This window comes from Marinobacter aromaticivorans (genome assembly GCF_002806975.1).
Classification (GTDB): domain Bacteria; phylum Pseudomonadota; class Gammaproteobacteria; order Pseudomonadales; family Oleiphilaceae; genus Marinobacter; species Marinobacter aromaticivorans.
On the sequence record NZ_NIHD01000009.1, the window covers coordinates 1 to 55,008 of the forward strand.

General features: G+C 54.5%; 65 protein-coding genes (1 of these 65 only partly in view). 45 read left to right on the forward strand and 20 right to left on the reverse strand.

What is annotated here, in order from left to right:
- From CDH48_RS13310 to rplQ, 29 genes are all read left to right on the forward strand, one after another.
- Positions 1-297: EF-Tu C-terminal domain-related protein (locus CDH48_RS13310; protein WP_455429680.1), on the forward strand; the 297-nt coding region annotated here is incomplete at its 5' end.
- 187 nt (positions 298-484) lie between these two features.
- A complete protein-coding gene (rpsJ, locus tag CDH48_RS13315; protein ID WP_041341420.1) occupies positions 485-796 on the forward strand; it encodes a 30S ribosomal protein S10 in 312 nt (103 codons plus the stop codon).
- 76 nt (positions 797-872) lie between these two features.
- The gene (gene rplC, locus CDH48_RS13320; protein ID WP_100689242.1) at positions 873-1,511 is read left to right on the forward strand and encodes a 50S ribosomal protein L3; all 639 of its coding nucleotides are present in this window, start codon (positions 873-875) and stop codon (positions 1,509-1,511) included.
- 11 nt (positions 1,512-1,522) lie between these two features.
- Entirely contained in the window at positions 1,523-2,128 is a 606-nt protein-coding gene (gene rplD, locus CDH48_RS13325; RefSeq protein WP_100689243.1) for a 50S ribosomal protein L4, read from the forward strand.
- Positions 2,125-2,418: a 50S ribosomal protein L23 gene (rplW, locus tag CDH48_RS13330; protein WP_041341428.1), complete on the forward strand. Its 294-nt coding sequence runs from the start codon at positions 2,125-2,127 to the stop codon at positions 2,416-2,418. Before rplD ends, rplW begins: the two co-directional genes overlap by 4 nt.
- 17 nt (positions 2,419-2,435) lie before the next feature.
- The gene (gene rplB, locus CDH48_RS13335; RefSeq protein WP_100689244.1) at positions 2,436-3,263 is read left to right on the forward strand and encodes a 50S ribosomal protein L2; all 828 of its coding nucleotides are present in this window, start codon (positions 2,436-2,438) and stop codon (positions 3,261-3,263) included.
- Positions 3,264-3,286: 23 nt separating this feature from the next.
- Complete coding sequence (gene rpsS, locus CDH48_RS13340) at positions 3,287-3,562, forward strand: 30S ribosomal protein S19 (RefSeq protein ID WP_100689245.1); 276 nt, start codon at positions 3,287-3,289, stop codon at positions 3,560-3,562.
- 17 nt (positions 3,563-3,579) lie between these two features.
- Positions 3,580-3,912 carry a 50S ribosomal protein L22 gene (rplV, locus tag CDH48_RS13345; RefSeq protein WP_096784144.1) on the forward strand — a complete coding sequence of 111 codons (333 nt, stop codon included), beginning with the start codon at positions 3,580-3,582 and terminating at the stop codon, positions 3,910-3,912.
- Positions 3,913-3,923: 11 nt separating this feature from the next.
- Positions 3,924-4,607 (forward strand): 30S ribosomal protein S3, encoded by a 684-nt coding sequence (gene rpsC / locus CDH48_RS13350; protein WP_100689246.1) that lies wholly within the window; start codon positions 3,924-3,926, stop codon positions 4,605-4,607.
- 12 nt (positions 4,608-4,619) lie between these two features.
- Positions 4,620-5,033, forward strand: a complete 414-nt coding sequence (rplP, locus tag CDH48_RS13355; protein WP_071267348.1) for a 50S ribosomal protein L16 — start codon at positions 4,620-4,622, stop codon at positions 5,031-5,033.
- Complete coding sequence (rpmC, locus tag CDH48_RS13360; RefSeq protein ID WP_100689247.1) at positions 5,033-5,224, forward strand: 50S ribosomal protein L29; 192 nt, start codon at positions 5,033-5,035, stop codon at positions 5,222-5,224. The genes rplP and rpmC overlap by 1 nt, the downstream gene beginning before the upstream one ends.
- 1 nt (position 5,225) lies before the next feature.
- Positions 5,226-5,492 carry a 30S ribosomal protein S17 gene (rpsQ, locus tag CDH48_RS13365; RefSeq protein ID WP_100689248.1) on the forward strand — a complete coding sequence of 89 codons (267 nt, stop codon included), beginning with the start codon at positions 5,226-5,228 and terminating at the stop codon, positions 5,490-5,492.
- An 18-nt stretch (positions 5,493-5,510) separates the two neighbouring features.
- Positions 5,511-5,879 carry a 50S ribosomal protein L14 gene (rplN, locus tag CDH48_RS13370; RefSeq protein WP_007154005.1) on the forward strand — a complete coding sequence of 123 codons (369 nt, stop codon included), beginning with the start codon at positions 5,511-5,513 and terminating at the stop codon, positions 5,877-5,879.
- Positions 5,880-5,896: 17 nt separating this feature from the next.
- Positions 5,897-6,217, forward strand: coding sequence for a 50S ribosomal protein L24 (gene rplX, locus CDH48_RS13375; RefSeq protein ID WP_100689249.1), 321 nt, complete (start codon positions 5,897-5,899; stop codon positions 6,215-6,217).
- Between the two features lie 15 nt (positions 6,218-6,232).
- The gene (rplE, locus tag CDH48_RS13380) at positions 6,233-6,772 is read left to right on the forward strand and encodes a 50S ribosomal protein L5 (protein ID WP_100689250.1); all 540 of its coding nucleotides are present in this window, start codon (positions 6,233-6,235) and stop codon (positions 6,770-6,772) included.
- Positions 6,773-6,784: 12 nt separating this feature from the next.
- Entirely contained in the window at positions 6,785-7,090 is a 306-nt protein-coding gene (gene rpsN / locus CDH48_RS13385) for a 30S ribosomal protein S14 (protein WP_100641172.1), read from the forward strand.
- Positions 7,091-7,178: 88 nt separating this feature from the next.
- The gene (gene rpsH / locus CDH48_RS13390; protein ID WP_100689251.1) at positions 7,179-7,571 is read left to right on the forward strand and encodes a 30S ribosomal protein S8; all 393 of its coding nucleotides are present in this window, start codon (positions 7,179-7,181) and stop codon (positions 7,569-7,571) included.
- Positions 7,572-7,580: 9 nt separating this feature from the next.
- Entirely contained in the window at positions 7,581-8,114 is a 534-nt protein-coding gene (gene rplF, locus CDH48_RS13395; RefSeq protein ID WP_100689252.1) for a 50S ribosomal protein L6, read from the forward strand.
- 9 nt (positions 8,115-8,123) lie between these two features.
- Positions 8,124-8,471 (forward strand): 50S ribosomal protein L18, encoded by a 348-nt coding sequence (gene rplR / locus CDH48_RS13400; protein WP_100689253.1) that lies wholly within the window; start codon positions 8,124-8,126, stop codon positions 8,469-8,471.
- Between the two features lie 12 nt (positions 8,472-8,483).
- The gene (gene rpsE / locus CDH48_RS13405; protein WP_100689254.1) at positions 8,484-8,984 is read left to right on the forward strand and encodes a 30S ribosomal protein S5; all 501 of its coding nucleotides are present in this window, start codon (positions 8,484-8,486) and stop codon (positions 8,982-8,984) included.
- A 4-nt stretch (positions 8,985-8,988) separates the two neighbouring features.
- Positions 8,989-9,177 (forward strand): 50S ribosomal protein L30, encoded by a 189-nt coding sequence (rpmD, locus tag CDH48_RS13410; RefSeq protein ID WP_100689255.1) that lies wholly within the window; start codon positions 8,989-8,991, stop codon positions 9,175-9,177.
- A gap of 1 nt (position 9,178) precedes the next feature.
- Positions 9,179-9,613, forward strand: a complete 435-nt coding sequence (gene rplO / locus CDH48_RS13415) for a 50S ribosomal protein L15 (protein WP_100689256.1) — start codon at positions 9,179-9,181, stop codon at positions 9,611-9,613.
- Positions 9,614-9,630: 17 nt separating this feature from the next.
- Positions 9,631-10,953: a preprotein translocase subunit SecY gene (secY, locus tag CDH48_RS13420; RefSeq protein WP_100689257.1), complete on the forward strand. Its 1,323-nt coding sequence runs from the start codon at positions 9,631-9,633 to the stop codon at positions 10,951-10,953.
- A 30-nt stretch (positions 10,954-10,983) separates the two neighbouring features.
- Entirely contained in the window at positions 10,984-11,097 is a 114-nt protein-coding gene (gene rpmJ, locus CDH48_RS13425; protein WP_008174902.1) for a 50S ribosomal protein L36, read from the forward strand.
- Positions 11,098-11,240: 143 nt separating this feature from the next.
- The gene (gene rpsM, locus CDH48_RS13430) at positions 11,241-11,597 is read left to right on the forward strand and encodes a 30S ribosomal protein S13 (RefSeq protein WP_100689258.1); all 357 of its coding nucleotides are present in this window, start codon (positions 11,241-11,243) and stop codon (positions 11,595-11,597) included.
- 13 nt (positions 11,598-11,610) lie between these two features.
- Positions 11,611-12,000 carry a 30S ribosomal protein S11 gene (rpsK, locus tag CDH48_RS13435; RefSeq protein WP_071267319.1) on the forward strand — a complete coding sequence of 130 codons (390 nt, stop codon included), beginning with the start codon at positions 11,611-11,613 and terminating at the stop codon, positions 11,998-12,000.
- A gap of 18 nt (positions 12,001-12,018) precedes the next feature.
- A complete protein-coding gene (rpsD, locus tag CDH48_RS13440; RefSeq protein WP_100689259.1) occupies positions 12,019-12,639 on the forward strand; it encodes a 30S ribosomal protein S4 in 621 nt (206 codons plus the stop codon).
- Positions 12,640-12,686: 47 nt separating this feature from the next.
- The gene (locus CDH48_RS13445; RefSeq protein ID WP_100689260.1) at positions 12,687-13,691 is read left to right on the forward strand and encodes a DNA-directed RNA polymerase subunit alpha; all 1,005 of its coding nucleotides are present in this window, start codon (positions 12,687-12,689) and stop codon (positions 13,689-13,691) included.
- 33 nt (positions 13,692-13,724) lie between these two features.
- A complete protein-coding gene (gene rplQ / locus CDH48_RS13450; protein ID WP_100689261.1) occupies positions 13,725-14,123 on the forward strand; it encodes a 50S ribosomal protein L17 in 399 nt (132 codons plus the stop codon).
- Between the two features lie 75 nt (positions 14,124-14,198).
- On the opposite strand, the gene uvrA is transcribed toward rplQ, so the two are convergent.
- On the reverse strand, positions 14,199-17,033 hold the full coding sequence (gene uvrA, locus CDH48_RS13455) for an excinuclease ABC subunit UvrA (RefSeq protein ID WP_100689262.1): 2,835 nt from the start codon (positions 17,031-17,033) through the stop codon (positions 14,199-14,201).
- Between the two features lie 177 nt (positions 17,034-17,210).
- Between uvrA and CDH48_RS13460 the strand changes: the two genes are divergently transcribed.
- Together CDH48_RS13460 and ssb are read left to right on the forward strand one after the other, a co-directional pair.
- Complete coding sequence (locus CDH48_RS13460) at positions 17,211-18,581, forward strand: MFS transporter (protein WP_100689263.1); 1,371 nt, start codon at positions 17,211-17,213, stop codon at positions 18,579-18,581.
- A 57-nt stretch (positions 18,582-18,638) separates the two neighbouring features.
- Positions 18,639-19,166, forward strand: a complete 528-nt coding sequence (ssb, locus tag CDH48_RS13465) for a single-stranded DNA-binding protein (RefSeq protein WP_100689264.1) — start codon at positions 18,639-18,641, stop codon at positions 19,164-19,166.
- A gap of 67 nt (positions 19,167-19,233) precedes the next feature.
- On the opposite strand, the gene glnG is transcribed toward ssb, so the two are convergent.
- The 5 genes from glnG to CDH48_RS19100 form a co-directional block, all read right to left on the reverse strand.
- Entirely contained in the window at positions 19,234-20,658 is a 1,425-nt protein-coding gene (gene glnG, locus CDH48_RS13470; RefSeq protein ID WP_100689265.1) for a nitrogen regulation protein NR(I), read from the reverse strand.
- Positions 20,655-21,752, reverse strand: coding sequence for a nitrogen regulation protein NR(II) (gene glnL, locus CDH48_RS13475; protein WP_100689266.1), 1,098 nt, complete (start codon positions 21,750-21,752; stop codon positions 20,655-20,657). The genes glnG and glnL overlap by 4 nt, the downstream gene beginning before the upstream one ends.
- 279 nt (positions 21,753-22,031) lie before the next feature.
- Positions 22,032-22,556 carry a DUF4124 domain-containing protein gene (locus CDH48_RS13480; RefSeq protein WP_100689267.1) on the reverse strand — a complete coding sequence of 175 codons (525 nt, stop codon included), beginning with the start codon at positions 22,554-22,556 and terminating at the stop codon, positions 22,032-22,034.
- A 204-nt stretch (positions 22,557-22,760) separates the two neighbouring features.
- Positions 22,761-24,164 carry a glutamate--ammonia ligase gene (gene glnA, locus CDH48_RS13485; protein WP_100689268.1) on the reverse strand — a complete coding sequence of 468 codons (1,404 nt, stop codon included), beginning with the start codon at positions 24,162-24,164 and terminating at the stop codon, positions 22,761-22,763.
- A gap of 130 nt (positions 24,165-24,294) precedes the next feature.
- A complete protein-coding gene (locus tag CDH48_RS19100) occupies positions 24,295-24,612 on the reverse strand; it encodes a hypothetical protein (RefSeq protein ID WP_157807832.1) in 318 nt (105 codons plus the stop codon).
- Between the two features lie 164 nt (positions 24,613-24,776).
- On the opposite strand from CDH48_RS19100, the gene typA reads away from it, so the two are divergent.
- The 5 genes from typA (at position 24,777) to CDH48_RS13510 (ending at position 30,607) form a co-directional block, all read left to right on the forward strand.
- Positions 24,777-26,588 (forward strand): translational GTPase TypA, encoded by a 1,812-nt coding sequence (gene typA / locus CDH48_RS13490; RefSeq protein WP_100689269.1) that lies wholly within the window; start codon positions 24,777-24,779, stop codon positions 26,586-26,588.
- Between the two features lie 137 nt (positions 26,589-26,725).
- Positions 26,726-27,688, forward strand: coding sequence for a prolyl aminopeptidase (gene pip / locus CDH48_RS13495; protein WP_100689270.1), 963 nt, complete (start codon positions 26,726-26,728; stop codon positions 27,686-27,688).
- 96 nt (positions 27,689-27,784) lie between these two features.
- Positions 27,785-28,231 (forward strand): D-aminoacyl-tRNA deacylase, encoded by a 447-nt coding sequence (gene dtd / locus CDH48_RS13500; RefSeq protein WP_100689271.1) that lies wholly within the window; start codon positions 27,785-27,787, stop codon positions 28,229-28,231.
- 384 nt (positions 28,232-28,615) lie between these two features.
- Positions 28,616-29,605, forward strand: coding sequence for a porin (locus CDH48_RS13505; RefSeq protein WP_100689272.1), 990 nt, complete (start codon positions 28,616-28,618; stop codon positions 29,603-29,605).
- Positions 29,606-29,698: 93 nt separating this feature from the next.
- Positions 29,699-30,607 carry a CYTH domain-containing protein gene (locus tag CDH48_RS13510; RefSeq protein WP_227521088.1) on the forward strand — a complete coding sequence of 303 codons (909 nt, stop codon included), beginning with the start codon at positions 29,699-29,701 and terminating at the stop codon, positions 30,605-30,607.
- Here CDH48_RS13510 and mgtE read toward each other — a convergent pair.
- Together mgtE and CDH48_RS13520 are read right to left on the reverse strand one after the other, a co-directional pair.
- Positions 30,596-31,939 carry a magnesium transporter gene (mgtE, locus tag CDH48_RS13515; protein WP_100689273.1) on the reverse strand — a complete coding sequence of 448 codons (1,344 nt, stop codon included), beginning with the start codon at positions 31,937-31,939 and terminating at the stop codon, positions 30,596-30,598. The genes CDH48_RS13510 and mgtE overlap by 12 nt on opposite strands.
- A 23-nt stretch (positions 31,940-31,962) precedes the next feature.
- Positions 31,963-33,132 carry a potassium channel family protein gene (locus CDH48_RS13520; RefSeq protein WP_100689274.1) on the reverse strand — a complete coding sequence of 390 codons (1,170 nt, stop codon included), beginning with the start codon at positions 33,130-33,132 and terminating at the stop codon, positions 31,963-31,965.
- Between the two features lie 78 nt (positions 33,133-33,210).
- On the opposite strand from CDH48_RS13520, the gene glnE reads away from it, so the two are divergent.
- The 4 genes from glnE to CDH48_RS13540 all read left to right on the forward strand — a co-directional run bounded on the left by glnE (position 33,211) and on the right by CDH48_RS13540 (position 39,251).
- Positions 33,211-36,114, forward strand: coding sequence for a bifunctional [glutamate--ammonia ligase]-adenylyl-L-tyrosine phosphorylase/[glutamate--ammonia-ligase] adenylyltransferase (glnE, locus tag CDH48_RS13525; protein WP_100689275.1), 2,904 nt, complete (start codon positions 33,211-33,213; stop codon positions 36,112-36,114).
- A gap of 91 nt (positions 36,115-36,205) precedes the next feature.
- Complete coding sequence (locus tag CDH48_RS13530; protein WP_100689276.1) at positions 36,206-37,132, forward strand: branched-chain amino acid transaminase; 927 nt, start codon at positions 36,206-36,208, stop codon at positions 37,130-37,132.
- Between the two features lie 110 nt (positions 37,133-37,242).
- Positions 37,243-37,956 carry a 3-deoxy-D-manno-octulosonic acid kinase gene (locus tag CDH48_RS13535; protein WP_157807833.1) on the forward strand — a complete coding sequence of 238 codons (714 nt, stop codon included), beginning with the start codon at positions 37,243-37,245 and terminating at the stop codon, positions 37,954-37,956.
- A 146-nt stretch (positions 37,957-38,102) separates the two neighbouring features.
- Positions 38,103-39,251: an O-antigen ligase family protein gene (locus CDH48_RS13540; RefSeq protein WP_198515505.1), complete on the forward strand. Its 1,149-nt coding sequence runs from the start codon at positions 38,103-38,105 to the stop codon at positions 39,249-39,251.
- 100 nt (positions 39,252-39,351) lie between these two features.
- On the opposite strand, the gene CDH48_RS13545 is transcribed toward CDH48_RS13540, so the two are convergent.
- From CDH48_RS13545 to CDH48_RS13585, 9 genes are read right to left on the reverse strand one after another with little or no spacing between them, the layout of a single operon-like run.
- Complete coding sequence (locus CDH48_RS13545) at positions 39,352-40,356, reverse strand: WavE lipopolysaccharide synthesis family protein (protein WP_100689279.1); 1,005 nt, start codon at positions 40,354-40,356, stop codon at positions 39,352-39,354.
- On the reverse strand, positions 40,353-41,483 hold the full coding sequence (locus CDH48_RS13550; protein ID WP_100689280.1) for a glycosyltransferase: 1,131 nt from the start codon (positions 41,481-41,483) through the stop codon (positions 40,353-40,355). The genes CDH48_RS13545 and CDH48_RS13550 overlap by 4 nt, the downstream gene beginning before the upstream one ends.
- Position 41,484: 1 nt before the next feature.
- Positions 41,485-42,228 (reverse strand): glycosyltransferase family 2 protein, encoded by a 744-nt coding sequence (locus CDH48_RS13555; RefSeq protein ID WP_100689281.1) that lies wholly within the window; start codon positions 42,226-42,228, stop codon positions 41,485-41,487.
- The gene (locus tag CDH48_RS13560; RefSeq protein ID WP_100689282.1) at positions 42,225-43,838 is read right to left on the reverse strand and encodes a phosphotransferase; all 1,614 of its coding nucleotides are present in this window, start codon (positions 43,836-43,838) and stop codon (positions 42,225-42,227) included. The genes CDH48_RS13555 and CDH48_RS13560 overlap by 4 nt, the downstream gene beginning before the upstream one ends.
- Entirely contained in the window at positions 43,829-44,212 is a 384-nt protein-coding gene (locus CDH48_RS13565; RefSeq protein WP_100689283.1) for an HAD hydrolase family protein, read from the reverse strand. The genes CDH48_RS13560 and CDH48_RS13565 overlap by 10 nt, the downstream gene beginning before the upstream one ends.
- 36 nt (positions 44,213-44,248) lie before the next feature.
- Positions 44,249-44,797 carry a D-glycero-beta-D-manno-heptose 1,7-bisphosphate 7-phosphatase gene (gene gmhB, locus CDH48_RS13570; protein WP_100689284.1) on the reverse strand — a complete coding sequence of 183 codons (549 nt, stop codon included), beginning with the start codon at positions 44,795-44,797 and terminating at the stop codon, positions 44,249-44,251.
- Entirely contained in the window at positions 44,794-45,837 is a 1,044-nt protein-coding gene (locus tag CDH48_RS13575; protein WP_100689285.1) for a glycosyltransferase family 9 protein, read from the reverse strand. Before CDH48_RS13575 ends, gmhB begins: the two co-directional genes overlap by 4 nt.
- A 1-nt stretch (position 45,838) precedes the next feature.
- The gene (gene hldE / locus CDH48_RS13580) at positions 45,839-47,284 is read right to left on the reverse strand and encodes a bifunctional D-glycero-beta-D-manno-heptose-7-phosphate kinase/D-glycero-beta-D-manno-heptose 1-phosphate adenylyltransferase HldE (protein ID WP_100689286.1); all 1,446 of its coding nucleotides are present in this window, start codon (positions 47,282-47,284) and stop codon (positions 45,839-45,841) included.
- Complete coding sequence (locus CDH48_RS13585) at positions 47,281-47,868, reverse strand: D-sedoheptulose-7-phosphate isomerase (RefSeq protein WP_100689287.1); 588 nt, start codon at positions 47,866-47,868, stop codon at positions 47,281-47,283. The genes hldE and CDH48_RS13585 overlap by 4 nt, the downstream gene beginning before the upstream one ends.
- Before the next feature lie 260 nt (positions 47,869-48,128).
- Here CDH48_RS13585 and rfaD point away from each other — a divergent pair, with 260 nt between their 5' ends.
- Genes rfaD through CDH48_RS13600 form a run of 3 tightly spaced genes read left to right on the forward strand, consistent with a single transcriptional unit; the run spans position 48,129 to position 50,820 of the window.
- On the forward strand, positions 48,129-49,070 hold the full coding sequence (gene rfaD, locus CDH48_RS13590; protein WP_100689288.1) for an ADP-glyceromanno-heptose 6-epimerase: 942 nt from the start codon (positions 48,129-48,131) through the stop codon (positions 49,068-49,070).
- Entirely contained in the window at positions 49,067-50,074 is a 1,008-nt protein-coding gene (waaF, locus tag CDH48_RS13595; RefSeq protein ID WP_100689289.1) for a lipopolysaccharide heptosyltransferase II, read from the forward strand. The genes rfaD and waaF overlap by 4 nt, the downstream gene beginning before the upstream one ends.
- Positions 50,071-50,820, forward strand: coding sequence for a glycosyltransferase family 2 protein (locus tag CDH48_RS13600; protein ID WP_100689290.1), 750 nt, complete (start codon positions 50,071-50,073; stop codon positions 50,818-50,820). The genes waaF and CDH48_RS13600 overlap by 4 nt, the downstream gene beginning before the upstream one ends.
- Here CDH48_RS13600 and CDH48_RS13605 read toward each other — a convergent pair.
- Positions 50,804-51,898, reverse strand: a complete 1,095-nt coding sequence (locus CDH48_RS13605) for a glycosyltransferase family 4 protein (RefSeq protein ID WP_100689291.1) — start codon at positions 51,896-51,898, stop codon at positions 50,804-50,806. The genes CDH48_RS13600 and CDH48_RS13605 overlap by 17 nt on opposite strands.
- Positions 51,899-51,966: 68 nt before the next feature.
- Here CDH48_RS13605 and CDH48_RS13610 point away from each other — a divergent pair, with 68 nt between their 5' ends.
- Positions 51,967-52,986, forward strand: coding sequence for a glycosyltransferase family 4 protein (locus CDH48_RS13610; protein ID WP_100689292.1), 1,020 nt, complete (start codon positions 51,967-51,969; stop codon positions 52,984-52,986).
- Position 52,987: 1 nt separating this feature from the next.
- On the opposite strand, the gene CDH48_RS13615 is transcribed toward CDH48_RS13610, so the two are convergent.
- Both CDH48_RS13615 and CDH48_RS13620 read right to left on the reverse strand, forming a co-directional pair.
- A complete protein-coding gene (locus CDH48_RS13615) occupies positions 52,988-53,896 on the reverse strand; it encodes a lysophospholipid acyltransferase family protein (protein WP_100689293.1) in 909 nt (302 codons plus the stop codon).
- Between the two features lie 222 nt (positions 53,897-54,118).
- Positions 54,119-54,787: a YrbL family protein gene (locus tag CDH48_RS13620; protein WP_100689294.1), complete on the reverse strand. Its 669-nt coding sequence runs from the start codon at positions 54,785-54,787 to the stop codon at positions 54,119-54,121.
- A 94-nt stretch (positions 54,788-54,881) separates the two neighbouring features.
- On the opposite strand from CDH48_RS13620, the gene CDH48_RS13625 reads away from it, so the two are divergent.
- On the forward strand, positions 54,882-55,008 hold the 5' end (the start) of the coding sequence (locus tag CDH48_RS13625; RefSeq protein WP_100689295.1) for an SGNH/GDSL hydrolase family protein. The gene runs 557 nt beyond the window's last position; 127 of the gene's 684 nt are visible here — the first part of the coding sequence; its start codon is at positions 54,882-54,884; its stop codon lies beyond the right edge, outside the window.

A 55,008-nucleotide genomic window follows, 5' to 3' on the forward strand; every position in this document is an offset into this window, starting at 1 on the left:
GGCAGCATCAAGCCGCACACCAAGTTTGAGTGTGAGGTGTACGTATTGAGCAAGGACGAGGGTGGCCGTCATACTCCGTTCTTCAAGGGCTATCGTCCGCAGTTCTACTTCCGTACCACTGACGTAACCGGTTCCTGTGAACTGCCGGAAGGCGTGGAAATGGTTATGCCGGGTGATAACGTGAAGATGGAAGTAACGCTGATTGCTCCGATCGCCATGGAAGATGGCCTGCGCTTCGCGATTCGCGAAGGCGGTCGTACCGTTGGCGCCGGTGTTGTCGCGAAGATCATCGAGTAATTCACTCGTTGCATCAGAAAAAGGGGCTGATTTTGTCAGCCCCTTTTTCCGTTTCAGTCGCAATCGCCTCTCCTGGCCCGGTCAGTGACTATGCTTGTTGACAGGGTTGGGTATTATGCATACAATGCGGCTCCTTTTTTTGAAGGTCGGCTAACAAGTAGCTGCTACGAGTGGAGTTTGGTGCATCATGCAAAGCCAAAAGATTCGAATCCGGTTGAAGGCGTTTGATTACCGCCTGATCGACCAGTCCACGCAGGAGATTGTCGATACCGCAAAGCGGACCGGCGCTCAGGTGCGTGGACCTATCCCTCTGCCGACGCGGAAGGAAAAGTACACTATTCTGGTTTCTCCGCACGTCAACAAAGACGCGCGCGACCAGTATGAAATTCGTACTCACAAGCGTTTGCTCGATATTGTTGAGCCAACGGAAAAGACAGTAGATGCTTTGATGAAGTTGGACCTGGCAGCAGGTGTAGACGTTCAGATTAGCCTCGGTTAATACCGCCCGGTATTAATCTGTGTAACTGTCCTAAGGCCATAGAGGGTGAGAGCCCCGTACACTATAGAGGTGAAACATGGCAATTGGTGTTGTCGGCCGCAAGGCTGGTATGACCCGTATTTTTACGGAAGACGGGCAGGCGCTGCCTGTCACGGTGGTTGAGGTTGAGCCCAACCGCATTACTCAACTCAAGACTCTCGAAAACGATGGGTATCGCGCTGTTCAGGTGACTGTAGGCTCGCGCCGTGCGTCACGAGTGACCAGGGCAGCGGCTGGGCATTTCGCCAAAGCCGGCGTGGAAGCTGGTCGTGGCGTTTGGGAGTTTCGTCTGGCTGATGGTGAAGGCGAAGATCTGGCTGCAGGTGGCGAAATTCTGGCAACCGTCTTTGAAGATGGTCAGCTTGTTGATGCTACCGGTCGCTCCAAGGGTAAGGGCTTCCAGGGCGGCGTAAAGCGCTGGAACTTCTCCATGCAGGACGCAACGCATGGTAACTCCCTGTCACATCGTGCTCCGGGTTCTATCGGTCAGAACCAGACTCCGGGCAAGGTATTCAAGGGCAAAAAGATGGCGGGCCAGATGGGTAATGCACAGGTCACTGTGCAGAATCTCAAGATTGTCCGTGTCGACGCCGAGCGCAACCTCCTGCTTATCAGTGGTGCCGTGCCCGGCGCAACTGGCAGTGATGTTGTCATCAAGCCTGCACTTAAAGCCTGAGGAGCGGTTCGATGGAATTGACAATTACAGGTAGCGGCAAGGGGATTTCTGTTTCCGAAGCTGCATTTGCCAAAGATTTTAACGAGTCACTGGTTCATCAGGTCGTCACTGCCTATATGGCAGCCGGTCGTCAGGGTACCAAGGCTCAGAAGACCCGTTCAGAAGTCAGTGGTGGCGGTAAAAAACCATGGCGTCAGAAGGGTACAGGTCGCGCACGTGCTGGTACTATTCGCAGCCCGATCTGGCGCTCCGGCGGCGTAACCTTTGCTGCCAAGCCCCGTGGTTATGAACAGAAAGTTAACCGCAAGATGTACCGCGCCGCATTGCGGTCCATTTTCTCTGAGCTGGTTCGTCAGGAGCGCCTGGTGCTGGTTGATGATTTTGCAATCGACGCGCCCAAGACCAAGGTGTTTGCCTCCAAGCTGGCGGATCTGGGTGTGTCTAACGCCCTGATACTGACAGAAAGTGTTGAGCAGAACCTGCATCTGGCCTCGCGCAATGTCCCGCACGTTGATGTGCGTGATGTTGCAGGTCTGGATCCGGTTAGTCTGGTCGCCTTCGAGAAGGTTGTGGTGACTGTTCCCGCTCTTAAGAAGATCGAGGAGATGCTGGGATGAATCAGGAACGTATTTACAAGGTCCTTCTCGGACCTCACGTATCGGAGAAAGCCTCTCTGGTAGCCGAGCATGGTCAGGTGGTTTTCCGGGTCGCCCCGGACGCAACCAAGCCGGAGATCAAGAAGGCCGTTGAGCAGTTGTTCAACGTCACCGTAGAAGGTGTTCAGGTTCTGAACCGTAAGGGTAAGCTTAAGCGCACTATCCGCGGATTCGGCAAGCGTAATGACATTCGCAAGGCTTACGTAAAGCTGGCTGAAGGTCAGGACATCGATTTTCTGGATGTGGAATAAGGTAAAGGGGTCGTAATATGCCGATCGTCAAAACCAAACCAACATCTGCCGGACGCCGTCACGTTGTAAAGCTTTACAACCCTGACCTGCACACAGGGCGCCCTTACGCACCGTTGGTTGAATCTCAGAGCAAGTCGGGTGGTCGTAACAATGCTGGCCGCATTACCTCCCGTCATGTTGGTGGTGGTCATAAACAGCACTACCGTATTATTGATTTCAAGCGGACCAAAGATGGTGTTCCAGCGACAATAGAGCGCATTGAATACGATCCGAACCGCTCGGCGCACATTGCGCTGATCAAGTATGCCGACGGCGAGCGCCGCTATATTATCGCTCCCAAAGGTATGCAGATCGGTGATCCTGTGCGTTCCGGAATCGACGCGCCTATCAAGGTAGGAAGCACATTGCCGCTGCGGAATATCCCGGTTGGTTCTGTGATCCATTGCGTTGAGCTCAAGCCTGGCAAAGGTGCTCAGCTGGCTCGCTCTGCGGGCGCATCCGTACAGCTGGTTGCCCGGGAAGGCGCTTATGCGACCATCCGCCTGCGTTCAGGTGAAATGCGTAAGGTGCTTGTTGATTGTCGTGCCACGTTGGGAGAGGTTTCCAACAGTGAGCACAGTCTCAAGCAGCTTGGCAAAGCGGGTGCATCACGTTGGCGTGGCAAGCGTCCAACAGTACGTGGTGTTGCTATGAACCCAGTTGACCACCCACATGGTGGTGGTGAAGGGCGTACCTCTGGCGGACGTCACCCGGTAACTCCGTGGGGTGTTCCGACCAAAGGGCATAAGACTCGTAAGAACAAGCGTACTGACCAAATGATAGTACGTCGTCGTTCAGCCAAGTAAACGACTACATAGAGGTAAATGCTGTGCCACGTTCTTTAAAGAAAGGTCCTTTTATAGACCTGCATCTGTTGAAGAAGGTCGAGGCAGCTCTGGAAGCAAACGATAAGCGACCGATCAAGACCTGGTCCCGTCGCTCAACGATTTTTCCGGAGTTCGTAGGCCTGACCATCGCAGTCCACAACGGCAGGCAACACGTGCCGGTTTATGTCACCGAAGACATGGTCGGGCATAAACTGGGTGAGTTCGCGGCGACGCGCACTTATCGTGGCCATGCGGCCGACAAGAAAGCTAAACGCTGATTGTGAGGGGAATAGAAATGGAAGTAGCAGCCAAGTACAAGGGCGCTCGCCTCTCAGCTCAGAAGGCCCGTCTTGTCGCCGACCAGGTCCGCGGCAAGGCTGTTGAGGACGCCCTGAACATTCTGACTTTCAGCCCAAAGAAGGCGGCGGTGATTATCAAGAAAGCTCTTGAGTCTGCCATCGCCAACGCTGAGCACAACGAAGGTCTGGACGTTGACGAACTGCGGGTTTCCACCGTCATGGTGGATGAGGGCCCGACGCTCAAGCGAATCAAGGCTCGAGCCAAGGGGCGCGCTGACAGAATCATGAAGCGCACCTGCCATATCACCGTCAAGGTCGCCGACAAGTAGGAGATGCTCAGATGGGTCATAAAGTAAATCCAACCGGCATGCGCCTGGGTGTGATCAAAGAGCACAACTCAGTATGGTATGCCGATAAAAAGGAATACGCGAAAAACCTGTTGAACGACATTCAGGTTCGTGAATTCCTCGACAAGCGTCTTGAGAAAGCGTCTGTCAGCAAGATTGTGATCGAGCGCCCTGCTCAGAACGCCCGTATCACGATTCATACTGCCCGCCCCGGTATTGTTATCGGTAAGAAGGGTGAAGATGTTGACCGTCTGCGCCGTGAAGTCGGCGAGATGATGGGCGTGCCTGTGCACATCAACATTGAAGAAGTCCGCAAGCCGGATCTGGATGCCCGCCTGGTAGCGCAAAACGTTGCCGGCCAGCTGGAGCGTCGTGTGATGTTCCGTCGCGCCATGAAGCGCGCGGTACAAAACGCCATGCGCCAGGGCGCCAAGGGTATCAAGATTCAGGTTGGCGGTCGTCTCGGGGGAGCTGAAATTGCCCGTTCCGAGTGGTATCGCGAAGGTCGTGTTCCACTGCACACACTGCGTGCAGATATTGATTACGCAACCTACGAAGCGCATACCACTTACGGCGTAATCGGCGTCAAGGTATGGATCTTCAAAGGTGAGATTCTTGGTGGTATGGAGCAGGTCCGTGCCGACAAGAAAGCCTCTGGGAAGAAAGGTTCTAAGTAAAGGGGCAATCTTATGCTGCAACCAAAACGCACCAAATTTCGCAAGGTAATGAAAGGCCGTAACACCGGTCTTGCCCACCGCGCTAACAAGGTGAGCTTCGGTGAATACGGATTGAAGGCCACCAGTCGCGGGCGTATAACAGCGCGCCAGATTGAAGCCGCACGTCGAACCATGACCCGTAAGATCAAGCGGGGTGGTAAGATCTGGATCCGCGTCTTCCCGGACAAGCCGATCACCGGCAAGCCCCTGGAAGTTCGTATGGGTAAAGGTAAGGGTTCTGTCGAGTATTGGGTGGCTGAGATTCAGCCAGGCCGCATGCTCTATGAGATGGAAGGTGTGGCGGAAGATATCGCCCGCGAAGCTTTCACTCTCGCTGCTGCCAAGCTGCCAGTACAGACCACCTTTGTAACGAGGACGGTGATGTGATGAAAGCAACAGAGCTGCGTGCAAAGTCAGCCGAGGAGCTGAAGCAAGAGCTGATCGGACTCCTGAAGGAGCAGTTCAACCTGCGTATGCGTAAAGCAACAGGTCAGCTGAATCAGTCTCATCTCCTCTCAGGGGTGAAGCGTGATATTGCTCGCGTGAAAACAGTATTGAACGAAAAGGCAGGACAGTAACATGACCGAAGCTACCAAAACTGCCAGAACTCTGAGCGGCAAGGTCGTGAGCAACAAGATGGAGAAATCCATCGTGGTACTGGTTGAGCGCCAGGTTAAGCATCCTCTGTACGGAAAGTACATGAAGCGTTCAACCAAGATTCACGCTCACGATGAGAGCAACCAGTGCAATATCGGTGACACCGTGACCATTCAGGAAACCCGCCCGGTCTCCAAGACCAAAAGCTGGGCCCTGGTCGAAGTCACCGAACATGCAGCCAAGGTGTAAGACGCCCGGAGAACAACCATGATTCAGACTCAGACAATGCTTGAAGTCGCGGATAACAGCGGTGCGCGTCAGGTGATGTGCATCAAGGTCCTGGGCGGTTCACACCGGCGTTATGCCAGCGTTGGGGATATTATCAAGGTGACCGTCAAGGAAGCCATTCCCCGCGGCAAGGTGAAGAAAGGCCAGGTACTGAAGGCTGTTGTCGTGCGCACCCGCAAGGGTGTTCGCCGTCCTGACGGGTCGCTGATCCGTTTTGACGGTAACGCGGCTGTACTTCTGAACAATCAGGACGCACCCATTGGTACCCGTATCTTCGGACCGGTTACCCGTGAACTGCGTAACGAGAAGTTCATGAAAATTATATCACTGGCACCCGAAGTACTTTAAAGGACCAGAGGCCGGTTATGAAAAAGATCAAACGAGATGACGAAGTAATCGTCACCACGGGGAAAGACAAAGGTAAACGTGGTAAAGTCCTGAAGGTTCAGGATGATGGCCGGGTGGTTGTTTCAGGGATCAACATGATCAAGAAGCACACCAAGCCAAACCCGATGCTGGGCACCCCGGGTGGCATCGTCGAAAAAGAAGCACCTATCCAGGCTTCCAACGTGGCTATTTTTAATCCGCAGACCGGCAAGGCCGATCGTGTCGGCTTCCAGATCAAGGAAGACGGTGCCAAAGTGCGGATCTTCAAAGCTACGAACGAAGCTGTCGATAACCAGTAAGCGGTGGTGGTTACGATGCTTAACATGAAAGAGCAGTACAGCAAGGAAGTGGTACCCGCCCTGCAGAAAGAGTTCAGTTACAAGAACATCATGCAGGTGCCGCGTATCGAAAAGATTACCCTGAACATGGGTGTCGGCGAAGCGGTCGGTGACAAAAAGCTGATTGAGAATGCCGTGGCGGATCTTGAGCGCCTGGCCGGTCAGAAAGCCGTTGTCACCAAGGCGCGTAAATCCGTTGCGGGTTTCAAGATCCGTGAAGGTTGGCCAATTGGTTGTAAAGTTACCCTGCGTGGCGAGCGCATGTGGGACTTCTTTGACCGTCTGGTGCACATTGCGGTTCCCCGCATTCGTGACTTCCGCGGTCTGAATCCCAAGTCCTTTGACGGGCGCGGTAACTACAGCATGGGTGTGCGTGAGCAGATTATCTTCCCCGAGATCGAGTACGACAAAGTCGACAAGATCCGCGGTCTGGATATCACCATTACCACCAGTGCCGATACCGACGATGAAGGTCGCGAGCTGTTGAAAGCTTTCGGCTTTCCGTTCAAGCGATAAGGAACGAGAGTAATGGCAAAGGTTTCAATGAAAAACCGTGAGCTCAAGCGCGAGCAGACCGTTGCAAAATATGCAGCGAAGCGTGCTGAGCTCAAGGCGATTATCAAGAACCCGAATACCAGCGATGATGACCGTTGGGATGCACAGATGAAGCTGCAACAGCTTCCTCGCGATGCTTCTCCTTCGCGTCTTCGTAATCGTTGCCAGGTGACTGGTCGGCCCCACGGTGTTCTGCGCAAGTTCGAGCTTTCACGGATTAAACTCCGTGAATACGGCATGCGTGGTGACGTTCCGGGCCTGACCAAGGCAAGCTGGTAAGATTGGCGGCCTGACTTCGGTCAGGTGCCTGTTGGTAAGCGGTGCGGCAAGCCGCTGCACAACTAAAAAGATCAGGAGCCTCATACCAATGAGTATGCAAGATACGCTTGCGGATATGGTAACCCGTATACGCAACGCCCAGATGGCATCGAAAGCAGACGTTACGATGCCGTCTTCAAAGATGAAAGTCTCCGTAGCCCAGGTCCTTAAGGACGAAGGTTACGTAGCAGATTTTTCCGTTTCAGCTGATGCGAAGCCCGAGCTGACGATCACTCTCAAATACTTCGGTGGCAAGCCGGTTATTGAGCAGATCAAGCGGGTTAGCCGTCCAAGCCTGCGCCAGTACAAAGGCGCCGGGGCACTGCCGAAGGTATCCGGCGGTTTGGGAGTCGCGATTGTCTCTACGTCCAAGGGCGTTATGACAGACCGCGCCGCACGTGCTGCCGGCGTGGGTGGCGAAGTCATCTGCACCGTATTCTAGGAGAATCACATGTCCAGGGTTGCCAATAATCCTGTCGTGCTGCCTTCCGGTGTTGAGGTTAAGCTGAACGGACAGGAAATTAGTGTTAAGGGCTCCAAAGGAGCGCTTGAGTTTTCAATTCACCAGGCGGTTGAAGTAAAACAGGAAGAAAATGTTCTTCGCTTTGCTGCCCGTGACAGTGCCCAAAAGTCCCGCGCTCTTGCCGGTACAACTCGCGCATTGGTCAATAATATGGTGACCGGTGTGTCCGCAGGCTGGGAGCGCAGGCTCCAACTGACGGGCGTAGGTTACCGGGCCCAGGCGCAAGGTAAGAAGCTCAATCTGACGCTGGGTTTTTCTCACCCGGTTGAGTATGAGCTGCCCGAGGGGATTACCGCAGAAACTCCGTCCAACACGGAAATTGTCATTCGCGGTATCGACAAGCAACAGGTTGGCCACGTCGCTGCGGAAATCCGCGCGTTCCGTCCGCCCGAGCCTTACAAGGGCAAAGGTGTTCGGTATGCGGATGAGCAGGTAAGACGCAAAGAAGCCAAGAAGAAATAAGGCGGGACTATGAGCGCGAATAACGAAAGATTGCGTCGCGCACGCAAAGTGCGCATGAAGATCCGTGAACTGGGTACGACACGCCTGTGCGTGCATCGCACCCCGCGTCATATGTACGCCCAGGTCACGACAGCAGATGGCAGCCAGGTGATTGCCACTGCCTCCACGTTGGATAAGGAATTGCGCCAGGGTGCAACCGGTAACGTGGACGCCGCCAAAAAGGTGGGCCAGCTGATTGCTGAGCGTGCCAAGGCGGCAGGTATCGAGCAGGTCGCTTTTGACCGCTCCGGTTACCGTTATCATGGTCGTGTTCAGGCTTTGGCCGACGCTGCCCGTGAAGCTGGCTTGCAATTCTAAGAGGTGGAGAAGATGAGCGTTAACGATCAGAAGGCGCCTGAGCTCCAGGAGAAGCTGGTTCAGGTAAATCGCGTTGCCAAGGTGGTTAAGGGTGGTCGCATTTTTGCGTTTACCGCGTTGACCGTTGTAGGTGACGGAAAAGGGCGGGTCGGCTTTGGTCGAGGCAAGGCGCGTGAAGTGCCGGTCGCTATCCAGAAGGCCATGGAAGCTGCGCGTAAAAATATGGTGGATGTGCCTCTTGATGGCACAACGCTGCAGTACGCGGTTAAGGCCCAGCACGGTGGTTCCAAGGTGTACATGCAGCCGGCTTCTGAAGGTACAGGTATCATCGCCGGTGGTGCGATGCGTGCAGTGCTGGAAGTGGCAGGGGTGCAGAACGTACTGTCCAAGTGTTACGGGTCTACCAACCCGGTAAACGTGGTACGTTCCACCATCAAGGGTCTCCAGGCAACGCAAGCGCCTGAAGATATTGCAGCCAAGCGCGGTAAATCCGTCGAAGAGATTCTGGGTTGAAGTCATGGCGAACGCAAAAACGATTAAAGTAACTCTGACCCGCAGCCCGATCGGCTGCCAGCCCAAGCACAAGCTTTGTGTGAAAGGCCTGGGTCTTCGTAAAATCGGTCATTCCGTTGAGGTAGAGGATACCCCGTCCATACGCGGAATGATTAACCGGGTGAATTACCTGGTTCGGGTTGAGGAGAACTAAGATGCGTCTGAACGAACTTAGTCCAGAGCCCGGTTCACGTCCCGCCGCCAAGCGCGTAGGTCGTGGTATCGGTAGCGGTCTCGGTAAAACCGGTGGCCGTGGTCACAAGGGTTTGAAGTCCCGTTCCGGTGGCAGCGTGGCACCCGGTTTTGAGGGTGGTCAGCAGCCATTGGCTCGTCGTCTTCCGAAATTTGGTTTCACATCGCGCCAGCAGCGTTATGTTGCCGAGATTCGTCTGAGCGAACTGGCAAAGGTTGAAGGTGATATTGCGGATCTTGCTGCCCTGAAAAAGGCTGACATCATCCGCGAGGAAATTCGCGAAGCCAAGGTTATCCTGTCGGGCGAAATTGACCGTGCGGTAACCGTGAAAGGACTTCGGGTAACCAAAGGCGCGCGCGAGGCAATTTCTGCCGCGGGTGGTAAAGTCGAAGACTAAGGCGAGTCGAGGACTAAATGGCGAAGAACGCATCATTGCCTGCGGGCGCGGGAAAAGGACTTGCAGAGCTGCGCTCGCGGCTCTGGTTTGTCTTCCTGGCATTGCTGGTGTACCGGATTGGTGCCCACATTCCGGTGCCAGGTATTAACCCCGACCGTTTGGCGGCACTGTTCGAGCAGAATCAGGGCACGATCCTGAGTATGTTCAACATGTTTTCAGGTGGTGCGCTCGAGCGCATGAGTATCTTCGCTCTCGGTATCATGCCGTATATCTCCGCCTCGATCATCATGCAGCTCATGACTGCGGTAAGTCCGCAACTAGAGCAGCTGAAGAAAGAGGGTGAGGCCGGGCGTCGAAAGATCAGCCAGTACACGCGGTACGGTACGGTTGTCCTGGCTCTGGTTCAGGGTTTTGGTATTTCTGTCGGTCTGGCCTCGCAAGGCGTAACCTTCAACGATAGTTTCAGCTTCCACTTTGTTGCGGTTGTCTCTTTCGTGAGTGGTGCCGTCTTCATGATGTGGCTGGGCGAACAGATTACCGAGCGGGGTGTCGGTAACGGCATCTCCCTGCTTATTTTTGCAGGCATTGTTGCCGGGCTTCCCGGTGCAATTGGCCAGACTCTGGAGCAAGCCCGTAATGGTGAAATGAGCCTGCTGGTGGTTCTTGGTATCGGCATTCTGGCGATCGCGGTAGTTGGCTTCGTTGTGTTCATGGAGCGCGGTCAGCGTCGGCTGACTATCAACTACGCCAAGCGGCAGCAGGGTCGCCGGGTCTTTGCCCAGCAGTCCAGCCATTTGCCCCTGAAGGTGAACATGGCCGGTGTTATTCCGCCCATTTTTGCTTCATCCATCCTGCTTTTCCCGGCATCGCTGGGTCAGTGGTTTGGTCAGGGTGAAGGCATGGAGTGGCTCAGTGACATTTCCCAGGCGTTGGCCCCAAGCCAGCCGTTGTACATCATTCTGTTTGCAGCAGCAGTTGTATTCTTCTGCTTCTTCTACACAGCCCTGATGTATAATCCGAAGGAAGTTGCGGATAATCTCAAGCGCTCTGGAGCGTTTATTCCGGGCATACGTCCAGGCGACCAGACAGCCAAGTATATTGATGGCGTGCTGACCCGTCTGACACTGTTCGGTGCAATGTACATTGCAGCAGTCTCTCTGTTCCCTCAGTTTCTGATGGTGGCCGGGAATGTTCCGTTCTATCTGGGCGGTACCTCACTGCTGATTGTTGTAGTCGTAGTGATGGATTTCATGGCGCAGGTTCAGTCGCACCTGATGTCGCATCAGTATGAATCGCTGATGAAGAAGTCCAATCTCAAGGGCTATGGACGGAACGGTTGAACCCGTTCCCCTTGAAAACTGGAGTCGACAATGAAAGTACGCGCTTCGGTAAAGAAAATTTGCCGTAACTGCAAAGTAATTCGTCGCAATGGCTCAGTGCGAGTCATTTGCTCGGAGCCTCGTCACAAACAGCGCCAGGGCTGATTCTTTCGGGAAACTCTCTGGTCTGTTTAAAAAAGGTTCGTAATGGTAGCGCTTGACTCGATACCGGGTCAGGCGTTATTATTTCGCGCCCTTTTTGTGGCGGACAATTCACACAGCAAAGCTTTGAACGCGGAGTAATTTGGATGGCACGTATAGCCGGTGTCAATATACCCGATCACAAACATGCTGTTATCTCGCTGACCTACATTTTTGGTATTGGCAAGACAACAGCTCAGAAGCTTTGCGATGCAACCGGCGTCAAGCCGGACGTCAAGGTCAAGGACCTGTCTGACGAGCAGCTTGAATCACTTCGTACAGAAGTGGGTAAAGTGGTCGTTGAGGGCGATCTGCGTCGTGAAGTACAGATGAACATTAAGCGTTTGAAGGATCTCGGATGTCACCGTGGTCTGCGCCATCGTCACGGACTGCCTGTCCGCGGCCAGCGCACCAAGACCAACGCGCGCACCCGTAAAGGTCCTCGCAAACCTATTCGTAAGTAACAGGTAGGCAAACATGGCAAAGCCAGGTACACGTACCCGTAAAAAGGTGAAAAAGACGGTTGTTGATGGCGTCGCACACGTTCATGCGTCCTTCAACAACACCATCGTGACCATTTCTGACCGTCAGGGCAACGTTCTGTCCTGGGCCACATCCGGTGGTTCCGGTTTCCGTGGGTCGCGTAAGAGTACACCTTTTGCTGCGCAGGTAGCAGCTGAAAGAGCCGGTAACGCGGCTGCTGAATACGGCCTTAAAAACCTGGACGTAGAGGTTAAGGGTCCCGGGCCCGGACGTGAATCTGCAGTTCGTGCTCTTAATGGGTGCGGCTACAAGATCACCAACATCACAGATGTGACGCCGATTCCCCATAACGGCTGTCGTCCGCCCAAAAAGCGCCGCGTCTAACACAGGAGACAGTGAATTATGGCTCGTTATACAGGCCCGAAGTGCAAGCTGTCTCGTCGTGAAGGGACAGATCTTTTTCTGAAGAGCGGTGTTCGCGCGCTGGATTCCAAGTGCAACATCGAGACTCCGCCGGGTATGCACGGCGCGCGTCGCAGCCGTCTGTCCGAGTATGGCGTACAGCTTCGTGAAAAACAGAAAGTTCGTCGGATTTATGGCGTTCTGGAAAAGCAATTCCGCAACTATTACAAAGAGGCGGCTCGCCAGAAGGGTGCAACCGGTGAAAACCTGCTGCAACTTCTCGAGACGCGTCTTGATAACGTTGTATATCGCATGGGATTCGGTTCTACCCGTGCAGAGTCCCGTCAGCTCGTCTCTCACAAGGCGATCCTGGTTAATGACAAGGTAGTGAATATCCCTTCCTACAAGGTCAAGCCGGGTGATGTTGTGAGTGTGCGTGAAAAGGCCAGAAATCAGCTGCGAGTCAAAGGCGCGCTGGATCTGTCTGCAGGCCGTGCTCCGGTGAGCTGGGTAGAGGTCGACGCCAGCAAGATGTCCGGCGTTTACAAGTCAGTACCCGAACGTACTGAACTGCCGGCCGACATCAATGAGAACCTCATCGTCGAGCTTTACTCCAAGTAAAGCCTGATTTGCAACGTAAGTAGCAACGATAGCAGATAGGGGCGTCTATGCAGCGTTCAGTACAAGAGTTATTGACACCTCGTACCATTGACGTGAAGGAATCGAATGCAACCCGCGCCAAGGTGACACTGGAACCTCTCGAAAGAGGCTTCGGTCATACCCTGGGTAGCGCATTGCGTCGGATTCTCTTGTCTTCGATGCCGGGCTGCGCTGTGACTGAAGCGCAGATTGACGGTGTCTTGCACGAGTACAGCGCCATTGAAGGTGTCCAGGAGGACGTCATTGAGATTCTGCTGAATCTCAAGGGCGTTGCGGTCAAGATGAACGGTCGGGATGACACTGAGCTCACGCTCAGCAAGAAAGGCCCGGGCGTTGTTACAGCCGGTGATATCACGCTGGATCATGACGTGGAAATCTCCAACCCGGACCATGTGATCTGCCACCTGAGTGAAAAGGGTGAAGTGAACATGCGTCTGCGGGTGGCCCGCGGTCGCGGCTATGAGCCTGCTGACCAGCGTGGTCTCGATGAAGATGAAACACGCGCCATCGGACGCCTGCAGCTGGATGCAACCTTCAGTCCGGTTCGTCGCGTAGCCTACTCCGTGGAAAGTGCACGTGTAGAGCAGCGTACTGACCTGGACAAGCTGGTGATTGATCTGGAGACCAATGGCACCATCGATCCGGAAGAAGCAATTCGCCGGGCGGCCACGATTCTCCAGCAGCAACTGGCGGTGTTCGTAGATTTCGATCATGAAAAAGAGCCTGAGCGCGTTGAAGAAGAGGAAGAAATCGATCCTATTCTGTTGCGCCCGGTTGATGATCTGGAACTCACAGTGCGTTCAGCTAACTGCTTGAAGGCTGAAAACATTTACTACATCGGCGATCTTATCCAGCGCACAGAAGTTGAGCTGTTGAAGACGCCTAACCTTGGTAAGAAGTCGCTCACCGAGATCAAGGACGTTCTGGCGTCTCGTGGTTTGTCTCTGGGGATGCGTCTTGATAACTGGCCGCCGGCTAGCCTTCGTGGCGACGACCGGGTTCTGGGCGGTTGATTGCCGATTAGTTTAAGGTAAGGAATCAGAGCAATGCGTCATCGTAAGAGTGGTCGTAAGTTCAGCAGGACCAGTGCGCATCGCAAGGCCATGTTTCGTAACATGACTGCGTCACTGGTTGGTCATGAGCTGATTAAAACAACGCTGCCGAAAGCCAAAGAGCTTCGTCGTGTAGCTGAGCCTTTGATCACGCTCGCCAAGAAAGATTCGGTTGCGAATCGTCGCCTGGCGTTTTCTCGTCTGCGCGACGATGCGGCGGTAGCCAAGCTGTTTGATGAGCTTGGCCCCCGTTACAACGAGCGTCCGGGTGGTTACCTTCGTATACTGAAGTGTGGCTTCCGTGCCGGCGACAATGCCCCCATGGCATTTGTTGAGCTGGTAGGCCGTCCGTTGGACATCGAAGCGGAAGAAGTGGACGAAGACGACGAGTAACATCGTTGGCCAGTCCACAAAAAAACCGGATGCCGTGTGGTGTCCGGTTTTTTTGTGGTTGGAGATTTTTCCCTGTTATTTCGTTAGCAATGGTTTCAGGTAGCGACCGGTGTGCGATGCCGGATTCTCCGCAACGTCTTCCGGCGTGCCTTCCGCAATAATCCGTCCTCCGCCGGATCCACCCTCGGGTCCGAGATCGATAACCCAGTCTGCGGTTTTGATGACGTCGAGGTTGTGCTCGATAACCACAATGGTGTTGCCGTGATCTCTCAGACGCTGCAGTACGTTCAGTAGCTGCTGGATGTCGTAGAAGTGCAGCCCGGTAGTGGGTTCGTCGAGAATATACAGGGTCTTGCCCGTATCCCGTTTCGACAGTTCTTTGGCCAGCTTTACCCGCTGGGCTTCACCGCCAGAGAGAGTGACCGCACTTTGCCCGAGGCGAATGTAGGAGAGCCCTACATCAATCAGGGTTTGCAGTTTTCGGGCGAGAAACGGCACGGCATCAAAAAATTCCCGTCCTTCCTCAACCGTCATGTTTAACACTTCGTTGATATTCTTGCCTTTGTAACGGACTTCCAGGGTCTCCCGGTTATAGCGCTTGGCTTTGCACACATCGCAGGGCACGTACACATCCGGAAGGAAGTGCATCTCCACCTTGATCATGCCATCGCCCTGGCAGGCCTCACAGCGGCCGCCCTTGACGTTGAAGGAGAAGCGGCCAGGTTTGTAGCCTCGAGAGCGAGCTTCCTGGGTACCGGCAAACAGTTCACGTATGGGGGTGAACAGGCCGGTGTAGGTGGCCGGGTTGGAGCGGGGTGTGCGTCCGATCGGGCTTTGATCGATATCAATCACCTTGTCCAGCTTCTCCAGACCTGTCAGCTCTTCGAAGGGAGCGTGGCTGAGGCTTGTCGCCTTGTTCAGTTTGGCGGCGGCGACAGGATAGAGCGTGCTGTTTATCAGGGTGGATTTGCCAGAACCCGAAACCCCCGTTATGCAGGTCATAATGCCCAGGGGCAAATTGAGCGTGACATTCTGCAGGTTGTTGCCGGTGGCACCGGACAGGGTGAGGGTTTCGCCGCTACCCTTGTTTCGGGTGTCAGGGATGGCTATTTCCCTGGCCCCGCTCAGGTACTGGCCGGTAAGCGAATCCGGGTTGGCCAGAATCTGTGCCGGCGTGCCCTGGGCAATGATCTGGCCGCCGTGCACGCCGGCACCGGGGCCGATATCGATAACGTGGTCTGCGGCACGAATGGCGTCTTCATCGTGTTCCACAACAATAACGGTGTTACCCAGATCCCGCAGGTGAGTAAGGGTACTTAGCAGCCGGTCATTGTCGCGCTGGTGCAGGCCGATGGAAGGTTCGTCCAGTATATACATCACGCCCACAAGGCCCGCACCTATCTGGCTGGCAAGCCGGATGCGCTGAGCCTCACCACCTGAAAGCGTGTCGGCGCTGCGCTCCAGCGTCAGGTACTCAAGGCCAACGTTCACCAGGAACTGAAGGCGTTGCCGGATCTCTTTGGTGATTTTTTCGGCGATTTCCCCTTTGCGGCCTGGCAGCGCAAGAGTGTCGAAATAGGAAAAGGCCTCGCCGATTGGAAGGCGGGTTATCTCCGGCAGGTTGCGTTCTTCAATGAAGACGTGGCGCGCGCTGCGGCGCAGGCGCGAACCATGGCAGTCTTTACAGGGCTGGGTGCTGAGGTTACGGGCCAGTTCCTCGCGCATGCTCTGGGAATCGGTTTCCCGGTAGCGGCGTTCGAGATTTGGAATAATGCCCTCGAAGGAGTGGGATCGTTCCATGATATGGCCGCGGGAATTCACATAGCGAAACGGAATCTCTTCGCTGCCTGACCCGAACAGAAGTGTTTTCCGGAAGGCCTCCGGTAGCTCTGCCCAGGGCGTTTCCAGGTCAATACCATAGTGATCGGCCACGCTACCCAGCATTTGGAAATAGTACACAGCGCGGCGATCCCAGCCTTTTATGGCGCCGGCTGCGAGTGTTGCCTCCGGATGCTGAACGATTTTTTCGGCATCGAAGAACTGTTTGATACCCAGGCCATCGCAGGTTGGGCAGGCACCGGCGGGGTTGTTGAATGAAAACAGCTTGGGTTCCAGTTCGCTCAGCGCATAACCGCATTGGGTGCAGGCGTATTTGGCAGAAAAAGTCTGTTCTTCGTTTGCGGAGCCTGGTTGCGCGTCCATTGGCGCCACCAGCGCAATGCCATCGGCCAGCCCCAGGGCTGTCTCAAAGCTTTCAGCAAGCCGCTGTTCAAGGCCGGGCTTCACTTTGAAGCGATCGACAACAACATCAATCTGGTGTTTGCGCTTCTTGTCGAGTTCAGGCACATCGTCTATGTCGTAAACCGTTCCGTCCACCCGCAGGCGGATAAACCCCTGGCTTCGCATGGTCTCCACAACCTGCAGGTGTTCACCTTTGCGATCGCGGATTACCGGCGCAAGAATCATCAGTTTGCTGTTTTCCGGCATCGCCAACACCTGGTCCACCATCTGGCTGACGGTTTGGGCTTCCAGTGGCTGGCCATGATCCGGGCACCTTGGCTCGCCCGCTCTGGCATACAGCAAGCGCAGGTAATCGTAAATTTCGGTGATGGTGCCAACAGTCGACCGCGGGTTGTGGGAGGTGGATTTCTGCTCAATAGAAATCGCAGGAGACAGGCCTTCGATGTGGTCCACATCGGGCTTCTCCATCATAGAGAGGAACTGGCGTGCGTAGGTGGACAAGGATTCCACGTAGCGGCGCTGGCCCTCGGCATACAGTGTATCGAAGGCGAGGGACGACTTTCCCGAGCCGGACAAGCCGGTTACAACGATCAGTTTGTCCCTCGGGATCTCCAGGTCGATGTTTTTCAGGTTGTGGGTTCGTGCCCCTTTGATCCGGATGTGATCCATAACACCTCGCTTGGAGAAAAAACGGAAATTATACCGCGTTACGCCCGCCGCGGCGAAAGTGCCGGTTGATTCGTATCTGTCCACCGCCGGGGCTGGTTCTGTTACAATGCGGCGCCTGAATAATGCAGGTTCTTTCGCAGGAACCTGCTTTCAACCCCGGGAAAGGAGCTCACTACCATGAATGCGCTGGAAAAACGCTCCGTATTCGCGCTGGCGTCGGTCTATGCCATGCGTATGCTCGGGTTGTTTATGGTCATGCCCGTATTCATGTTGCTGGGTAACGACCTTGCGGGCGCGACACCGGCGCTGCTTGGCCTGGCCATTGGTGCCTATGGCCTGAGCCAGGCCTTGCTGCAGATCCCCTTCGGTTTGCTGTCAGATCGGGTTGGCCGCAAGCGCATGATCTATATCGGCCTGATCCTGTTTGCTGCCGGCAGCATGCTGGCTGGCGCGGCGGACTCAATATACGTTGTTATTGCCGGTCGGATTCTTCAGGGCGCAGGCGCTATTGCCAGTGTGCTCATGGCGCTGCTCAGTGATTTGACCCGGGAAGAGCAACGCACCAAGGCCATGGCGACAGTGGGCATTTCTATCGGGCTTTCGTTTTCTGTGTCCCTGGTGCTCGGGCCCTTGCTGGGTTCTGTGTGGGGATTGTCAGGAATTTTCTACGCCACCGCTGTGCTGGCCCTGGTAGCGCTTTTCATTGTCAGCCGAGTGGTGCCTACGCCGCACCAGCAGAAAACCAGTGCCGATACACACCCTGCAAAAGCCATGCTGGGGCACGTGTTGTCTGACGGGCGTCTGTTGCGGCTGGATTTCGGTATTTTTGCACTGCATCTTGTGCTGACGTCCCTGTTTCTGGTGTTTCCATCCGTGCTGCAGAATCAGTTGGGGCTGGCCACAGGTTCCCACTGGTGGTTTTACCTGAGTGTGATGATTACCTCTTTTTTCGCCATGGTACCGTTTATCATTATCGGCGAGAAAAAACGCAAAATGAAGCCAGTGCTCTGTGGAGCTATTGCTTTGCTTGCAACGGCGACAGCGGGGCTTGCCGGGGTGTCAGACAGCCTGGTATTCGCCTGGGTGGTCATGTTTTTCTTCTTTATGGCCTTCAACCTGCTGGAAGCCAGCCTGCCGTCCCTGATCAGCAAAGAAGCCCCGGCGGCCAGCAAGGGAACGGCCATGGGTGTGTATTCTACCTCCCAGTTCATGGGTGCCTTCCTGGGCGGCGCCCTTGGGGGTTACCTGTTGCAGCAGGTTGGAATCGAAGGGGTCGTCTGGTTTATGGTAACTGTTCTCGGGCTCTGGTTGCTGGTGGCATTGACCATGCCAGCACCAAGCCATAATTCAGGTTTCGTGGTACAGTTGCGTGATATAGCGAACAACCAGTATGACGATGTTGATGACACTCTGCGCCGCTTGCCGGGCGTGCAGGATGTGGTCATTGTTGAAAACGCTGCCACCGCCTATCTCAAGGTGGACCGACAGCACTTTGATGAGGCGCTGCTTGCGGACTTTCCATTCGTCCGGCAGGGCAGCAATTCTTGAAATCCGGAGGCCCGCAAGGAATGCGGGTGTCGCTGAAAACAGAATCAGGAGCGGAACATGGCAAGAGGCGTAAACAAAGTTATTCTTATCGGGAATCTCGGGCAGGATCCGGAAACCCGTTATACCCCGAACGGCAATGCCGTGGTGAACCTGAGCCTTGCTACCGACGAGAGTTACAAGGACCGCCAGACCGGCCAGATGGTTCCGAAAACCGAATGGCATCGCATCGTCATGTTCGGAAAGATAGCCGAGATTGCTGGCCAGTACCTGCGTAAAGGGTCCAAAGTCTATATTGAGGGCAAGCTGCAAACCCGTAAATGGCAGAACAAGGAAGGTCAGGACGTTTACACCACAGAAGTGGTGGTCGACATTAATGGCCAGATGCAGATGCTGGACAGTCGTGGCAGTGAAGGCGGTATGAGCCAGGGTGTACCTGCCGGCCGCCCCCAGCAGCAATCAGCACCAGCCCCTCAGCCCCACCAGCCGCCGCATTCAGGTGGTTACACCCAGGGGCAGGCCCAACCAGCTCAGGGTGGCAGCATGCCCGAGCCGGTGGACGATTTTGATGACGATATACCCTTCTAGGCTCGGTTGATTAGAGAGTGTAAAGAAAAACGACTGCTTCGGTGGTCGTTTTTCTTTGGCTGAAGGTTTAGTCGCTGCCCGAACTGTCCATGCCCAGTTCATTGATTTTGCGGGTAAGTGTGTTTCTGCCCCAGCCAAGAAGAAGAGCGGCATCCCGTCGTTTGCCGCCGGTATGGTCGAGGGCGGTTTCGATCATGATTTTTTCAAACTCCGGCACAGCCGAATCCAGGATGTTCTTTTCTCCATGGGCCAGTAGTTGGCGGGCCCAGTTCCGCAATCCTTCCTGCCAGGTTGTGCCAGTGGTGTTCTGTTCGGGTTGCTCCAGTAGCTCCGGCGGCAGGTCGTTTATGTGAATTTCCCGGCCGCTGGCCATCACGGTAAGCCAGCGGCAGGTGTTTTCAAGTTGCCGCACATTGCCGGGCCAGGCCAGGGAGACAAGATATTTCTCCGCCTCCGGCAGCAGGACTTTGGGCTCCACCGCCAGTTCGTTTGCGGCACGCTGGAGGAAGTGCTGCATCAGGCGGGGAATATCTTCCCGGCGTTCTGAAAGTTTTGGCAGATGCACGCGGATAACGTTCAGGCGGTGGAAAAGATCCTCCCGGAAGGCGCCCGACGTAACGAGCTTTTCCAGATTCTGGTGAGTGGCGGCGATGATACGCACATCCACCTTGATGGGCGTGGTGCCGCCAACGCGATAAAACTCGCCATCAGCCAGAACCCTGAGCAGGCGGGTTTGGGTGTCACCCGGCATATCACCAATTTCGTCGAGAAAAAGTGTGCCTCCGTTGGCCTGCTCGAAACGGCCCTGGCGAATGCCGGTTGCCCCGGTGAATGCGCCTTTTTCGTGGCCAAAAAGCTCAGACTCCATAAGATCTCTTGGGATGGCTGCCATATTAAGGGCAATAAATGCATGTCGGGCCCGGGGGCTGTGATTGTGAAGAGCCTGGGCGACCAGTTCTTTACCGGTGCCGCTTTCACCGTTAATCAGAACGGTGATATTGGAATTGGAAAGTCTGCCAATGGCCCGGAAAACCTCCTGCATGGCCGGGGCTTCGCCAATAATTTCAGTGCTTTGTTCAGGCGATTGTGTTTTCGGTGTGGCGACCGCTTTCTTCTCATGGCTGTAGGCGACCGCTCTTTTTGCCAAAGCAACGGCGTCGTCTACATCAAAGGGTTTCGGGAGATACTCGAAGGCACCACTCTGGTAGCTGGAAACAGCGCTTTCCAGGTCGGAGTGCGCAGTCATGATAATCACGGGTACGTTCGGGTGTGCCTGGCCAATCCGGGAAAGCAGCGTGATGCCGTCCACTCCGGGCATGCGGATATCACTGATGATGGCGTCCGGTTGCTCGCGTTCCAGCTGCTTCATGATGTTTGCGCCACTATCGAATGCTGTAGGTTGCATGCCGGCCTGGCTAAGGGCGCGTTCCAGTACCCAGCGTATGCTGCGGTCGTCGTCGACGATCCAGATTTTGGCAGATGCGCGGTTCATGGTGTGACCTCCAGTGGCAGGAAGATAATGAAGTCCGTCTGTCCCGGTTCGCTCTCGCACTCAACCAACCCGTTATGCTGGCCAATGATGCTCTGGGTAATGGACAGCCCGAGACCTGTGCCGTTAGCGCGACCACTGATCATCGGGTAAAAAATATTCTGGCGCAGTTCCGGTGCGATTCCCGGGCCGTTGTCGATGATGTCGATGCGGCATGCAAGTCGATGGCGCCGGGGGCCAATGCTGACTTGCCGAAGAGCCCGTGTTCGAAACGTAATGGTGGGTACTTGCGGTTCATTCTGGTTGCAGGCCTCACTTTCAAATGCCGCCTCCATGGCATTGCGCGCAATGTTGAGAAAGGCCTGGATCAAAAGCTCTTTGTCCCCCGCAAACTCTGGCAGGCTTGGGTCGTAGTCCCGCTGGAACAGCACCCGGCCCTTGCTTTCGGCTTCGAGCAGAGTGCGTACACGCTCAAGAATTTCATGAATGTTGGCCGGGGCCGGTTTCAGTGCCTTGTTGGGGCCAAGCATACGGTCAACAAGGCTGCGTAAGCGATCAGCTTCCTCAATGATAATCTGCGTATATTCCCGCTGACCTGCGCTATGCAGCTCACGGTCAAGCAATTGTGCGGCGCCACGGATTCCGCCAAGTGGATTCTTGATTTCATGCGCCATACCCCGCACCAGAACACGTGTGGTCTCCTGCTGTGCTATGAGGTCTTCTTCCCGGCTTATCCGTAGCAGCCGATCCCGGGGTTGTATCTCAACCAGCAGCCCGGGCGGGTTCTGCTCCAGGCGCGACACAGAGTAGTCCACGGTTCTTCTTGAGCCACTGGCAAGCAGAAATTCGGTTTCCCTGCGGGTGTAAGGATGGCCGGTTTCAGCGGCTTTGCGCAGAGTTCGGGTGGCGATCTCCGAATCAAGGAGAATATCCCCGAAGGTGAGGCCAGCGCTGCGCGCCAGGCTGGTTTCAAAAAGATTCTCGGCTGCCGGGTTCAGGTAGCGGATGATCAGATTGTCCCCCAGTACAACAACCGCTGTGGTGAGGTTATCCAGCATGTTCTTGTAGCTGTTGGTATTGGCTGATGGATGTGCCATAGGCGAATCCTGTTGGTAATGGCTGGCAGAACGGGCAGGGTTTCGGTCAGCTGGCCCTTGAATCCGTAACAACCGCTGTAACAGAACTCAGCAAAAAACGAACCAGATTCTGTGCGTCTGTGGCTGAGCGTGGAGGTAAGGCGTCGGACTCGCTGGCGGGGCTTCGCTGCAACGCATTTCGTTGGGCAATAAAAGCGCAGTCCGGCAGGATTGCGCGATTACCGTTGTTATTGTCGCACTATTTTTGTGCGCGCGCACCATTATGGTGCGAAATGCGGTTCAGTTCAGAACGGAAGGGCGGTGGACGGTGAAGCGAACAGGGTTACCGGTTTTAATCTGCACACCATTGCTGTCGACAATATGTACGCCGGCTTCGTGGGTGCCCCGGAAAACATTGTTAACGGTGATCGAGCCGGATGTGCTCTGGCCTACAGGCTGGCCGTCCAGCGTGACTTCGTACTTATGCCCCGGCTCAAGGGGTGGCGTGCTGCGCATTTCAAAACGCACATCACCACTGCCGCTGTGAAAGGCCTGGTCATTCTCGGGAAAAGTGAAGGAAACGCTCTCATAGACCGAGCCTTCACGTTTCACTTCTTCCCGCAGCTTGTCGGTTTCCCGGACAGTTTGCGGTTTGGGGAGGGTGATGGTTGTAACAGGCTTCAACTTCACCGTCTCTGCGCCTTCCGACGGTTCATCGGAAAAGGTGACGTTGCCTTGTGCGTCCACGTTGCGGTACACCTCCGCAAGAGCTGGCCCTGTGGTCAGAAGTATCAGCGCCGCGGTGATTCCAAGCGTGGGGTTCATAATTTCAGCCTGCAGTGATGTTTTAACCTGATTATCAATGGCAGGGCAGGCCTTTTCAATGTAGCAGGGTGGAGTTGATGATTACATATCGTTAAGAGCTGTGGCGTTGTGTAACGGTTCACATAAAAGCCCCGCCCTGTGAGGCGAGGCTTTCAAAGCCGCTGTTTGTCAGCCCGGCAGTTTCAGCAGAAACCGCCCGGGGCCTTAGCAGGAATAATAAAGCTCGAACTCAACCGGGTGGGTGGTCATGTTGATGCGCTCAACCTCGCCGCGCTTCAGGTCAATGTAGCCCTGAATCATATCTTCGGTAAACACGCCGCCGCGGGTCAGGAACTCATGGTCTTCCGCCAGGCAGTCCAATGCTTCCTGGAGAGTTTCCGCCACTTTAGGGATGCTCAGAGCCTCTTCCTTTGGCAGGTCGTACAGATCCTTATCCATGGCATCGCCCGGGTGAATCTTGTTCTGGATGCCATCGAGGCCGGCCATCAGGAGTGCCGCAAACGCCAGGTAGGGGTTGGCAGCCGGGTCCGGGAAACGTACTTCCACACGGCGAGCTTTCGGGCTGGTTACATAGGGAATGCGGATTGATGCAGAGCGGTTACGGGCAGAATAGGCCAGCATAACCGGTGCCTCGTAGCCCGGCACCAGCCGCTTGTAGCTGTTGGTGGCGGGGTTGGTGAAGGCATTGATGGCCTTGGAGTGCTTGATGATGCCACCAATGTAGAACAGCGCCATTTCGCTCAGTCCGGCATAGCTGTCGCCGGCAAACAGGTTTTTCCCGTCTTTGTTCAGGCTCATGTGTACGTGCATGCCGGAGCCGTTATCGCCTACGACCGGCTTGGGCATAAAGGTGGCGGTTTTTCCGTAGGCGTGGGCCACGTTGTGCACGCAGTATTTCAGGATCTGGACTTCGTCGGCTTTTTTGGTCAGCGTGTTTGGGCCGACTCCGATTTCACACTGGCCCGCGGTGCCCACTTCGTGGTGGTGCACTTCAATGACCAGCCCCATGGATTCCATGGCAGCGCACATGGCGCCCCGCAGGTCGTGCAGGCTGTCTACCGGTGGTACAGGGAAGTAGCCGCCCTTCACACCCGGGCGGTGGCCAATGTTGTTGCGGTCAAAGTCTTCACCGGAAACCCAGGCTGCTTCTTCTGAGTGCAGGGAATACATGGAGCCCTGCATGTCGGTTTTCCACTTTGCCGAATCGAAAACGAAAAACTCTGGCTCAGGGCCAAACAGGGCGCCATCTGCGATGCCGGTGGATTTGAGATACTCCTCGGCGCGGCGGGCAACGGAGCGCGGATCCCGCTCATAGCCCTGCATGGTAGAAGGCTCAACAATGTCGCAGGTAATGTTGATGGTGCTTTCTTCGGTGAAAGGATCAAGAACGGAGCTGCTGTCATCCGGCATCAGAATCATGTCGGATTCGTTGATGCCCTTCCAGCCGGCGATGGAGGAGCCATCGAACATTTTTCCTTCGGTGAAAAAGTCCTCATCCACCTCGGTTGCAGGCATGGTAACGTGCTGTTCTTTACCGCGGCTGTCGGTGAAGCGCAGGTCAATCCATTTGACTTCGTATTCTTTGATCAAATCGGCTGTCTTGGACATATACATGCTCCGTAAGTAATCCCCGTTCTGTGGGCAGATTCAGTGGCTGGGTTCCGGATTGTGCTGTGGGCGGAATTCCGGTCAGTTTTACAGATCTGCGCAGCTTAGCAAAAGCTGTTGGCTCTTACCTTCACATTTCAGCCGGGCAGAGGGCTAAAAACCTTGTGGAAGATTCAAAGCAAGGCGCTTGCCAGTTTTGATCCGACGCGACGGTTAATAAATGAGGGGGCCGATTGTAAGCTGGCTCTGCCCTGGTTTTCAGGGGCGAAGCCTGTGCCTGAAAGGCATAAGTATAAAACGTGCACCAGATTGGTGCGTTGGTGGGCGGTGATGTCTGGCGTTGCGCCAAGCTGGTGCGCTCCGGTGAGCGGATGAAGCTGATTAAGAAATAGGCGTTCTTCTGCATATAAACGGTGCAGAGTTTTCGATATACTGCGCGCCGCTTCATTTTCTCTGCCTGTACCCGGAATGTCTTCCGATGGTTGCGGGCGAGGCGCCGGGCCGCCAGGTTCCGGTAGATGAGTTCATTTTACGGATTTGAGATGGCATGTGCGGGTGTTGCCCGCGAACGACCTTCTCAGGTCATTGAGTGCATGCCGCAGGAATAATTTTGTGATTGAAAAACTTCGTAATATCGCCATCATCGCCCACGTCGACCATGGTAAAACCACGCTCGTAGACAAGCTGCTGCGCCTGTCTGGTACGCTGGATCGCAAAGAGCTCGAGAACGAGCGGGTGATGGACTCCAACGATCAGGAGAAAGAGCGAGGCATTACCATTCTGGCCAAAAACACGGCACTGAAATGGAATGGTTACGATATCAATATCGTAGACACCCCGGGGCACGCGGATTTTGGTGGCGAAGTGGAACGGGTTATGAGTATGGTTGACTGCGTGCTGCTGGTGGTGGATTCCATCGACGGCCCAATGCCCCAAACCCGTTTCGTTACCCAGAAGGCCTTTGCCGCAGGCTTGCGGCCAATTGTCGTGGTAAACAAGGTGGACCGCCCGGGCGCTCGCCCGGACTGGGTTGTGGATCAGGTTTTTGACCTCTTCGACAGCCTTGGAGCCACTGATGAGCAACTGGACTTCCCCATCGTGTATGCCAGTGCATTGAATGGTGTTGCCGGCCTGGATCATGAAAACCTGGCCGACAACATGGACGCCGTATTCCAGGCCATTGTGGACCATGTGCCAGCACCCGATGTGGATCCGGAAGGCCCGTTCCAGATGCAGATCTCCCAGCTGGATTACAGCAGTTTCCTGGGCGTAATCGGTATCGGCCGTATTGCCCGCGGCAAGATCAGAACCAATTCACCGGTGGTTGCCATTGGTGCTGATGGCAAGAAGCGCCAGGGCCGGATCCTGAAGATAATGGGGCATTCCGGCTTGCAGCGCGTGGAAGTGGAGGAAGCTCAGGCGGGCGATATTGTGTGCGTGAGCGGCCTTGACCAGCTTTTCATTTCCGACACCCTGTGCGATATGAACCACATTGAGGCACTGCCACCGCTTTCCGTAGATGAGCCGACGGTTTCCATGACCTTCCAGGTGAACGACTCGCCTTTCTGTGGCCGGGAAGGCAAGTTTGTAACCAGCCGGAACATCAAGGAGCGCCTGGAGAAAGAGCTGCTGCACAACGTTGCCCTTCGCGTTGAAGAAGGCGACTCTGCAGACAAGTTCAAGGTCTCTGGCCGTGGTGAACTTCATCTTTCAGTTCTGATCGAAAACATGCGCCGCGAGAATTTCGAGCTGGCCGTAGGTCGCCCGGAGGTGGTGATCAAGGAAGTGGACGGCGAGAAGCAGGAGCCGTACGAGAACGTTATTGTGGATATTGAAGAGCAGCACCAGGGCCCTCTGATGGAGCAAATGGGTCTGCGCAAAGGCGATCTGACCAACATGGTTCCGGATGGCAAAGGCCGTATGCGCCTGGAATACATCATTCCTGCCCGTGGGCTGATTGGCTTCCGCAACACCTTCCTCACCATGACGTCGGGCACGGGTATTCTCACCTCAACCTTCAGCCATTACGGCCCGATCAAAAGTGGTGATGTTACAAGCCGGCAGAACGGTGTGCTGGTGTCCATGGCCACAGGTACCGCTCTGACCTACTCGCTGGAAACCCTGCAAAGCCGTGGCAAGCTGTTTCTCGATCCCGGGCAGGAAGTCTACGAAGGACAGCTTTGCGGCATACACAGCCGTGAAAACGACCTGGTGGTCAACCCGACCAAGGGCAAGAAGCTTGATAACATGCGTGCTTCCGGCAAGGATGAGGTTATTGGCCTGGTGCCGCCCATCAAGTTTACCCTCGAGCAGGCGCTGGAGTTCATCGATGACGATGAACTGGTTGAAGTAACCCCCAAATCGATTCGCCTGCGCAAAAAGCACCTCACTGAAAACGAGCGTAAGCGCGCGAACAAGAAATAAGCTACACGCTTCGTAAAAAGACCGGCGCTGGCGACAGCCCCGGTCTTTTTTTTGCCCTGCTTTTGGTAAATGAACCGCGGGGCCTGACTAACTCCGCTACAATAGGCCTGAATTCTGCCTGACCAACGGAGCGGCCCATGCTGACCCTTTACCCGGATATCAAACCCTACGCCAAACATCGGCTGGCAGTCGAAGCGCCCCACGAGTTGTATATTGAAGAAAGCGGCAATCCGGACGGGATACCTGTACTTTTTGTGCACGGCGGCCCCGGGGGAGGGTGTGAGGATTACCATCGTCGCTTCTTTGATGCGGAACGCTTTCGCATCATCCTGATGGATCAGCGTGGCGCCGGGCGCTCAACACCCTTGGCCGAGCTTGCAGGCAACAGCACTGACAAGCTGGTTCAGGATATGGAGACCATACGCCGGTTTCTGGGCGTTGACCGGTGGTTGCTGTTCGGTGGAAGCTGGGGCTCGACACTTAGCCTGGTGTACGCCCAGACCCATACCGAGCGCGTGCTGGGGCTGGTGCTGCGCGGAATTTTTCTGTGTCGCCCGCAGGATATTTCCTGGTTTTACCAGGAGGGCGCAAGCCGCGTATTCCCGGATTACTGGCAGGACTACAAGGCGCAGATACCAGAGAGTGAACAGAGCGATATGGTGAGCGCCTATTATCGCCGGTTGACCAGCAGCAACGAACTGGAACAGATCCAGGCTGCAAAAGCCTGGTCAATATGGGAAGGGCGTTGTGCCACGCTGCATCCGAACCCGGCGGTTGTCGAGCATTTCGGTCATCCTCATGTAGCCATTGCGCTGGCGCGAATCGAGTGCCACTACTTTATGAACTCCGCGTTTCTTGAAGAAGACCAGATTGTAAGAAACGCCCACAAACTGCGGGATATACCGGGAGTTATTGTCCATGGGCGTTACGACATGGTTTGCCCCCTGGACAATGCGCTGGCTCTTGCCAGAGCCTGGCCGCAGGCAGATTTACGCATTATTCGTGAAGCCGGGCATTCCGCCTCTGAACCCGCGATTGTGGATGCGCTTATACGGGGTGTTGATGAGGTGGTTGCAAAAGTGGAGAAGAATGCAGGCTGATACTGTTTGCCGGGGTGGGGTTGCGGGAACCTGAGAGCATGGATACACTCTTGCCTGATTTTAATTCTCATTTGGCAGGAATAGGCCGCAAACCAGATGAAAGGGCTTGTCCAGCGGGTGTCAAGAGCAGGCGTTGAGGTGAAGGAACGCGAGATTTCACGTATCGATGCCGGCATTCTTTTGTTGCTGGGTGTAGAACAGGGAGATGGTCAAAGCGAGGCAAAGGAACTGTGCCGGAAAATTCTCACGTACCGCATATTTCCTGATAAAGCCGGGCGCATGAACCTTAGCCTGCTCGACGTGGGCGGAGCCCTGCTTGTTGTGCCCCAGTTTACACTTGCTGCTGATACCTCCTCTGGCACGCGCCCGGGTTTCTCACGTGCCGCAACGCCGGAAGTGGCCGAAGGCCTGTACTCGTATTTTCTGGATCTGGCCCGCGCGAGCCTTGGGGCTGAGAGGGTGGCAGAGGGGTGTTTCGGTGCCCATATGAAGGTGAGCCTGATTAATGACGGACCCGTAACCTTTATGCTCTCAACCCGCTGAGTTTCTGTTTGAGCCCTGTGAGTGCAGGCTCCGACTCTTCTGTGGCGGGCTTTGGCGCACAACAGGCCGTGTGTGCGGGTGAGTAGGGGTTTGTGCCTCTAGCGCCAGGCAGGTTAAAAATGAGACATTAAACATTTGCAAAATATGCTTTGTTGTATTACAACAGGATCATCAGGTAGTGCTTTAAAAGAACTCTGTAAGTAACTGAACTACAATGATCTGACTAAGTGCAGGTCTCAATAACAATAAAAATTACTGTCATGTCACAGAGTTGACATGCAGTGATCCCAAGATTGGAGCCATTCAGCCAGTCTGGGGCACCTTTTAGAAATCGGGGTTTACCCGCTGTTAAAACCTGACATAACTCGCAAAAGGACATACAACATGAAAAAGACACTCATTGCATCCGCAATCGCTGCGGCCACTATTTCTGGCACCGCGCTGGCTCAGGAAAGCAACCTGCCAACGGTTTACGGTAATATTCAGTATGTGCTTACACACACCAACGTAGATGGTGCGGGCTCTGTTGTAGATCACGCTGACAACGGCACCACTTTGGGTGTAAAGCACGATCATGAAATCGCTCCGGGCATTACCGGCTTCCTGAAACTGGAGCTGGAAGGCATCAACGCCAATAATAAAGCCGATAGCAGTGGTATCGACGGTCTGGACGAGGCCTACATTGGTGTGAGAGGCGACGCGTTTGGCCAGGTGTGGGTTGGTTCCGACGATTCCATGTACGAAGAAGCCATTGACGAGATCTACAACTTTTATGAAGTGGGCTCCAACATTGGTGGCAACTACGACACCGGTGAAGGCGATCTGATTCAGTACCTGTCTCCATCCTTCGGTGGCCTGAGGCTGGGTGCGGCGGTTCAGGTGAACGGTGACTCCACACCGGGTGGCAAGTCCTACCCGTACCAGTTGGCGGCAATGTACGAGGTTGATGCGCTGGAGCTGGCGTTCGCCATGGACTCCAACGACGGTTCTACCAAGTATTCAGACAATGCTCTGAGAACTCCGAAGAACAACGAAAACACCTACGGTATGCGTGCCAGCTATAACCTGGACGACCTGCGTCTGACGGCTTCTTTCGAGACCCGCAAAGATGTAGCTGATGTGTTTGGTGTGATGGGTGTATATACCCTGGGCGCAAACCAGTTCGCTCTGTCTTACCAGCTGCGTGACAACGACGTTTCTGGCGACAAAGACGATACCGTTGCGCTGCAGGCCCTGCACAACCTGTCTGACAACATGTACGTCTACGTTGAAGGCTATCTGTCCAATGCGGACAAGGCGACTGAGTACAAGCTGGAAGGCAAGTCAGGTGACGAGCGTTCCATCGCAGCAGTTGGCGCTGTCTACTACTTCTGATCAGCTAACCAGCTAGTCAGTTAGTTTAGTATTGAAAACCGGTGGCCTCAGGGTCGCCGGTTTTTGCATTTTTGGATTCCGGAATTTACAGGTATGGCAAGCATGGCGGAAGAGCTGGAAATAAAACTCAGTCTTGAGCCCGACATTCTGGTGCAAGCTCACAGCTGGCTGTCAGCTCAGCCAGAAGCTGAAGAAGGGAGCACGAAATCTCTTATAAACTGCTACTACGACACGCCAGGGGCAGAGCTCAATCAACAGCACGCGGCCCTGCGTGTTCGTCAGGCGGGTGATCAGTACATACAGACACTTAAAACCCGTGGTGATTTCGTGGATGGAGCCCACCGTCGGCAGGAATGGGAGTGGCCAGTTACAGGGCCTACGCTATCGCCGGGTTTGCTGGCGGATACACCATTGGGAGAACGCGTAAACCTGGCCCGCCTTACATCGGTTTTCGAAACCAATTTCACGCGCCAGGTCATCATGCTGGACGATGGTGAAGCGGTGATTGAATGTGCTCTGGACGATGGGTTTATTGCCGCGGGCGGTCAGCAAAAACCGCTTCACGAAGTTGAATTCGAGCTGGTATCCGGTGATCCGAAACGCTTGCTTGTCTGGGCTCAAAGGCTTGCCCGGGCGTGCCCGGTGTTTCTGAACCTGGTCAGCAAGGCGGAACAGGGGTATCAACTTGCGGGGCTTGCCGTTTCAGAGCTCACGGCTGCTGAAAATACCGGTACGAAAGCCAACGGAGAGGATGACCTTGATCGTTTTTTAAAGCGGCTTAGCAACGCCTGGCTGGAGCAGGGGCGTGTGTCGCTTGAGGGGCTGGATATTCAGGTACTCGCTGCCCAGGCGGAAGCTTATGGGTTAGGCCAGGCCTTTGCCGAAGTAATTGACGCCCTGGCGGAAAGGCAGCCGGTGCAAGCGCTGCTGGGCAAACCGGAACTCGGTCAGTGCCAGCTTGGCTTACTGGCATACCGGGCCGGCCTTTCCCTAAGCGCCTAAAATGGTCTTGGCGATGCTGAAGTAAATCAACACGCCGCTTACATCGGCAATGGTTGTAATAAGTGGAATGCTTGCAGCTGCCGGGTCAATGCCCAGCCTGTTGAGCAGCAGTGGCAGCAAGATGCCTATAAGCCCGCCGGCAAGCACAACTGCGATCATGGTTATGGCCACGGTTGTGGCTATGGCTATCTCTGTACGGAACATGCCGACAGTCCACACAGTCAGGGCCATGGTCAGGCCAAGGGCTGTTGCGACCAGCAGCTCTTTGCTGAACAGCCGCAGCCAATCGCGGTTTACCACATCGCCCGTGGCAATGCCGCGCACAACCAGCGTGGCAGACTGGGCACCCGCGTTGCCGGCGCTGGCAACCAGAAGCGGCATGAAAAACAGCAGGGCCAGGTGGGCGCCGATAATGTCCTCAAAATGCGCTATGCCAGCGCCGGTAAAAATGTTGGCGAACACCAGAATCACCAACCACTGAATACGGGAGCGGTACAGCGAGAACGGAGAAGCGGTGGTAATCCCGGTGTCAAGGTTGCTGACCGTGCCGCCCTTGTGGATATCCTCTGTTGCCTCTGCCTCAATCACGTCCATGGCGTCGTCGTAGGTGATAATACCCGCCAACCGGTTTTGTTCGTCCAGCACGGGAAGCGCCAGAAGGTCATATTTGGCAATCAGCCGGGCAACGTCATCCTGGGGCGTGTCGGTATGGGTGGATACCAGGCCTGTGGCCAGCAGGGAATCAATAACCGTGTCTGGTTTGGCGACAATCAGGCGGCGCAGGGATACCACACCAATCAACACCCTATTCTCGTCAATCACATACGACTGGTAGATGGTTTCCTTGTTTTCGGCTGTTTTGCGCAGAATCTCAATCGCTTCGCTTGCCGTGATGCCGGATTCAAACACCGCGTAGTCGGTGCTCATCAGTGCGCCAGCCGTGCCTTCGGGGTAGGCCAGAAGCGCGGTCAGGTCTTTGCGGTCTTCGTCGTCAAGTGTCTTGATGAGTTGTTGCTGGCGGGATTCATCCAGCAGGCTATAGAAGTCGGCCCGGTCATCGGATGGCATTTGGGCGACCAGCAGCGCGAGCTCATCCAGTGGTGTTGCCTGTGTCAGGAGCAGTTGCGTGTCCTGACTGGTGTAGCCCAGCACCTTCGCCCGCAGGGCAAGAGGCAGGCTCCGGTACAGGGTCTCTCCTGTTTCGGCATCGAGATTCTGTTCGATAAACCCGGCAAGATCGGCGGCATTAAACAGGTTGGCTGCATCAACAACGGATTGGGGCTGGCCGGATGCAAGGGCATCCACCAGCGGCTGGTAGGTTACGGAATCCATAAACAATGCCCGGTGGAGACTGTTCAGTGAGCAGTGGAGGCTGAAGAATCCGCTATGGTCGCATCTTCCTGAAGGTTTCGCCATTTCTCGAGGAAAACGCGATACCGTTCCAGGGCATCCTGCACCACCGAAAGATCCGGCGTTTCGCTTGACTTGACCAGAACAATGAGGCCTTTGCCTTCAATCTCGTGGGTTACCGGCGGATGGCAGATAACTTCGTCGTTATGGTCGATGTAGGCCAGCGCAGTGCCAATGCCATGGCGGATCAGGGCGCTTACTATGTCAGCCCAGTTGAGGTCGTCAAGCTCCAGATCGTAGCGGTGAGGGTGGTCCTGCTCGTAATTGAACATGTCTTCCAGCACTTTTTCCGAGCCAGGTGCAACCACCGAACGCACCATGATCTCAGGGTAGGTGCGAACCGGGCGTATGACCGCACGCACGCCAAGCTCCTTGAAGCGGCTGCGGTTTGCGTCGGTAACGCACTCCACTGTGGTTTTCTGGCCCAGATTAAGTTCGCTAAGGCGGTGGGATATGTCGAAGGTGAGGCTGTCTGAGTGGGGGTCAGATTCGTCACTGGCCAGTACGACAATATGCCTGGCGCTGCCAGCATGCACTGCCGTGAGCGCCGCAGGATCGAATCCCGACCCGTGGAAGTGCACGATACCGAGATCGGATAATTCCGCCGGCAGGCCGCTGGGAAATTCCCTGGTAAGCAGCATGATCGGAATGGTTTCGTAACCCTCCACTGCGCGGATCTGCGTTGCAAAGCGCATAAAGTAGGTCACGCCGCCGTGCTGGGGCGTGTTGATAATGACAATATGGTTGTTCATTTTGTATATCCAGCGTCCGGTGATAATGCGTTCCCGGCGGTAGAACCGGTACTCGATAAAATCACTGACAATCAGGGTCAGCAAAGTAATGGCTCCCACGAACATCAGCAAAATGGTGCTGATCCGGCCGATGTAGGTGACGGGGGCGAAGTCACCGTAGCCTACCGTGGCGATGGTGGTCATAGACATCCACAGAGACTCGAACAGAGTCAGGTCTTCAACCGCCCAGATAATCAGTATCTGGGCAGTCAGCAAGGCCAGGAGAATTACGAACAGGCGCTTTACCCGCTTGCGAATGAGCCCACCCATGGGGATCTGGCTTTTCTCATGCTCTGCATTAAGGGGAAAGCGGTTTCTCAGCATCCGGCGTCGGCCTGTTCAGTCTCGGGTAAGTTCGTTATACAGTAACGGAAATATAACAGAGAGACAGGGGTTTGCATTATGTCCGAGCCATGGAGTTGCCTTCCGTCGCCGTTGGCAGACGACGTAGCTGCCAGTTGGGAATCGGTTTTCCCGGAAGGTTTGCCAGGCTGGCTGCTGGACGATACAGGTCTCTCGGCTGAAATTATTGCCCGGGCCATGGCCCGCAGCCTGTTTCTGCGCCAGACCCTTGAGCGGCACCCGGAGCAGGTGCAAGCCCTGCTGGAATCCCGGATGCTGGGTGAACCGACTACCCCGGAATATCTTCAGGAACGCTGGAACGAATATCTGTGTGAAGTGGCCGATGAGCCGGGCCTGCATTCAGCTTTGCGGCAGTTCCGCCGGGAAACGCAGTTTCGAATTATCTGGCGGGATCTGATGCGCTGGGCCGACCTTCATGAAACCATGGCAGCGACCAGTACGTTTGCTGAAGTATGCATCCAGGGGGCGCTGGATTGGCTGCATGAAACCGCCTGCGAGCAGTACGGCACGCCCTGGGGAGTGGACCCGGTGTCGGGTTCGGAGGCGCCGCAGTCGTTGATTGTGATCGGCATGGGCAAACTGGGTGGGTGTGAGCTGAACGTTTCATCGGATATCGATCTGATTTTCGCTTTTCCCTCCAAAGGTGAAACCCGGGGAGGCCACCGTTCACTGGATAACCAGCAGTTTTTTATCCGGTTGGGGCAGCGCCTGATCCAGGCCCTGGACCAGATCACTGCCGATGGCTTCGTGTTTCGTGTTGATATGCGCCTGCGCCCATACGGGCAAAGTGGCGCCCTTGCCCTGAGCTTTGCCGCACTTGAGACCTACTACCAGGACCAGGGCCGGGACTGGGAGCGCTATGCCATGGTCAAGTCACGGGTGGTGGCAGGCGATCGCAAGGCCGGCCAGGTGCTGATGGAAAACCTGAGGCCGTTTGTGTATCGCAGATACATTGATTTCAGTGCCTTCGAGTCGTTGCGCAGCATGAAGGCAATGATCAGCCGCGAAGTGCGCAGGCAGGGGCTTGAGAACAACATCAAGCTGGGATCCGGCGGCATCCGGGAAATCGAGTTCGTGGTTCAGGCATTCCAGCTTATCCGTGGGGGTCGCGACAGAGAGCTGCAGCAGCGCGAGTTGTTGGTGATTCTGAATGAGCTGGAGGCACTTGAGCTACTGCCATCGAAGGTGGTCAATGAACTCCGCGAGGCTTATGTCTTTCTGCGCAACCTCGAGCACGCGCTGCAAGGCATGGAAGACAAGCAGACCCAGCTGTTACCCGAGGACGAACTCTCCCGGGCGCGCGTTGCCCTGATTATGGGCTTTGAGGACTGGCAGGCCTGCCATGCAGTACTTGAGCAACATCGTGAAAAGGTGGCAACGCACTTTGCCAACATCATTGCCACGGAAGAAGATGAAGAGAACGGGCAGTCGTCTCTGGATGAGGGCTGGTTCGAACTGTGGCTGGCGGAGGTTGACGAAGTTTCGGATACGCAGTGGCTGGAGAAGCATGGCTACGAAGACCCTGCAGGCAGCCTGGCCCTGTTGGCCAGCCTGCGTGACAGCCGTACCGTTCAGACCATGCAGACCCAGGGGCGTAAACGGCTGAACCAGTTCATGCCGGTGCTGCTGCAAGCACTGACCGAGGTGGAGAAGCCATCCGAAACCCTGTCCCGCGTGTTGCAACTGGTTGAAGCGATTTTGCGCCGAACTGCGTACATGCTGCTGTTGCTGGAAAACCCCGGTGCCCGGACCCAACTGGTAAGCCTGTGCAGTGAAAGCCCCTGGATTGCCCGGCAACTGGCTGAAACGCCGCTGCTGCTGGATGAATTGCTGAATGCCGAGAGTCTTTACCATCCACCTGCAAAGGACGAGCTCCAGGATGATTTGCGACAGCAGATGCTCCGGATTTCCTATGATGATCTGGAAAACCAGATGGAGTTTCTGCGTCACTTCAAAAAGGCACATACGCTGCGGGTGGCGGCTTCCGAATTGAAGGGAACCCTGCCGCTGATGAAAGTGAGCGATTACCTGACCTGGATTGCCGAAGTGGTCCTTGATCACGTTATCGACGTGGCATTTGCCAATCTGGTGGCGCGGCATGGTTACCCCGGGCGCGCAGACGGTGCTGCCAACGAGACGGATTTCGCCATTATCGGTTATGGAAAACTGGGAGGAATCGAGCTTGGCTACACTTCGGATCTCGACCTGGTGTTTGTTCATGGTGCGGACCCGGAGCTGGTCACCGATGGTGACAAACCGATTGATAACGCGGTTTTCTACACCCGCCTGGGGCAACGCATTGTGCATATCCTTAATGCCCAGACGCCTTCGGGGCAGTTGTATGAAGTGGATATGCGATTGCGGCCATCCGGTAATTCAGGGTTACTGGTAAGCACGCTGCAGGCGTTTCGGAAATACCAGCTTAACGATGCCTGGACCTGGGAGCACCAGGCTCTGGCCCGGGCCCGGGGTGTGGCAGGTTCACGCGACACTCTGGCGGCGTTTGAAGCCGTCCGTCATGACATCCTGTGCCAGAGCCGCGACAGGGAAAAACTGCGCCAGGACGTGCTGGAAATGCGTGAAAAAATGCGGGCAAATCTTGGTACAACGGAAAGTCGCAAAGACGAGGTTTTCCACATCAAGCATGACACCGGCGGTATCGTGGATATGGAATTCATGGTGCAGTACCTGATGCTGGCCTGGAGTAACGCGTACCCGGAACTCACAAAGTGGTCCGATAATATCCGCCAGATGGAAGAACTCGGCAGGGCCGGGGTACTGCCTGTGGAAGATGCGGAGAAACTGAGGGAAGCCTACATCGCATTGCGCTCGAGCATCCATCGCCGGGCACTGCAGAACCTCAACAGCCAGGTTGCGGCTGACGCATTTGTTGAGGAACGAAAGTACATCTGGTCGGTCTGGCAGAAAATCATGTCCGGCTAGTGCGCCGGGTGTCGTCACATCAAAATTTCCTGCTAGAATGCGAGACGGAATATGAGACCCCCAAAACCGGTTTTTTTAGGAGCAACGAAGCATGTCGATGGCTGATCGCGATGGCGTTATCTGGCTGGATGGTGAAATGGTTCCCTGGCGCGAGGCCAAAACCCACGTTCTGACCCATACCCTGCACTACGGCCTCGGCTGTTTTGAAGGGGTGCGCGCCTACAGTACTGCGAACGGCCCGGCTATTTTTCGCCTGCAAGACCATACGGACCGCCTGTTCCGCTCTGCCCACATCCTGAATATGAAAATGCCGTTCAGCAAAGAGGAACTGAATGACGCCCAGTGTGCGGCGGTTCGTGAGAATAACCTGGACGAAGCTTATCTACGCCCGATGGCCTTCCTGGGTTCCGAAGGAATGGGGCTGCGTGCAGATAACCTGAAAGTTCACGTGATGGTTGCCGCCTGGAGCTGGCCTTCCTACATGGCGCCGGAAGCCAAGGAAATCGGCATCAAGGTGCGTACCTCCTCGTACACGCGCCACCATGTGAATATCACCATGTGCAAAGCCAAGGCAAACGGCAATTACATCAACTCCATGCTGGCGCTGAACGAAGCCATCGCCAGTGGATGTGAGGAAGCCCTGTTGCTGGATAACGAAGGTTATGTGGCTGAAGGCTCTGGCGAAAACATCTTCATTATGCGGAACGGGGTTCTGCATACACCTGAGCTGACATCCTGCCTGGAAGGCATTACCCGCCAGACCATTCTGGATTTTGCGGCAGAGCTGAACATTCCCGTCAAAGAACGCCGTATTACCCGCGATGAGGTCTATGTGGCAGATGAGGCATTCTTTACCGGCACCGCCGCCGAAGTGCTGCCCATTCGCGAGCTGGATGGCCGTGCTATCGGCGCCGGCAAGCGGGGGCCGGTAACCGAGAAGTTGCAAGCCATGTATTTTGATGCGGTTAAGGGGAAGTTGCCGCAGCATGGGGATTGGTTGACGCACATCAGCAAGTAAAAATATCCCCGAAATAGCTGGCGCGGGAGCCCTTTACCGGAAGAGTCAGAGTTCTGATAGGTTGAATTTCGCAGGGTGTTGTTAATTACTCCACGCAAATTGGAGGTGGTGTGGCAGGAGTTGTTCAAGGCCAGAATCCCGGGTCGCAATACCTTGTGTGTGAGGACTATCTTCCGCATTTCAGTCCGTGCTGGTTTTCGGCCTCGTTCTGGGGTGCTTCAATAGAGCCCGTAACAAGTGGAGGCAGAGGCAGCGCTTGGCTTATCAGCGACGATGGTCGCAGTTGGGTGTTGCGCCACTATTTACGGGGTGGGGCAATGTCACGGTTGAATGCAGATCGGTTTCTTTTCGTTGGCACCAGCCGCGTGCGCTCATTTAATGAACTCCGGCTGCTGGAGGACCTTACTCGCGAAGGGCTCCCCGTGCCAGAGCCTATCGCGGCGTCCTGTATTCAGGTTGGTCTGTCTTACAGAGCGTCTATTCTGATCAAACGAATCCCCGGTGTTACCACGATGGGGGATCGTTTTTTCGACCTCACAGCTTCGGAGTTAAGAAAAATCGGCTCCGTAGTCCGCAGTTTTCATAACCACGGTGTTTACCACTCCGACTTAAACTGTTTCAACATTCTTATTGGTGACGATGACATTTATCTCATTGATTTCGATAAGTGCCGGCGTTACCAATCCTCACCACAAAATGCCACCTGGAAGACAAAGAATCTTGAACGCCTGAAAAGATCAATTGACAAAATCTGCACGCCCGACTCGTCTGAAGATATTCCTGCCAGGTGGCAAAGCCTGCTTGAGGGTTATCGAGCAGATTAAACCGACCAGTACATGCACTCGCAAATGATTTTTATCAACCCTCTGACAAGAAGGGGCTCCTCATGATTTGCCAATCCAGGGCCAGGTTTGCCGCTGGCGCAGGTACGGCTGTTGCGGCTGTGCCACTCGTCTACATACTGAGCCTTATGTGGTGGATTCCTGATGGGGCAAAATATGTCCCGGGTATCGTGGGTGGCGCAATATTGATCTACGGTGTCTTTTGGAGGTTGCCGGAGCGGGACCAGGACCTGAAGCGCAAGCAGTGGCAGTTTTTATTGGCAACCTGGACGTTCGTTTTTGTCAGTGCACCAAGCTATCTGCTTAACGATGGGAGTTGGTCAGAGCTCAGGGCGTTGCTGGTGATGGCTGTTTATATTTCCTTTTTTCGCGGTGTCCGGTTCAGCAGTGCGTTCTTCAAGGCCCTTCTTCTGATCTGTGCCGCTGGCTTCATTACACTGACATTCTACCAATACAGTCAGGCAGGCGGTCGGGTAGGCGGGTTTATCAATCCCATACCATATTCCACGGCGGTGGGTGCAGTTGTGTTGGTGCTTCTTGCCAGGTTGCTGTTTGCCAGGAATAACATATTGCAGCGGGCTATATTCGGGGTGATGTTTGTGGCTCTGGTTGCGGCTTTGTTGATGACCAAAACCCGCGGAGTTGTCGGGCCCGTTTTTGTGATCAGTGCCGTGCTGTTTCTTGCGCTCTTGATGCGGAACGAGCGTCACCGGTTCCTGAAATCCCTGATCGTTATCGCTGTATTGGCGAGTGCCGCAATGGTTGCAGGAAAAACGCTTCTGACGGATCGCCTGAACCAGACTGTTCACGAGTACGAAGCGCTTTCCCAAGATAACTACGACGGTTCTTTTGGCGTTCGTCTGCAGCTATGGGTGGCCTCTGGTGAGCTCATTGCCCGTAAACCTGTGATGGGACACGGTGACGGCTACCGCGGTGCTCTGGAGGAGCTTCACCGCACCGGTAACCTGAAAGAAAGTCTTTACCGGTTCGAAGCCAATCACTTCCACAATCAGTTCATAGACACCACGGTAAAAAAGGGCCTGATTGGCGGGCTGGCTCTGGTATTACTTCTGGTTGCGGCAGCCAGGATGTTTTATCTGGCTCCTTGCACTGCCTGGCAAAGGTACGGTGGGCTGTCGGTGGTGTTGCTCTATGCAGGAGCGTCGCTCACCGATGTTCCCTTACTCCACACCCATACAATATTTCTGTTCTTTGGCCTTTGTTTTATTCTTGGCTCCGTCAGCAGCAATCAAGACGACAAGAGGATGGGGCTATAAGTGCCAAGGCTCCGCATAAAAATGTTGCCAAAGATTGATGCAGCGGCCAAAGCCTGTGTAGCACGAGAGTGCTCAGGATTGAGCCTGGTAAGTGCGGGTGTCATATCAATTTCCTGAATTTCCGCTTCCACTTGAGTAATTTTAGTCGGGTTTCAATGCGTGTGGGGAAAACGTGCCACATTCGCGTCAGCCAAAGTTTAATCAGTGAGAGCTGAATACGATTAATCTTACTGTTGGCTGTGCAGTGCTTTTTATAGGCGTTAATCCATTCAGTATGCTGCCACTGGGCACATTGCCCTTTGGTTCTCGAAATTCGGGCTTCGCCCAGAAATTTCTGGCAAAGACCAAGCCCTAGCTGTTCTGGCGATGCGATGACAAGGTTGTTGGCAAAGCAAATATCTGAGTTGACTAGCGCCCCGTTGGAGGTATCCAGCAGCCCCTTGATGGCAATTGATGGATTGAATTTTTGTAAAGCGGATAGCCAGAACATTTGTGTGCAATCAATAGGAAAATCACCTTTCACAGAGGCCTCATTCTGTTGCTCGGGATTTGTGGCATTTTTATAAAGAGGCAAATCCCAGATAGAGAGCAGATCTTCAGTTAAGCCAAAATAGAAAAAGTCACTCAGATGATAGGCTACGGGATAACCTTTTGCGTATTTCCTTGTGAAAACATTACTAACGACGACTCGTTGTTGCAGGTACTTGTGTTTTTCAGATCTTTCGGTGTAAGCATATTGCAGCTTTACAAAGTGATTGCCCGTAAGATAATTGTCGCTACGGAGCTTAACTGCATAGGGTGTTTTAACCTTTTTCAGCCCCTCACGGCTAGACACAATTTGCCGGTTATTATTGAAGCGCTGAGGGCTTCCATCGAGCTTGAAGTAGCGAATGTTTGGGCCTGGGTCTGCACAAATAACCAGTTCGTCGAAATCAAGGCCGGTAAGATCCTGTCCCTCCCAGGTTGATAAGATTATCTTACTGCCGGGAAGATGTTCACGGATTGATTTAAGACACTTTTCAGTGATGCCTGGTTCTTGTGGACGATCCTGAAAGGTCTGAACGGGCCCTTGCACCACTACGGTTATATCTTTGAAGCGGTTCAATGTGTATTTCCTTTCAGCCGTTCACCAAGCTCAATATAACGCCTGGCAACCCGTCGGTGGTCGAGAAACCCGATATTTTCCGAGCTTACCGCGGGAGGGTTCTCTAGTATATCGTCGATGGCGCTGGCAAGCGCATCCACATTTCCCCTGGGAACGATCCAGCGACAGAGATCGCCACGCAATAATTCGTAGGAGCCTCCCGCATCGGTAGCCACTACCGGTGTGCCCGCAGTAATGCTTTCGACAATCACCGTTGGTAGGCCTTCAACATCTGAGCTGGATACGTATAGCTTTGCATGGTGAAATGCAGGCAATATGTTTGCGCAAAACCCGGCAAAGATGACATCTCCAGATATACCCAATTCCCTGGCTAGTTGTTTAAGAGCGCTCAGACGTTTTCCCTCCCCGAATATGACCAGAGGATACTGCCTCCGAGTTTTGGCGTATGCCTTCAGGAGAATGTCAAAGCGCTTGGTTCTGTCCGGTCGCCCTGCAGCCATGATATAGGACTGGGGCAGTTGTTCAGGAGGTGGTTGGCGCATTTCCCGGCGCAGCCTGTCAAAGTCAAAGCCGTTATGAATGACTTCAATGCTTTCAGGCGTAGCACCCACTTTATTTAGCATGTCTTTCTTTACGTCTTCAGACACTGTTAACAGTTTTTTGTGGCTGTAAATTTTTTTGTATAACCATCCGTAAAATTTTTTTCTTACGCCAGTGTACCGGCTTATAAGGTTCTCGTATTTACAGCTGTGAACCACGATGTAGTGGTTATTGCTGCAGGCGTGCATGGGTATGCAGCTTTGACCCTGATAAAAGATGACATCATAGTTATCCATTCCTATCTGCCGCCGCAGTTGTCGTACAAAAAAAGAACTGAATATGTAATAATAGAAATGTTTGCCGAGGATTGCGATAAAGATTTTTGAAAACAGTTTGGAGAATCTGCTCTCTTTATTAAGCCCGATAATTTTCAGGTATTTGTCATTGCTGTCGAGAGTTCCGGGCTTTTCCCAGAAAATAAAGTCGACAGAGTGACCCTGTCTCTCAATTTCCTGGGCGACATCGTGAGTGACTCTGTAAAGCGACTGCTGATAGGTAGAGCCGCCCAAAACGAAAGCAAATCTCATATTAATTCCGGCTTGTGTCTGGTCTCTTGGAAAGGAACTGCCGATATTCATCCGGCGTGCCACAAAATATAATGTCCCTGTCAGGTATTAACGAATAAAAGATTTCACGGCCATTGGTTATCAGGTAGTTGTAAAGTGGAGCTATATATAATTCCCCTTTGGCCCACTCGCTGCGGGGCCGGCTTTGGTATTCCTCAAAGCTCTCGATAAAGTCAAGCGCATGTGTGAAGTGGTAGAGCCCGTCGCTGCACAGGTTTGAAATGGGCTTTTTCTCAGCGGTTTCAGCAACGCGTTGGGAATCGCTGCTCATCGGACGTGCAAAAGACCAGTTGCTTCCCTTGCCTTCAAATACTTCCAAAAAACCATCGCCAATCAGAGAAGGTTCCGGAAACTCGAAACCAGGGCGAAAGGTATCGATATTGAATATTGTTATCGGTCCATTCTCAATTTTAAGCTTTTTCAGAGCCAGGTAAACGGTCTCTGCCTGGCCTCGAGTTTCATTCTCAAGTATGACGATTCGAAACTTTGCTATACCTAGCGCCTCGGCACTGTTTTTTACAAAATCAGGGGTGTTAAAGACATCCCGAACAATGAAGACGAACGGAACGTTCGAAAAGTAGCGCTCAAAGCTTCGTACTGAGTGCTCAAACAATGTGCGATCATGAGCCTCAAGCATATATTTGGGTTTGTTATACCCCGCTTCGAAAAAACGCGAGCTGAGGCCCGCCATGGGAATGATTATCATGAAGCTGTGCTTTCCAGTAATAGTGTATAAAGCCTGAATGCGTTCGCCAGAAGTGCATCCTGCCTCGCCGGTTGATCTGCGTGTAATGGCAGCATCGATAAAAACAGATGGATCTGCATGGCGTACATTTCGGCAGCGGTTAAGCCGAAGTGCTTTTCAATCAGCTTGAGAAACAGTCGCTGGATCGAGTCCACCTTTTCAAAATGCGGGATGCTGAGCAGCAACTGATTATCCGTGACCACAAGCTCATGCGTACCGGCAATGATCCAGTCGTACAGGCCCAGAACCGAGTGGGAGAGCTTGGCGATGTCGTAGCGGATATCGCCATAGATGCTGAACTGGTTATCAGTGGTGATGCCCCTGGGATCAATCACTTTAATTCTGTCGGTGCGAAAGTCGTAGAGTATGTTGCTAAAGCAGAAATCACCGTGCATCAATGTGGCCGTGGGGTCCTTCGCCGGCAAGTAGGGGATGCTCTTTTGGATGAGCTCAGTAATTGTCAGTTCGAGACATTCCTGAGCCCCGGGGCCTGAATACACATACGGTTTTTCAGGCGATATGCCCCGTTCTGCGCAAAAAGTCGTCACCCTGCTGCGGGTTTTGCTTTGTAAGAGTTCCTCGATAGATGAGTAGGGCTTATCACGCTCTGCTGGATATCTCTGGCAGTCCTTGAGAAAAATCACACATTGGCGCAGGATTTTTTTCCAGATCAGCGGGGGCAGGTCGGCAAATACATACAGCTCGTTAAGCGCTGTGTGGTGCAGGTATTCCAGGCGATAGGTCAGATAGTCTTCGCCTTTCTCCGAGGTGTCGGCGCCGAGAAATTGCGGGGTATACTGCCGCATCATGGGTGGAAGGTTCTCGAACCACTGGGCTTCACCGGCAATTTTTGCGCAGTGGGAGCCCGATTTTTCAATCCAGCGCCGTGTAATGGTCAGGTCGTTGAAAATACGCTGGGTGGTGAACGTCGATTTGGAATGGTAGTAGGTATTGGCGTGACCAAAGTCAAGCCAGTTGCCGACATTAACGGTTTTCAGCCCCTGTGCCTTGTTGTAGCGCGACAGGCCATTCAGAAAGCTCCAGTTGGACTGGGTGATGCAACGGATCAGTAACCGGGGGCTGCTAAAGTTGAAGTAGCCTGTTACAACGCTGTATTTCTCAAGTTCAGGCGTTTCATTACTGCTCACCAGCCAGTTATCGTCGTCTTCAGTCACCACGGCCCAGTCATAGTTATCGTCTACTTTGGCGGTAGCGATGATATCCGTGCCCTCCGGCACGGGGTCGATAAGCGTATCACCGAACAGCACTTGCAGAGGGGTGTCCAGTGGCTGTTCGGTCAGGTTCAGTGAAGCAACGAGCGACGCCCCGAGGCTGAGACCATCCGGAACGGAAAGCACTGTTATGCCGTGCTGATCCAGCCAGGATTGGTCGTGCTCATCAACCATGAACGATTCTGGCAAAGACAGGAACGTCGGGACTCCCCGGGGCGCACATTTGATCTGATGCTGAAACAGGCGCCGGTTACCCAGAGGTAAAAAGCTCGGGGGTAATGCGCCGAATTCAGAGCGGAGTTCCTGGCTTACATAATCAGCCGACATAATCAGGAACATGAGTGTTTCTCGCGCTCAATCAGTTGCTGAATTTCTTCCGGTGACAGCCGGGTGAATTCCGATGGGCGTACGGCACGGTCGTCAACGTAAAAACCGTCGAAACCACACCAGGGTTTGCCAACGTGGATTTCATCGTAAGGCACCTGATGCCTCGTTAGCCATTCGGTAATGACCGGCAGAGTATGTATGTTGATTTTCCCGACGTTGCCCTCGTAGGTGCGCATGTTCCGGGCAGTCTGGATTATGATCTCATAGCCCATTGCTTTATAGCGCCGGAGGGTTTCAATTACCTCGGTATTAGGCGATACCTCCCGGTAATCTGAAGTATTGCCAAGCGTAATAGTCCCATCAAGATCAACAACTAGTTTTTTCACGGTTTACCCAACTCTGCTTGCAAATCAGTTTTGATATCACTGGCATATAGCCCGTGTGGCCTCCCGGATTGACTGCCAGACACTATCTGCGGTATCCAGGTCTGCGGGCGACAAGGCATGCCCTGACATTACCAGAACTTTTTTACCAATCCCTGCTGCGGATGCGGCTTCCATATCTGCGCGTTTATCCCCGATCATGATGCAATCTTCCGCTGTCAGCCCATAGTCGTTCAGGCCGGCGATAATCATTCCTGGCATGGGTTTGCGGCAATAGCAATCGCGCTCATCAGCGTTGCCGTAATCGGGGTGGTGCGGGCAGTGGTATACATGGGTCAGGGGGGCGCCTTCGCGGGCAAAGCGATCTTTCATCCACTCCGTCAGTTTCCGGAAATCCTGTTCTGTATATTTGCCACGGGCAATACCTGATTGATTGGTAACAACAATAAGAAGGTAGCCAAGAGCATGAAGGTGCCTGCAGGCGTCGAAAACACCCTCGATAAACTCGAATTCTCCGGGCCGGTATACGTAGCCATGATCCACGTTGATAACACCATCCCGGTCCAGAAATACAGCTTTACGGCTCATTTCGCTTGCCCTCTGGTCAGGCGGTCAAACATGTCACACACCTGTTGCACGGAGATGTGGCTCATCAGGTCATCACCTTTCAGGCGTCGGCCCCAGGGCGCATTTGGCGCATCGCTGCCGAGTTTTTCTCGCAGTAACGGTGTGTACGCATCAATGGTGTTTTGCTGCTGGCCATAAGGCCCGGTTCTCGCGGGGTTGCTGTGGGCATACAGGCCGATGACAGGTGTACCGGCAGCAACCGCCATATGAATGGGGCCGGTATCCGGGGCAATAACAAGGCTGACGTTTTTAATCAGTGCAAAAAGCTGCTTGAGTGATGATTTGCCAACCAGGTTGTGTACAGGGGCGTCGCACAGGCTTGCCACACGGTTAGCCAGTTCCACCTCCGGATGTGCAGGCCCGCCACAAAGGTACACAGAAAAACCTTTGGAGTGGGCATGGTTTACGACCTGTGCATAGCGTTCCGGCAGCCAGTTTCGTTCCTGCGCTGAGGCAGCAGGCACCAGGACCACATGTTTTTTGGAGTCACTGTCGAGCTGCGCGCGCGCCCAGAGTTCATCGTCAGGTGCCACCGGAATGTTCCATTGAGGTGGTGTCAGGGGGATATCCAGTGCGGTCAGAAACTGCCGGAAGGTATCCAGCACATGAGGCTTGGTCGCCGGCGCTATACGCTCATTGATAAACAGACTGTGCAGCTCTTTGCTTCGGGCCTTGTCATAGCCAATACGCCGCTTTGCGGAAATGCACAGGCTTGCAACATTTGCCCGGAATGCCAGCTGCATGAGCAGGAGTACATCGAAAGTGCGCCCGGCAAGATCCTGGCGGAGCTTTCGATAGGCAGAGAGCCCGGCGTTCTTGTCAAAGACGACCAGTTCAATTCCCGGTAACCCGTTCAACAGCGCGGCTTCGGTTTTACCGATAATCCAGGTTATGCGCGCATCCGGATAGTTGCCCTGAATGCTCTGAACCACCGATACGGCGTTGCAGGTGTCTCCGATTGCAGAGAGCCGCAGTATGCATATTGAGCTAATGCTGGCCAAATCAACTCCGTACTTTGCTGATGATTCCACTGGTGGAGCGACCTTGCAGCAATGGCAGTACGGTTACCTCGCCACCGTTGCGCTGAACGAACTCGGCTCCAACAATCGTGTCGACCGTGTAATCACCGCCTTTCACCAGTACGTCAGGCTTTATTGTGCGAATCAGTTGTTCCGGGGTGTCACTATCGGAGTCGTCGTCCCCGAACGGAATGACCCAGTCAACACAGGCCAGTGCTTCGAGCACTTCGAGGCGGTCTTCCAGCGGATTGACCGGGCGGGTATCGCCTTTGAGCCTTTTCACCGAAGCATCACTGTTCAGCCCGACCACGAGCCTGTCACCCAGTGCCCGGGCCTGGGCCAGATAACGCACATGGCCCGCGTGAAGAATATCGAAACAGCCGTTGGTAAATACAATGCGCTCGCCCTGCGCGCGGGCATAATCGATATGCTGCAAACTCTGGGCGGTAGTAGGGAAGTAACCACTGGTTTTCGACGACAGCTGCTGGCTTGCGCGGGCAGCGAGCTCTTCCGGTGAAACCGTGGCTGCGCCCAGTTTTGCAACGACTATGCCTGCCGCCAGATTGGCCAGCCACGCCGCCTGGTGCAATGTGAAACCCGCACTCAACAAGGTGCCCAATGTGGCAATAACTGTATCTCCCGCACCGGTTACATCGCTCACTTCCAGAACCTGTGCCGGGAAGTGGTGGTGTTCGGTTGGCGTTATCAGGCTCATGCCCTGTTCGCTGCGGGTGAGCAGCATGGTTTCTATGCCGGCTGTGCGCAACAGTTCACGGGCTGACGCAAGCATAACGTCTTCGTTACTGTCCACGCCCCCGGCGGCCCTGAACTCCAACAGGTTAGGTGTAATAACTGAAGCGCCCCGGTAGCGTGAAAAATCACTGCTCTTGGGGTCTACCAGTACGGTTTTGCCTGCACTCTTTGCGCACTGGATGATTTCCTGCACAAAAGCCAGCGAGCCTTTGGCATAGTCGCTGATGACAACCGTGTCGTAGCTTGCGACCAGTGCGTTAAACCGGTCTGCCAGAGCCCGTGCGTGGGACTCGCTGAATACATCCTCCATATCCAGCCGGATCATCTGCTGGTGGCGAGAGATAATGCGGGTCTTGGAAATGGTTCTGGCATGCTCCAGTGTGAGCAGTTCTGATTCCACATGCTCTTTAATCAGCAACTGGCTTAAAAGCTGGCCGTCCTGGTCTTTGCCTACCAGGCCCAAAAGAGCTGCCTGGCCGTCCAGGTGTGCAATGTTTCGGGCTACGTTGGCAGCGCCGCCGGCGCGGTCCTCGGCACTGCCCACGCGCACGATAGGGACCGGCGCCTCGGGCGAAATACGGTGGGTGTCACCTATAAAGTAGCGGTCGAGCATAACGTCCCCGACCACCAGTACGGACGCGCTCTGAAGGTTGGCCAGTTGTGCCGGATCAATCATTGAGCCAGGCCCTCGCTGGTGACGGCATCGTCCAGAGCTTCACAAAGCCAGTGGCCAATAAACATGTGAGCTTCCTGAATGCGTGCGGTCTCATCACAGCGAATAATGATGGAAAGTTCAGCAATGTCTTTAACCTTGCCGCCGTCACGCCCCGTCAGTGCAACCGTTGCGGCGCCGAGGTCGTTGGCAGCTTTGAGAGCACGGTTGATATTCTCACTCTGCCCGGAAGTGGTCAGGCCAATCACCAGATCCTGGGGCCGGGCCAGACCCTGTATCTGCCGCTCAAAAACGCTCTCAAACTCATAGTCATTGGGGTGTGCGGTAAGAATGGAGGTGTCTGTAGTCAGCGCAATGGAGGCAAGGGGGCCACGCTCCTTCTTGTAACGAACCATAAATTCGGCGGCCAGATGCTGAGAGTCGGCAGCGCTGCCGCCATTACCCATAAAAATTATCTTGCCGCCTGCTTTCAGAGCCTTGAGCGTCATGTTCAGCAGTCTGTCGGCCTCATCCAGATGATTTTCAAGAACCGAAAACGTGGTGCGGTGCCGCTCCAGTGCGGCGATAAAACTGCTTTCCTGGGACATGGGGGCCTCCGGTTCTGCAAAATGATTCGGGATGCTCGTATTCGGAGCTTGAAAATGATTGTGAAGTGTACCATGCGGCGGCTGGCCATCTGTATAGGGTTTTTCGAAGGCTAAGCACTTGGTAATGCTGGCAGTAACCCATGGTGTGACGGCCCGGCACCGTGCCGGTCCGGTTTCAGCTATTGCCAAAAGAGGTTAGTATTTACGCATTCGTATTTTGAATTTACCTGCCTGCCGCTTTATCCCTCAGGAGAGAAGTTATGATCGTTGTCACTGGCGCAGCCGGCTTTATAGGGGCCAACATTGTCCACTCTCTGAATCGGCGAGGGGAGACCGACATACTGGTAGTAGACGATCTGGTTGATGGCACCCGCTTTCGCAATCTGGCAGAGCTGGATGTGACCGACTACATGGACAAGGCCGAATTTCTGGAAAAGGCGAAAAACAACGATTTGCCCGGGAACATACGTGCCATATTCCATGAAGGGGCCTGTTCTGACACCACCGAGTGGGACGGCCGGTTCATGATGGAGAACAACTACACCTACTCGAAGGTGTTGCTGCACTGGTGCCTGGAGCACAGGGTGCCTTATCTCTATGCGTCCAGTGCGGCGGTGTATGGCGCCAGCAATGACTTCCGTGAAGTGCTTGAGTGTGAAAAGCCGCTAAACGTTTACGGATACTCCAAGTGGCAGTTTGACCAGTACGTTCGCCGCCTGTTGCCGGACATAAACAGCCAGGTGGTCGGTTTTCGCTATTTCAATGTGTATGGCCCGCGGGAGCAGCACAAGGGCAAGATGGCGTCAGTGGCCTATCACCTGCACAAGCAGATCGGCGCCGGTGAAAACCCCAAGCTGTTTGAAGGCTGGGATGGTTATCCCGATGGCGGCCAGCAACGGGATTTTGTGTATGTAGACGATGTATGCAAGGTGAACCTGTGGTTTTTTGACAACCCGGAAAAGTCCGGAATCTTCAACCTGGGCACCGGGCGTGCCCAGTCGTTCCTCGATGTCGCCAATGCGGTGATTGCCCACCATGGCAAAGGGCAGGTTGAATTCATTCCGTTCCCTGATGAACTGAAGGGGCGCTATCAGAGTTTTACTCAGGCCAACATCGAGCAGCTGCGCGCTGCAGGTTACCGGGAGCCGTTTGCCGATGTGGCAACCGGTGTTGAGCGATACCTGCAGTGGCTCGACCGATGAACTATCTGGTTGTCGGGCCGTCCTGGGTGGGCGATATGGTCATGGCCCAGGCGTTATTCATATCCCTCAGGCAGCAGGATCCTCAGGCGACTATTGATGTGCTTGCGCCGGGGTGGTCACTGCCCATCATTGCCCGTATGCCTGAGGTAAATCAGGGCATAGCGGCACCCTGGAAAAGTGGCGAGCTGGCCCTGAAGGCCCAGTGGCAACTGGCGCGAACGCTGAAAGGGTATGACAAGGCCATTATCCTGCCGCGTTCATTCAAGTCTGCGTTGATTCCGTTCTTTGCCGGTATCCCCGAGCGGGTGGGCTTCAGCGGGGAAGGCCGCTCTGTTTTGTTGACCGATGCCCGGCGCCGGCACCCGACGCGCGACGGATCGGTGATCACAGATAAAACTGTCTGGCGTTATATGGGGCTCGGGGCCAGTAAAGCGGATTACGAAACCTACCAGTTTGATGTGCCTCAGCCATCACTGACCATTGATGAGGCCAACCTGAAGGCTGTGCTGGCCAGGCTCAAACTGGACCCGGCCCGCCCTGCTGTTGCTATCTGCCCCGGCGCCGAGTTTGGCCCGGCAAAGCAATGGCCCCTTGAGAACCACCGGGCACTGGCTGGAAAGCTGGTGCAAAAAGGCTTTCAGGTCTGGGTCGCGGGCGGCCCGAAAGATGTGGATGCGGGGGAGCAGATCGCCGGTGGCCAGGAGGGCGTGTTCAATCTCTGCGGTAAAACCCGCCTGGAAGATACGGTGGATTTGTTCAGTCACTGCCGTAAAGTGGTGAGCCACGATTCCGGCCTGATGCACGTGGCCGCCGCCGCCGGTGCCGAGGTTGTTGCCATTTACGGCTCTACCAGCCCGGATTTCACACCACCGCTGACAGATAAAGCCACCATTGTCCGCCACCCGGTCGAGTGCAGTCCCTGTTTTGACCGGACGTGCCGCTTCGGCCACTACAATTGCCTTACCGGGATTTCGGTACAGCGGGTTCTGGAGGCTTGCCAGTGAAGCTCAGTGCTGTACTGATCACCAAAAACGCCGGGCCGGATTTTGCTGAGTGTTTGAAGAGCCTGGCCTTTGCCGATGAGATTGTGGTGCTGGACTCCGGCTCCACGGACGACACCCTGGCCACTGCACAACAGTTCGGCGCACGCATTTTTCAGTCCGAAGACTGGCCCGGCTTTGGCAGGCAACGCCAGAGAGCACAAAGTTACGCCCGGGGTGAGTGGCTGTTCTGGGTCGATACCGATGAAGTGGTCACCGAAGAGTTGGCGACCTCCGTGCAGCAGGTCATCGAAGGGGCCTCAAAGAACCGAGTATTCCAGGTGGTGCGTTTGTCCTGGTTTTTTGGCCGGTTCATCCGCCACTCCGGCTGGTATCCCGATAAGGTGGTGAGGCTGTACCGCCGTGAAGAGTATGGTTATGACGATGCACTGGTTCACGAAAAGGTACACTGCCCGGGCGCGGATGTAGGGACGCTCAAAGGCGATTTGCTGCATTACACCGCCACGGATTTTGCCGACTATATGGCAAAATCGGTTCGCTACGCGGACGATTGGGCGGAGGAGCGTGTTCGCCGGGGCAAGGCTGCCTCATTAGTTTCTGCGTGTACACACAGTCTGGGTGCGTTCCTGAAGAAATATTTTCTTAAGTTCGGGATCCTTGATGGAAAACATGGGTTTCTGCTAGCCGTGATGACGGCGTACTACGTATTTAATAAGTACGCAGCACTTTGGATCAAAACGCGCCGCTAATGGTGTCGCTAAGAACCCTGTAAAGTTCGCGAGCAGATTGCTCTACATGGAAGTGTGAGCGGATTCGCTCCCTCGCCTTCTGCCCCATGTCGGCGCATAGCCGGGGGTTCTGGTACAGCCGCTGAATGCCCTCGGCAATGTCTTCTGCGCTGCCCGGTGTTACCCGAATGCCGGACACCCCGTCCTCAATGAGTTCCGCACTGCCGCCGGTATCACTTACGATTGGCGCAACAGCATATGCCATCGATTCGATAACCGTTTTTGGCAGGCCTTCCCGTTTGGTGGAAGCGAGTACTGAGGCATTGCAAGCAGCAATGATTGCGGGTGAATCGCGTCGAAATCCTGTGATGTGGATACGGTCCGCCATTGGACTGGCTTTTATCAGCCCCTGAATTTCTTGAGAGTCCATGCCTTTGCCCACTAGCAAGAGGTGGATATTGCTCTCGGCGGGTAACATGTGAGTAGCTTTCAAAAGAACCGGAAGACCTTTTCGTGGGCGGACATTAGCCACAGAGCCTACCACGAACACGCCGTCGGGAATCCCGAATTCATTTAGTTGAACGGGCTTCTCTTGGTACCAGTCTAGATTATGCCCTTTGTAAACGGTGCAGACCTTGCGCTTGTTTCCCCACACATGTTTTTGAAGATCATCACGGGTGGCCTTGGAAACGCAGATAACTCTGTTAACTCTGGGGTTGAGGTGGGTAAGATAACAGCTAGGGTCCCATCGACTGATGTTGCCGGTTTGCCCTCGATAAGTCAGAACCTTTACCGGTAGGCCAAGGGCTGCGAAGTTGACGTTGGTAATGGCCTTGTTGTTAAAGCTGTACACTGCATCGAATTGGCCATTTTTTAGAATGTCTCGAATCTTTCGGATTGTCTCGGGTTCAAATTTCTTGGTGGGGTGGCAGGGGTGAATCTTTATGCCAGCCTCTTTGAATCGTTTGCCGTATTCAATACTGGGTTGGGTGACGAGCTCCACATGAGCTCCGAGTTTAGTAAGCTCTATCAGCATCTCGGCTTCAGGGCGAACGGAGTTCCACGTGTCGAGGTAAGAGCTGACGACCAATAGCTTCACAATTTTATTCCTTACCATACCAATAAGTTAAACTGCGATTATTAAAACACTAGGGAAGACGATTTGGTATGCATATATGCCACGTAAATTTGGCGAGCGGATTTGCCGGAGGTGAACGCCAGACTGTAAATCTTATCCGCTACCTGGCTGATCACGGCTGTGAGCAGACTCTCGTTGCGAAGCCGGGTAACCCGATGATTGAGGAAGTTAGGGGCTTGCCGGTTAACGTGAGGACAGCTTCCCACTTTACGGTTGGCCATTCGCGCGGTAATTGGGATCTGATTCACTGCCATGATGGTAAGGCGGTATATTGGGGGCTGCTCGAGAGTTTGTTGCGGAAGACTCCCTATATCGTCACGCGTAGGGTAGAAAACCCTCTAAAAGATAAAAAGGTAACTCATGCTGCTTACGGTAGAGCAGAGTCCGTCGTCTGCCTGAGTCGTGCCGTTAGAAATGTGGTGCAAGGCTTATTACCCGAAATAGACTGCACGGTGATACCGTCCAGCTTCTCGGGGTTCCCGGCAGATGCACTGGCGGTGGCTGACATTCGTTCCCGGTACAAAGGTAAGTTGATTGTGGGTCAGATTGGTAGCCTGCTTCGTATAAAGGGCTATCACGTAACTATTGAAGCAGCAAGAATTCTTGAAAGGCAGCGCTCGGATCTAATGTTTGTTTTTCTGGGTAAAGGCCCGGAGCTAGTCAGTTTGATAAGGCAGGCTCAAGGAATGGGTGCGGTGGAGTTTATAGGTCACCAAAAGGATGTTGGAAATTGGCTTGCTGCTATGGACATACTTGTGTTCCCTTCTCTTCAGGAAGGGCTGGGGTCGACCATACTGGAAGCAATGCAGCACGGTACGCCGGTTATAGGGAGCAAGGTAGGAGGCATCCCAGACATTATTGAAAATGGCCGTAACGGGTTGTTGGTCCCACCAGAGGATGCTGAAGCACTGGCGAGTGCGATCCTTAATTTAGCTAATAACCCTGCACAGCGGCAGCAGTATGCGAAGCAAGCTAAGCTGGATTTGGTGAAGTTCAGTCCAGAAACTGTAGGTAAGGCCTATTTAGACCTATATCGGCAAACTCTTTGATTTATTCGCAAGTTTGGCCTGGCTTATACGGATTTGGTTTCCCCGGCGGCCGGTGCCTAAGCCGCTTATATTCCCACTGGTACTGGCATGGCACCTTGCGCACAACCTGTTCCACGGTCTGGTTCAACGCTGTTGCCGCAATAACCGGGTCTGAGTGGGTAAGATCCGGCGCTGTTTTTTCGACAACAATCCGGAAGCCCTGAGCGTCGGGCAATCTTTCGGCATAGGTAACAAGCGCATTGGCACCGGTTTTCTGCAACAGCTTGGCCACCAGGGTCATGGTTTTCACTTCCATGCCAAAGAAGGGTGCATAGGCGTTGGTTTTCCCCCTGGGAGACTGGTCGGGCAATATGCCCACAACGCCGCCTTCTTTCAGAATTTCCATCATGCGTATGAGGCCACGCCTGTCTCCCCGGACCAGCTCGGAACCAAGCCGGCCCCGCACCTTGATCATGTACTCCTCAAACTCGGCTATGTTCGGGGGGCTGTAAAGCGCGGCCATCTTGTGTTTGGAAGAGAAATACAGGCCAGCCAGCTCCCAGTTACCCAGGTGAGGCGCAAGTAATACCAGGCCTTTTTTGCTGGCCAGGGCTTCATCAATCAGTTCGAGCCCGCGGGTTTCGCGCACCAGCCCCAGGCACTTTTCCACGGGCCATTCCCACATCAACGGAATTTCCAGAGCGGTCATGCCCGTATGCTGCAAGGATTGATATGAGAGGGTTTTGCGCGCCTCGCTGGACAGCTCCGGCATGCAGATGCCCAGATTTATGTCGGTTACACGTCGCGCTTTCGTTGGTACCCGCCAGGCGAGGCCCCCCAGGAAACTTCCGATCCGCTGGGCACAACGCAAGCTCAACAGGCTCGCGATGCGCAATAGTGAGGCTATCGCGTAATATTTCAGCTTTCTCATGCGCGCTTACAGTCTTTCCGGTGGCAAGCAGTGAAGGTTTCACTTGGGTTAAGTGGCGCCGGCACTGAGGCTTTAGTGATTGAATGCAATAACAAACTCTGGATTAATCTGCAGGATATTAACATAAGCGTCGGCGGGCGTGCGCCCGGAAACGGTCCTTTGGGGCGGCCGGGTTGTTTTGCCTCTTGATTTGGGCATCGAGCCGCAGGCCCGGAGCCCGCGTCATAAATTTTGCGACGCCTCCCAGCTTTGCTGCTTATCACTCAGTTCCCAGGCAATGCGATTATAAAAACGGCTGATTCGCCGCGCTATATACCGCCTGCGCCATGCCGGAATCGCTGCAAGCCTGTTCTGTGCGTCGGGTGCGCCGAGGCCGTCCACCAGGAATAATTCAGGCTGATTATTGCGCCAGGCGATAACCAGATTATGGGGTAAAAGGTTGCGGGTCAGGATGCCGGTTTCCTCAAGCCATTCACAGAACCGTTCCGAAGCTGCCTTGATGGATGGGTCAAAACCGTGTTCTTGCAGGTAACTCTCAAGTGTCTGGGCCGGTTCTCCGTTACTGTTCAGGAGCAGCTCGCTTTCATTGGCGGGGCCCAGTGATGTTGACGTTTCACCATAGAAGCGCGGCAGATGGCGCCAAACCTGGTTTTCCTGCCCCTGTTCGATCAATGATACTATTGCAATTTGTTGATGTGCTCGCTGCTCCTGCTTATTGTCGTTAATCCTGGATTTGCCGAGCAACTTCTTGAGAGGCGTCTGTCTCTGGTACCGGGCTTCTATATTTTCAGGGCGGATCACCTTCAGGCAGCGGCCGGGCGTATCTGGATGCAGGTAACAGTGGCGGTTGTACCCCGAGGCAAAAGGCGTTTGGTCTGAAAGATCTATCACGGCAGCGTTTTTTCTCTCTGGGCCTTTACGATGGTTGCTGAGCCTGTTTTTACCACTGACGATGTGTTCCCTGGGCAACTGGAGCTCGCGGTTTATGGGTTTATCGGAAGCGGCCAAGCGGTGTTTGGCATTTGGCGATTGTAACACAGAGGGTTTTCGAACCCTCGAAGGCCCGGTATGGGCCAGGCGGGTTGCGGATTCACTGGGGCTTGAGTTAAGAA

Coding starts and splice junctions, on each gene's coding strand:
- rpsJ (WP_041341420.1), top strand. CDS start 485: ATGCAAAGCCAAAAGATTCGAATCCGGTTGAAGGCGTTTGATTACCGC.
- rplC (WP_100689242.1), top strand. CDS start 873: ATGGCAATTGGTGTTGTCGGCCGCAAGGCTGGTATGACCCGTATTTTT.
- rplD (WP_100689243.1), top strand. CDS start 1,523: ATGGAATTGACAATTACAGGTAGCGGCAAGGGGATTTCTGTTTCCGAA.
- rplW (WP_041341428.1), top strand. CDS start 2,125: ATGAATCAGGAACGTATTTACAAGGTCCTTCTCGGACCTCACGTATCG.
- rplB (WP_100689244.1), top strand. CDS start 2,436: ATGCCGATCGTCAAAACCAAACCAACATCTGCCGGACGCCGTCACGTT.
- rplV (WP_096784144.1), top strand. CDS start 3,580: ATGGAAGTAGCAGCCAAGTACAAGGGCGCTCGCCTCTCAGCTCAGAAG.
- rpsC (WP_100689246.1), top strand. CDS start 3,924: ATGGGTCATAAAGTAAATCCAACCGGCATGCGCCTGGGTGTGATCAAA.
- rplP (WP_071267348.1), top strand. CDS start 4,620: ATGCTGCAACCAAAACGCACCAAATTTCGCAAGGTAATGAAAGGCCGT.
- rpmC (WP_100689247.1), top strand. CDS start 5,033: ATGAAAGCAACAGAGCTGCGTGCAAAGTCAGCCGAGGAGCTGAAGCAA.
- rpsQ (WP_100689248.1), top strand. CDS start 5,226: ATGACCGAAGCTACCAAAACTGCCAGAACTCTGAGCGGCAAGGTCGTG.
- rplN (WP_007154005.1), top strand. CDS start 5,511: ATGATTCAGACTCAGACAATGCTTGAAGTCGCGGATAACAGCGGTGCG.
- rplX (WP_100689249.1), top strand. CDS start 5,897: ATGAAAAAGATCAAACGAGATGACGAAGTAATCGTCACCACGGGGAAA.
- rplE (WP_100689250.1), top strand. CDS start 6,233: ATGCTTAACATGAAAGAGCAGTACAGCAAGGAAGTGGTACCCGCCCTG.
- rpsN (WP_100641172.1), top strand. CDS start 6,785: ATGGCAAAGGTTTCAATGAAAAACCGTGAGCTCAAGCGCGAGCAGACC.
- rpsH (WP_100689251.1), top strand. CDS start 7,179: ATGAGTATGCAAGATACGCTTGCGGATATGGTAACCCGTATACGCAAC.
- rplF (WP_100689252.1), top strand. CDS start 7,581: ATGTCCAGGGTTGCCAATAATCCTGTCGTGCTGCCTTCCGGTGTTGAG.
- rplR (WP_100689253.1), top strand. CDS start 8,124: ATGAGCGCGAATAACGAAAGATTGCGTCGCGCACGCAAAGTGCGCATG.
- rpsE (WP_100689254.1), top strand. CDS start 8,484: ATGAGCGTTAACGATCAGAAGGCGCCTGAGCTCCAGGAGAAGCTGGTT.
- rpmD (WP_100689255.1), top strand. CDS start 8,989: ATGGCGAACGCAAAAACGATTAAAGTAACTCTGACCCGCAGCCCGATC.
- rplO (WP_100689256.1), top strand. CDS start 9,179: ATGCGTCTGAACGAACTTAGTCCAGAGCCCGGTTCACGTCCCGCCGCC.
- secY (WP_100689257.1), top strand. CDS start 9,631: ATGGCGAAGAACGCATCATTGCCTGCGGGCGCGGGAAAAGGACTTGCA.
- rpmJ (WP_008174902.1), top strand. CDS start 10,984: ATGAAAGTACGCGCTTCGGTAAAGAAAATTTGCCGTAACTGCAAAGTA.
- rpsM (WP_100689258.1), top strand. CDS start 11,241: ATGGCACGTATAGCCGGTGTCAATATACCCGATCACAAACATGCTGTT.
- rpsK (WP_071267319.1), top strand. CDS start 11,611: ATGGCAAAGCCAGGTACACGTACCCGTAAAAAGGTGAAAAAGACGGTT.
- rpsD (WP_100689259.1), top strand. CDS start 12,019: ATGGCTCGTTATACAGGCCCGAAGTGCAAGCTGTCTCGTCGTGAAGGG.
- CDH48_RS13445 (WP_100689260.1), top strand. CDS start 12,687: ATGCAGCGTTCAGTACAAGAGTTATTGACACCTCGTACCATTGACGTG.
- rplQ (WP_100689261.1), top strand. CDS start 13,725: ATGCGTCATCGTAAGAGTGGTCGTAAGTTCAGCAGGACCAGTGCGCAT.
- uvrA (WP_100689262.1), bottom strand. CDS start 17,033: ATGGATCACATCCGGATCAAAGGGGCACGAACCCACAACCTGAAAAAC.
- CDH48_RS13460 (WP_100689263.1), top strand. CDS start 17,211: ATGAATGCGCTGGAAAAACGCTCCGTATTCGCGCTGGCGTCGGTCTAT.
- ssb (WP_100689264.1), top strand. CDS start 18,639: ATGGCAAGAGGCGTAAACAAAGTTATTCTTATCGGGAATCTCGGGCAG.
- glnG (WP_100689265.1), bottom strand. CDS start 20,658: ATGAACCGCGCATCTGCCAAAATCTGGATCGTCGACGACGACCGCAGC.
- glnL (WP_100689266.1), bottom strand. CDS start 21,752: ATGGCACATCCATCAGCCAATACCAACAGCTACAAGAACATGCTGGAT.
- CDH48_RS13480 (WP_100689267.1), bottom strand. CDS start 22,556: ATGAACCCCACGCTTGGAATCACCGCGGCGCTGATACTTCTGACCACA.
- glnA (WP_100689268.1), bottom strand. CDS start 24,164: ATGTCCAAGACAGCCGATTTGATCAAAGAATACGAAGTCAAATGGATT.
- CDH48_RS19100 (WP_157807832.1), bottom strand. CDS start 24,612: ATGAAGCGGCGCGCAGTATATCGAAAACTCTGCACCGTTTATATGCAG.
- pip (WP_100689270.1), top strand. CDS start 26,726: ATGCTGACCCTTTACCCGGATATCAAACCCTACGCCAAACATCGGCTG.
- dtd (WP_100689271.1), top strand. CDS start 27,785: ATGAAAGGGCTTGTCCAGCGGGTGTCAAGAGCAGGCGTTGAGGTGAAG.
- CDH48_RS13505 (WP_100689272.1), top strand. CDS start 28,616: ATGAAAAAGACACTCATTGCATCCGCAATCGCTGCGGCCACTATTTCT.
- CDH48_RS13510 (WP_227521088.1), top strand. CDS start 29,699: ATGGCAAGCATGGCGGAAGAGCTGGAAATAAAACTCAGTCTTGAGCCC.
- mgtE (WP_100689273.1), bottom strand. CDS start 31,939: ATGGATTCCGTAACCTACCAGCCGCTGGTGGATGCCCTTGCATCCGGC.
- CDH48_RS13520 (WP_100689274.1), bottom strand. CDS start 33,132: ATGCTGAGAAACCGCTTTCCCCTTAATGCAGAGCATGAGAAAAGCCAG.
- glnE (WP_100689275.1), top strand. CDS start 33,211: ATGTCCGAGCCATGGAGTTGCCTTCCGTCGCCGTTGGCAGACGACGTA.
- CDH48_RS13530 (WP_100689276.1), top strand. CDS start 36,206: ATGTCGATGGCTGATCGCGATGGCGTTATCTGGCTGGATGGTGAAATG.
- CDH48_RS13540 (WP_198515505.1), top strand. CDS start 38,103: ATGTGGTGGATTCCTGATGGGGCAAAATATGTCCCGGGTATCGTGGGT.
- CDH48_RS13550 (WP_100689280.1), bottom strand. CDS start 41,483: ATGAGATTTGCTTTCGTTTTGGGCGGCTCTACCTATCAGCAGTCGCTT.
- CDH48_RS13555 (WP_100689281.1), bottom strand. CDS start 42,228: ATGATAATCATTCCCATGGCGGGCCTCAGCTCGCGTTTTTTCGAAGCG.
- CDH48_RS13560 (WP_100689282.1), bottom strand. CDS start 43,838: ATGTTCCTGATTATGTCGGCTGATTATGTAAGCCAGGAACTCCGCTCT.
- gmhB (WP_100689284.1), bottom strand. CDS start 44,797: ATGAGCCGTAAAGCTGTATTTCTGGACCGGGATGGTGTTATCAACGTG.
- hldE (WP_100689286.1), bottom strand. CDS start 47,284: ATGATTGATCCGGCACAACTGGCCAACCTTCAGAGCGCGTCCGTACTG.
- CDH48_RS13585 (WP_100689287.1), bottom strand. CDS start 47,868: ATGTCCCAGGAAAGCAGTTTTATCGCCGCACTGGAGCGGCACCGCACC.
- rfaD (WP_100689288.1), top strand. CDS start 48,129: ATGATCGTTGTCACTGGCGCAGCCGGCTTTATAGGGGCCAACATTGTC.
- waaF (WP_100689289.1), top strand. CDS start 49,067: ATGAACTATCTGGTTGTCGGGCCGTCCTGGGTGGGCGATATGGTCATG.
- CDH48_RS13610 (WP_100689292.1), top strand. CDS start 51,967: ATGCATATATGCCACGTAAATTTGGCGAGCGGATTTGCCGGAGGTGAA.
- CDH48_RS13615 (WP_100689293.1), bottom strand. CDS start 53,896: ATGAGAAAGCTGAAATATTACGCGATAGCCTCACTATTGCGCATCGCG.